This window comes from Clostridium sp. (assembly GCF_050717635.1).
GTDB lineage: Bacteria > Bacillota > Clostridia > Clostridiales > Clostridiaceae > Clostridium_AD.
The window spans coordinates 57,672-115,342 of the sequence record NZ_JBOITO010000025.1 but is presented as its reverse complement, the minus strand read 5'-3'; the positions used below and the strand labels follow the sequence as shown (position 1 = coordinate 115,342).

Sequence of the window (57,671 nt, the reverse complement as noted above, 5' to 3'; positions counted from 1 at the left end):
CTTCATCTTTTATTACAAAATTAGTGATGATAAATCCTGCAACATAAGATATTATTAAACCAATAAAGTAATTTAACATCATAGCTGGTGCTTGCATTAATGGAATAGCTACAAGTCCACTTGGTCCCCAAGCTACTGCCACAACATGTGCTAACATAACATAAGCACCACCAAATCCAGCACCTAAACCGGCTGTAATAAACGGTTTAAACATGGGTAATGTTACACCATAAATTAACGGTTCACCTACCCCTAAGAAACCTGCCGGTAAAGCACCTGTGATAATTTTACATAAACGCTTGTTGTTTAGTTTTTTAGCTTTGCGATAAATTGCAATTGCGGCACCAACTTGCCCAGCTCCAGCCATAGCTAATACTGGGAATAAACTAACGCCACCCATAGTTTCAAGTTGAACTACATAAATTGGAATTAAACCATGATGTAACCCTAATAAAACCATTGGTAAGAATAACGCTGCTAATACATAACCACTAATAACACTTACTACAGGATTAACAGAATTAACTAATAAACTTAATACAAATACTAAACCATCTGAGAAAAAACCAGCCACTGGCATTACTACAAAGACAATTAAAATACCTGTGATTAATAATGATAAAAATGGAACTAGGATTAAATCTAATACATCTGGTATTTTCTTCCTTAAAGCCTTCTCTACTTTAGATAATAACCATACACCAAAAATAACACCAATGATACCACCTTTACCAGTAGTTAATGTTGATTCAAGTGGTACTGCTTCATTGTATAAATTAATCATTTGAGATATAGCTACAATGTTTGAACTAATTGTAATACCACCAATGATACCACCTAATGCTTCCGTAGCACCAAAAACTTTTGCGGAATTAATACCTGTAAATATTGCAAAGTATGCATAGAATGCTCCACCTATTAATTGAAATAATAAGATAATAGTTTCCCAAAATGAACCATCAATTACACCATCTGTAGATAATTGTGATAATAATGATCCAAAACCATTAAATAAACCGGCAGCAATAATTGCTGGAATTAATGGAATAAAGATAGCTGAGATTAATTTTAAAAATCTCTTTAATCCTGATTTTTTTTGGTTACCTTTAATTTCTGCTTTATTAGTCTTCCAATCATTTTCAAGAATTTCAGCATCTCTGTCAAAACCAAATTTTACAACCATACTATCTGTTACTTTTTTAGCAGTTCCTGGTCCAACAACTACTTGATAATTATTATCTTCTACTACAATTCCTAATACTCCTTCAATATCCTTAATTGTTTCTTTATTAATAATTGATGAGTCTTTAACATTTACACGAACTCTTGTCATACAGTTAGTTGCATTAATGATATTTCCTTTACCGCCTAATGCTTGTACAATTGCTTTCCCTAATACGTCATATTTCATTTATAAGCTCCCCCTCTTCTATATATTACTAAACACTATTTCTAATGTAATAATCTATCTACGTAGCCATTTGCCTTTTCTAATTGTGATTTTGCACTTTGATGATTACAATCTAATAAAATCATTACTATTGCTTCTTTAACACTATTATTTGATTCAATTAATTTTTCTTTAGCTAATTCTTCACTACAATCTGTTACTGCAGAAATAATATTAATTCCTCTTTGAATAAGCTTTTTATTACTCATTTTTACATCAATCATATAATTTTTAAATACTTTACCTTGATTTATCATTGATATAGTACTAATCATATTTAATACCAATTTTGTTGCTGTACCAGCCTTTAATCTAGTTGAACCAGTTAATACTTCTGGCCCTGGAACAATTTCAATTGTACTTTCACAAATATTTTTGATTTTACTATTATAATTACAAACAACTGCTCCTATCTTACAGCCTTTTTCTTTAGCGTAATTTAAACCACCAATAACATAAGGTGTTCTGCCACTTGCTGCAACTCCAATAACAACATCTTTGTTAGTTAAATTTATTTTATCTAAATCTACTCTACCAAGTTCCAGAGAATCTTCTGCACCTTCTTCTGCTTTAATAAAAGCATTTTTACCACCAGCTATTAGACCTACTACTGTATTATAATCAACACCAAATGTTGGTGGACATTCAACCGCATCAATTAAACCTAACCTACCACTAGTTCCTGCCCCCATATAAATAATTCTTCCTCCATTACTTAGTGCATAACTAGTTAATTCTATTACCTTAGTTATATTTTCATATTGACTTTCTATACATGTAACTGCTTTTAAATCTTCTTGATTGAATAATCTAACTGCATCTAAAACATTCAAAGAACTTAAGTTTTTTGAGTTCTCATTAACAGTCTCAGTTGGCATCTCACTTAAATCTATCATATTATCACCCCTACAACCACATACTAAACTAAATCGTTTACAATTTCAACAAAATAAACAACATCTGAAACAAAGTTTCAGATGTTGTAATAATTATCAATTTATCCTTACTTCTTTCTTAAGCATTCTACTAGTCTCTAAGATGTTCTTTATCTTAATATCATAAACTTCTTTTAAATATGAGTGATATATGATATCAATCATATTTAGTTGTGATATACGACTACTTGAAGCTGAAACCCTAAGCTCTTGTTCAAAAGCTGGTACATATAAAACATAATCACTTAAATCAGATAAGTCAGTTCGACCATATTTTACAATAGAAATAATGATTCCATGATTCTTTTTAATATTTTTAGCCATTTTTATTATTTCTTGTGTTTCGCCAGAATAAGATATCATTATTGCTAATTCATTTTCTAAAACATTGCTACTTCTTATAAATTGTAAGTGCGTATCTTCATAGAGAGATGTCTTCTTATTAACTCTTTCCAGTTTCATCTGTAAGTCTTTGCAAGCAATAAAACTAGCTCCCATTCCAAACAAACTAATATATTCTTGTTCATTAATTAAATGAACAACTTCTAATAAAACATTATAATCAATTAATTCTGCTGTTTGTTTAATAGCTCTTATATTATTATTTGTAATATCAACTAATACTTGATCAGTAGCCTCTAACTTTAGATTATTAATGTCAATACTATCAATATTATCAATATTATTTAAATCTAAAATTAATTCTTTCTTTAACTCTCTAAATCCACTATAACCATTTTTTTTAGATATACGTACTATGGTGGCACTTGAACAATAACATTTTTTAGCTATTGTATGAATATCTTGATCAACCATTTCTTTAGTATGTTGCACCATATATAAAACAGCTTGTCTTTCACCCTCAGTACAATTATTTAAATAATTCTCTAGTTTAATTATAGCTCTCATATGAACACCACCTATAAATAATTATATCATAAACCAACCATTCTAATAGATGGTTAGCAACATAGTTATTTTATATGCTATATTTTTTATTTGATTTATACCAAGCGCTATTGTCACTATAAAAATAATTAAAAAAGGGTTATTTGTTTGGGGAAGTAAAAAAAGAATTAAAAAAGGGATTGTATCGTTTAAAAAACGTGTTGTACTAGGTAGCTTATTCTGCGGAATTTTTATGGGATGGAATGATTTGTGGAAAGATCAGACCTTTCAGCCACTTGGAATACTATGGGTTTTGGGAATGGCTACAGGCTGGGGGGTACCGTTTTATTTTACTATGAAACATTCTAATCTTTTGCTCATATAAAATTAGACAATCATTTAAATAACTTATTATTTTAAAAAATTTTATATAAAGAAAATAACAGTGAAAGTAACATAACGGTCCTAATTCATTACATATAAAAAAAGAGAGCGCTAACCCTCTTTTTTTATTTTATATATTTTAAAAAGTTAATTATGATAATGTCCTTTACAACTTGCAATATAGACATTTTCATCATCAATACTATATATAAGTCTATGGACCTCTGTTATCCTACGGCTCCAATAACCAAACAACTCATGTTTTAATGACTCTGGCTTTCCTAGACCCTCATTCCCATTTCTTTCAATGTCTTTTATAAGTTCATTAATTTTTCTTAGTATTTTTTTATCCTCTAACTGCCAATATAAATAATGCTCCCAAGATACCTCTGAAAACACCTTATTCATCAAGCAGATCCTTTTTAAGTCCCTTTCGCATTTTTAATTGGTCGATAGATTTCAACAATTCATTATAATAGGCAGGATCACTTCTAACGTATAAATTTTCCAAAAGGTTATTATATGCTGATTCCGATAACATAACCACATTATCACCACGCTCACGAGTAATAATAATAGTCTCAAAATCTTTTGTAGTTTTGTCGCAATAATTTTTAAAATTCTGTCTTAAATTTGAATAACCTATAGCAATCATAAAATCACCTCCATATATATATTGTACACTACTTTGTACAATATATGCAAAGAATAATAATTGGGAATGTATTTATTATAAAAATATAGTACTAAATAATATTACTAACTGATCACTCCTAAATTTAATTCTGACATCTGTCAAGTGTACAGTACATGTTTTGAAATATACATTTAGGCAATTAGTTTGGGAATGGCTATGTTAAAGAGCTGTGTTGAAAGTCATACACACCAATTATAGGTAATATGTACGTATGATAATAGGTGGAGTTATTAATGGTATTTTGGGCTTTGGTCAATTATCCAACCAATGGCTATTAATGATAAAAATATGCAAATATTATTTGTGGTAATAAGTCTTATTGTTCTTCTAATTATGGAAGAATTTCATTATTCTTAAACAAAGCCATGAAGTTAAATTATCATTTTAATAACATCTAAAGGTTCGAAATGTAGGACTATCAGAACATCAAACATTGCGAACCTTTATATAGAGTGTCTCCCGGTCTAATCCTATAAAAATCATAACCTATTAGAAATATATTCATAAGCTTATAAGTAACCTCATTTACCAGTCCCGTAGGTGATAATCCGAAATATCTTTAGAATTTCTGCACCCCTGCTGCAGTTTTAGGCCCATAGATTCCATCGAGTTTTCCTATATCATACCATAACTTATTTAGTAGCGATTGTATTTCCATCACAACTGTTCCTCTTGAACCTATCTTTAGGATTTGCAAATTCCCCCTCCTAAAATTTCTTATAGTACTATTATATGAAATTAACGTAGAAATGTTACATATTATATTTTATTGTATTATATCCTTAAAGAAAACTATGATATAATTTCATTATGGTAAACAGTACAAATAAACAATATAAATAAAATGCGATTTCGCATATCATTTTCAATATTAGTATAGGTGGTGCTGGTTATTGTCATTTCATAATAATAAGTATAGAATAAAGTAAAAACCTCCAGTTTTTACTACGGCCTCAGAGGTCCTAACATAAACTGGAAGTCTATCTCCGTTATCTGCATTAGGATTATTTATATTTGTAGGAATAAATGAAGGGATGTTTGCAAGGGGTTACTGCATGACCGTACTTAAGCAAACAGGTAATAAGTAGACTTCTATTATTGTTTCATCAATTATATTTCCAGTAATGCATTCTTTAAATCCTAGTATGAGTATTATTAGTTATCTAAATCTTTTTTTAGTTGCTCTACTATTTGCCTATATGTACCTTAAATCAAATAATCTCTGGCTACCTATAGGCTATCACATTACGTGGAACTACTTTCAAGGAAATATATTTGGCTTTCAAGTTAGTGGACAATCCACGGAAAGCTTATATAAATTAAGTACTCCTGCAAATAATATTATAACTGGTGGGTGATTCGGTCCGGAAGGTGGCTGGAACGGCTTTCTTTAATTTAAACTTATTAACCTTCCAATTTTAATTTATATATTCTTTTTCATGCGTATTCGCAAAATATGTAAATTGACTACAATATTAAGGAATAATGTCATTTTAAAAAAGCCTAGAGATTTCTCTCCAGGCTTTTTTGTGTATTGTAGTATATATGATAACCCCTAAATTATGAGCAACCTATCTTATTAAATATCTACGGGAAAGTAAGTATACTTTTTTCTAGTTTTTCAAATTTATTTTCTCCAATAGATAATATAATATCTTTTTACGTTTAGTAATAACCTGTGCTTCACAAGTCATTCCTATTCTAAGTTCACCTTTCTGCCCCTTATAACTATATAAAGGTTTATTTAGAATCTCAGATTCAACCAAATAGTAACTTGTACCTGACTGTTGATCAACAGTTGAATCTACTGCAATATCAGTAACAGTTCCAGTAAACTCTCCATATTCTCTATAAGGTAACGCCTGGAAATGGTATTTAATCTTTTCTCCAATCTTCATGCCTATTATATCTTTATTTGAAACATATAATTGAACCCTATACTGAGAACTATTCTGTGGTATAACCGATAAAACTTCTTGACCACTTTTTACAATCTGAGATTTAGAAATATCACTTTTAACATTAACTACACCGTCTATTGGAGATTTCACAGTGCTTTTATCAATACTTAACTGTAAACTACCTATATTAGTTTTCAATTCATTTAGTTTTTGTTCGTTTTGTTTTATACCATCATCTAATTGAACTAATGTATCCATTTTATATTTTGTAATGTCATTTGCAGCTAACTTACCATTTACCATATCAAGTCCAGGGGTAAGTTTAGATTGATCTAATTGAAATTGCAAATTTTTCGTAGCATTACCAGCCTCATCTAATTTAGATTTTACATCCAATACTCCTTGATTTTCGTACTTTGATAAATCAATTGCACCCCCATCTAAAACCTTTTGCGCTGCAGTTAACTGATTGCTATAATCATCAATAATAGCATCTTTTTTTGAAGCAAGACTAGAAATTAACTTTGCCTGAATAGTAATATTGTTTTGTAATTCTTCCACGGCATTTTGGTAATCAATAAATTTATTATAATATTCAATATTTGATTTTTGAAACTCGTTTTGATTTTTACTTATACTAGACTGTAACAATTGATGATTATAAATAGTTTGGCTTAACGTACCTGCCTTTACTGAAATCGTAGAAGAATTAGCTTGTAGTTGAGTTAAATCATTTTGTGCTGTATCTATACTTTGATTAATAGTGATTAAATATGAGTTTTTATAGGCCTCTTGATCAGTTATTGATGTCTTATATTTATCAAAGTTATTAGTGTAATCAACATATTGTCTGTAATATGTGCTATTAGAATCTGTAAATAAATTATGTGCTGAGTTAATGCTCTGAACCAATAGTTGCAAATTATTTATTGAAGTTTGAATTTGAGTAATTTGTGTTATAGGTATTGTGGACTGCATGTCATTTAGTGAAGCAGTTGTTTGCGTAATGTTACTTGCAATTTGTCCAATATATTGACTTTTATATTGCGCAAGCTTTAAAATTGCATTGTTATATGCTGCCTGAGTACTATCTATCTGACTTTGGTAATCAGTAGTAGCTTGTGTGTATTTAGCACTGGCATTTTGTAATGCTAATTTCTTTTGCTGAATAGAATTCTGAAGACTTTGTATATTAAATTCATAGTCTGAATACTTAGCAGAATACACACTATTACCATCAGAAAACTTACTCTTATTATCATTTATTGATTGAAGTAGTACATTCAAACTGTTTATTACATTACTACTCTCACTAATTTGCGACCCAATGCTTTTAGATGAAATCAATTTATTATCATTTGTTATACTTGATTGCAACCCAGTTTGCTTTTGAGTTAATAATAGTTTTTCATTAGTTGTACTATATAGTAAATATTTATTATAATAATCTTTTTCATCAGCTTTGTTAACATCAAAATTATTTTTATTATCCAATATAGAATTTCTAAGCTTATCCATATTATTTGTGGTAGCCTGTAGCGTTATTAATTGTTTATCATAGTTTTTTTTACTTAACATAGCATCCTTACACTCAAGGCTATAGAGTATATCGCCTTTTTTAACTTTCTGCCCCTCTTTAAAACTCACAGCACTAACCTTACCATCTACTTCATTTAAAACTGAAATAGTTTTATCATTTGATTTTACAATTCCATTCGTTTTCACAACTATGTCTATTTCACCAAAGTAGGTCCAAATTAAAGCAATAATTAATATTACTATTAAACCATATGCAAAGATACTGGTAAATTTATGTGGTTTTGCTTCTAACAATTCTCTACTATCTGTTATTTCACTTAAGTTTTGTATAATATTATTCATTATCTATATTCACCTCTGTTACTTTAGTTGCTGCAACTTCTTCATTAAAGAATTCTGGCAGCTGATCCTTCCATAAATCAAAGTACCGTCCTTTTTTGCTTATAAGCTCACTATGTGAGCCACCTTCTATAAGCTTACCTTTATCCATAACATAGATTTTGTCGCACCTCATAATAGTACTTAACCTATGGGCTATTATTACTGTAGTTATATCTTTACTAAACTCATACATAGTTTTTTCTATAGCCTTTTCAGTGATGGAATCAAGGCTACTAGTAGCTTCATCCATTATCAATATCTCTAGATTTCTAAGTATTGCTCTAGCAATAGCAATTCTTTGCTTTTGACCTCCTGAAAGATTAGAACCATTTTCTTCTACCATGGTCTCATATCTCATGGGTTGTTCATTTATAAAATCGTGAATCTTAGCCCTTTTACAGGCATCTACTACTTTTTCAAAATCCATTTCTTTTTTCCCAAAGAAAAGATTCTCTTTTATAGTTCCACTAAATAAAAATATATCCTGAGAGATATATGCTATCTTATCCCTTAAAGCTTCAATATTTATATCTCTAATATTGTACCCATTTATTAATACTTCTCCTTTTTCACATTGGTAAAAATTCATAAGTATCTTTACTAAGGTAGTTTTTCCTGAACCACTTTCACCTACTAAGGCTATTTTTTCTCCAGGAGCTATGCTAAGATTTAACCCTTCCAATATCATTTTCCTTGTACCATACCTGAAATCAACATTTTTAAACTCTATACCACCCTTTAAAGTAGAAGGATTGATTTTCTTATTTTCATCAACACTTTTCTCCAGTTCAAGATCCAGTATTTCTCCTAACCTATCTGCTGCAACAATTGCTGTCTGAAGTTGACTTTGAAGGTTTATTAAATTCTCTATTGGATCAAGAAAATATGCAAGTAAGGAGTTATATGCTAATAGTTGTCCCACAGATAACCTACCTTTAATACACTCATAAGCTCCTACCCATAGAATAACTACGCCAAAAACCGCCTTGACAGCGCCTTTTATAGAACCCTGTATATTACTAATCCACCCTGTTTTGAAGGCACTTTTCATTAACTTAATAAATCTTTTCTCTGTTTCGCCATTTACTTCTCTTTCTGCATTGAAAGCTTTTATAGTTTCAATGCCAGTAAGGGATTCCACCAGATAAGAAGTTATCATTGAATTATTTTCCATGTTTTTTCTATTAACATCCCTAATTGGTTTGTTAAAAACGAATACAATAATAGCGTATAAAACAACTGGAATTAAAGTTATTCCAAATAGAAGACGATTTTGTGTAAATAAAATTACTGCACCAGCAAAAGCCATTAGGGTGTCAATCATTATGGTTAAAGTTGCACCTGAAATTGCTTCTCTTATACTAGTTGCATCATTAAATCTTGATACTATTTCGCCTACTTTACGTGTCCCAAAAAAATTCATAGGTAAATTAATTACATGCTCATAATATCCAAGCATTAGAGGTATATCTATCCGTTGAGCCAAATACATAAGTAATTGAGACCTAAAAGCATTTAATAAAATTTTTAAAATGCTTAACACAATAAATCCAATTGAAAGTACATGTAGTGTGGTTAATAGATTATATTGAAGCACATCATCCACTAATACTTGAAAATAAAAAGCACCCAGTATCCCTAATATAGTAAATATTAAAGAAGCGAAAAATATATTTAGAACCAAACCCTTTTGAGGTGTTATAAGTCCGAAGAATCTTGAAAACAAACCCTTAGTTTCATTGCCTTTTTTAAACTCTGCTGATTTTACCATAAGGATTAAGACACCTGTCCATATTTTAAAGAAATCTTCTGGTGTGTACTTAACAATTCCTTTGGCAGGATCTGCAACTAAGATCTCTTTTGCAGTTATTTTATGTATAACTACATAATGTAAAAGAGAACCATCTATAACTACATGAGCTATAGCCGGAAGGGGAAACTCAGTAAATATATCTTCTGGCTTACTTACTTTAACTCCCTTTGCTGTAAACCCAAGTTGTTCAGCTGCTTTAATAATGCCAAAAGCACTAGTTCCTTGTTTATCTGTACCTGCTACTTCACGTATCTTTGATATTGGAATTTTAAGCCCATATTGTTTTGATATTGTTGCAAGGCAGGCTGCTCCACAGTCTTTAATATCATGCTGCTTTATACATATGTATCTTTTAAATGGATTTCTCATTTTATCCTCCGTTCTAAGTGTAATATATTAAATCATTACAAATTATAGCATTTATCATTTGTTTTTTAAGTAAAATATCGTGAAATGGTATGTTTTTGAACGTGAAATGTATTTTATTGTTGAAATTGAGTTCACGTTCTAGAAAGGGGTGTTTCACGATATTAGTATTGTAAAAATTTATTGTATGTTATATATTGGATTTACAAGCAGTTAGAACCTAAATATATTCATAAAGGATGGTCTGAAAATGATAGTAGAAAAACAGGAGTTAAAATTAAACAGTTTAATTTCATTAAGAAAAAACATGACTCAACAAGAAATACCTTCTGAAATGACAAAGCTTCAATTATATTTAAAAAGCGTTGGTGCAAATAAGGTTGGCCCTTCTATTTCAACTACTTTTAATGTTGTACAAGCCGTAATTCCAATTATGGATATGGAAATTTTGATTCCGATTGATAAAGAAATAGGTGGAACTCCCGAATATAAAGTAAAGAAAGAATTTCTAATAACCAATGCAATAAAAATAATTCATAAAGGGAATCCTATGATGCTTCAAAATACAATCAATGAGATTAATGCATATATGCAGCTAAATAATCTTCAACCTATAACTTCTGCTTATAATGTAGCAATACAGGATGCAAAAGATTTGAGTGATATTGATAATGTTGAAATCCACATTTATGTAGGAATAAATCCCAACAAACTTTAGATAATAATTTCTTTTATGTACAAAGAAGTTTATTATAAATAATTATTATAAACATTATTGGGGGTGAAAAAAATGACAAATGTATATGATTTAAATTCTATTGGTTTTGATACCCTATCAAAAGATGAAATGTTGGAAACGAATGGTGGTGTATTCCCTGTTTTATTTGTAATCTGGGGAATAAGCGTAACAGTTGGCCACTGTTTAGCAGCCGGTGCTACCCTTGGATTAGTTGCAGGCAGTGTAGTAGCAATAAAGAATTAAAAAATTAATTGGAGGTATGCCCTTTATTGTTGGTGTGATCTTAGCAGGAGTCATAGTTGTAGGAGTTGCTATAGTTGTAGCAGCCACAGTTGTAGGAGTTGCACACGCAACTCAATATATTTATAATAAGATTTTCTAACTGTTTTGACAAAGGAGGTTTGCATGTGCCAGACATAAATATTAAACAGATACTGCCGACTTTAATTAAAGTCGGCTTCATCCTTGGTTTGATAGTTGGCGGAATAGTTGCATATAAGGTTATTAAATAGTAGCTTGCATATCATTTAACTTATAATCCGCACAATAGAAGTGAAAAAATTTCCTATATTTATTTTAGGGGTTTTTTCACTTTTATTTTAAATAAAAACAGTAGCTTTTAAATCTTTTTAGGCGTCAGCTTACATCAAACTTAAAATCAGATACGTCAGTGCCCCTAAACTCTCTCTTGTATAAATATCAGAGACTTACCTATCTTCATGGAGAATTGAAGGTAAAGAAAAGCCCTTACCATGATTTACCATAAAGGTCATAGTATAGGTCTTCACACCTATAGTCATAATTTCAAATATATATATAGGAGTAGTGAAGATTTTATTAATGAAATGAAAAAAACCTCTAATAAAATTGAAGAGGTGATTGGATTTTCTCTTAAAAACTCTGATTTTTTTAAAAATCAGAGTTTTTAAGGAATTACAGATATACTTCTTCTAGTTTTTCAAATTTATTTTTTCCAATAAATAATGTAATATCTTTTTACGTTTAGTAATAACCTGCGCTTCACAAGTCATTCCTATTTTAAGTTCACCTTTCTTGCCCTTATAACTAAACAAAGGTTTATTTTGAATTTCAGATTCAACCAAATAGTAGCTTGTACCTGACTGCTGGTCAATAGTTGAATCTACTGCAATATCAGTAACAGTTCCAGTAAACTCTCCATATTCCCTATAAGGTAGAGCCTGAAAGTGGTATTTAATTTTTCCGCCAATTTTCATGCCTATTATATTTTAAAATTATTAAATTTATATATGATTTTGTTAAATATTTGCAACTCAAATTAATATTCTGTATAATTAAATAAGGACATACCAGTAACTCAATCCAAAACATATATTCCATAGCTTTTGTATTATTAATGGGACTAGCATTCGGTAAAATTACTTATGCTATTAATATTAAGGATGTGCTTTAGCAATAAATATTGTATTTCATTACATTTTGCATAAATGATATCACTAATAATAAAAGTGATAATATCTATAGCGAGATTCATATTGTTCCCACAAATGTGTACAGTATCTATTGATTGCAAGAAATAAAAATAGAGAGGTATTTAAAATGGAGAAGAAAAAAAATGAATTTAATTTTTAATATTGTATGTATATTCATTATAGTATTGTGTATTTTCATATCAAGATATAAAATAATAACATATGCTAATAATACCTTCTTTAATAAGGAGGTCTCTATACTTAATTTGACTAATGATGAAAAAATATCAGACTGTGAAGAGTTTTATAATACTATTATTGAGAGTGTTCCTCTATTGAGTGACCAGGAGGCTCTTTATGATATTAGTTTTAAAGATAGAAAAGATTATTACTTGAACTTAATAATGGGAACTAAAACTGATTTTGAGTTTTTTGTACCATGTTAGCTATAGTACAGGATGTACCAAGTATACATACAGACATTTGTTTTCCAGTGTATTCATATATTTCGAATCTACATTGTTATAATTTAGGCAAGACCCTTTCTAAATATAATACTAAACCTTTGATAGAGTATTGGTATAAAACCATGAGAAATTCATATGAACAATTTTCAAAGGTACAATGTGTGAATTTCGAATATATTAATGGTCAATATTTATTTGATCCAATGGACTCCGGTTATGATTATCAAAGCTTACAAGGGTTTGAGTTGGTCTCTATTAATAATGAGCCAATGAACAAGTATATAGTTAATAATATTTCCACTTATAGCCTTAAGTATGATTATAAAAGAAAAGTTCCTTATCATTATTTTACATTGAATGATAGTGTTGGTGAAAAGGTTAATGTAACTTTGATCAATACTGATAATGGTAGTACAATAAATAAAGAATTATACATTGATCTTCAAATAGAAATTGTTAATTCAGGTAGTTACTTATTTAAAGAAAGTGATCAAAATACAGAGGTGAGTAGTAATAAAAAAATCATTTATAGTTATTCTGATAATGAAAATAATATAGGATATATTGAAGTAAAAGATTTTATGAATTCTCAAGGTAAAGACTTAGCGACAACTATAGAAAGTATGAAAGAATTCGATAATATTATTATTGATCTAAGAGACAATTATGGAGGAAGCAGAAGCTATTCAATGAATTACTTGTATTCTTCACTTTATAGCGATAATATAACAACTAAACTTAACTGGTTTGTTCCTATTTCAAATTCTAATAAAATTATCAATAACAAATTATTAAACAGGTTATTTTATCAAAGTTCCAAAGATGATAAAGGCTTTTATTATACACGTGAATATAATTATAGAGGCAAATCATCAGAAAGAAAACAAAATATATATTATTTAATCAATTCACGTACAGGGTCAGCAGCCGATGGGTCTGTTGCTATAATAAAGGAAAATAAATTGGGTACAATAATAGGAACAAACACTAATGGAGAAGGAATAGCAAATTCATTTTACAGCAGTTCTTTAAAAAATAGCGGTCTCGTATATATTTATTTTCCTAGTCTTTCATATAATAAAAATGCGACCAATAATTCTTTATTAACTGGAAAAAAGGTTGGAATATTTGTGGGTGTTTTAGCGATTTTAGCCTCAATAATAATGATTATAAGTAATTTAGCATTAAATATGGATTTTTCATATGTAGCGGATTGGATTGGGAATGTTCTCTGGTATCGCATTGTTCATATTATGCAAAAGAAACATAAAGTAATATAATTTTTTAGGAGGCTATATGTTTATGATACTAGAAAAACAAGAACTCAAACTCAATAACTTAATTAGCCTAAGAAAAAAAATCACTCAACAAGATATGGCAGTTGAAATTCAAAAACTAGGACAGCTCATTAATGAAAAAAGTGCTCAAAAATTAGGACCACTTATTACAGCTACCTTTTCAATCGAGCAAAACAACTTGGACAAGTTTTAGATATGGAGATACTTGTGCCCTTAGATAAAGAAATAGAGGTTACCGGTGAATATACATTAAAAAAACAGTTTCTATTAACTAACGCCTTAAAAGCTACACATACTGGAAATACAGCACTTTTACAAAATACATATAATCTAATTAACTCTCATATTATAGAAAATAAATTGCAACAAATAACTGCTTCTTATAATGTCACTGTTAAAGATATAATGGATCCTTCAAAAATAGATGAACTTGTTATTGATATATATGTTGGAATAAATCCGTGTATATTATAGATACATTTTTATAAATCAAAAGGATTGAATGTAATGGAATCAACAGTATTAACTTAAAAAAACAATAATGGTAAAGCCACAGCAGGTATGGTTCTTGGAATTATAGGATTATTTGCATCTTTTATTCCACTTTTCGGTCTTCAAGTAAACATAGTAGGCCTTGTCATTGGAATATTGGGACTTAAATCAGAAAAGAAGGGTAAGGCTAAAGCTGGCATTATTTTGTGCAGCATTGGCATAGTATTAACTATATGTTGGGCTGTTTATGGCGCGTTAACAGTTTCCAAAATGATGAAATAACTAAATAAAAGTAGTAAATCCTTAACTTAGATTTATGGCTTTTAATGTTTAATCAATTATATTTTCAGTAATGCATTCTTTAAATCCTAGTATGAGTATTATTAGTTATCTAAATCTTTTTTTAGTTGCTTTACTATTCGCCTATATGTTCCTTAAATCAAATAATTTCTGGCTACCTATAGGCTATCACATTACGTGGAATTACTTTCAAGGAAACATATTTGGATTTCAAGTTAGTGGGCAATCCACAGAAAGGATATTAAAAAGGATAAGTGACTTCACTTATCCTTTTTAATATCATAAATCACCAACTCTTGCGTAAATATACAATCTTTCATTTTGGTATTAATTATTATATTTTTATATCTTTCACTAATAATTTTTCTTATAGTTTTTAATCCAATACCTCTATCCTCACCTTTTGCAGAAAATTTTTTTCATACATTTGATGGATAGATGGGGTATCCGTCATACAAGAATTGCTTATACTTAACACAGTGATTCCTTCGTTTTTTACTAAACCAAAATTTATTTTTTTAACCTTGCACATAAGTGCTGATTCAATAGCATTATCAAATAGTATTCCTATTATCCTTTATACACATAAATACGAATACTTTAATATTTTTCATCCACTAAATTTAAACATTATATGTGTAAATTGGTCAAAAAAAAAAAAAAAAAAAAATAGATGCATTACTTTTTATTTTTTTTTTTAGTATATTACTAAATTTAAAACTCAATTTCAGCTTAAAATCCATTTTAAATAAGCCTAGAGATTTCTCTCCAGGCCTCTTTTGTGTATTGTAGTATATATTTTAAAATAAAAATTACATAAGTTCCCTTGCTACCATTTCTGTAATAGCAAAGCTTGCTACATCGTTAGCAAATTTCCCTGGTCCGAACCCTGCATCGTAGCCAAGCTCTTTTGCAAGTTCATGAGTTATTCTTGGACCTCCACAAATTAGCACAACTTTATCTCTGATTCCTTCTGCTTCTAATAATTCCACTAGATTAGTAAGGTTTTGAATGTGTACATCCCTTTGAGTTACCGTTTGAGAAACTAAAAGAACATCAGCTTTAAGCTCAATAGCTTTTTTAATAAATTCTTCATTCTCAACTTGACTTCCTAAATTATAAGCTTCTATCATAGGGTATCTCTCAAGGCCATAGTGCCCTGCAAAGCCCTTGATGTTCATTACTGCATCTATACCAACAGTATGTGCATCTGTGCCCGTACTAGCTCCAATTATTACAACCTCTCGTTTAATGTTTTCTTTTATATACTCTCCAACCTCACTCATATCCATTACTTCACCTTCTACAGTTTGAACGTGAATTTCTTCATAGTTTACTGTATGGGTTAAAGAGCCATAGACCACATAAAAAGTAAATCCAGTATCTAAAGCACCATGATGAGCACAGTTTGGGTCCTTAAGTCCCATAGATTTTGCAAGCTGAATAGCTGCTTCCACTCCTCTTTCATTATCGTTAACTGGAAGTGTGAAACTCACTTGAACCTTACCATCATTCATAGTATCTCCATAGGGTTTAAGCTTTGTTAAATCTAAGTTTTTATCATAATCTTTAACTTCTAATGAATATTGTCCTTCGCTCATTATTCATTCCTCCCTAACATTAAGTCTATAAATGGATTGAAATAAGCCTTTTCTTTTTCTACAACTCCTGCAAGTCCTTTTCCGCCATCGAAAGGTCTTTTAATTCCTGCAAATTTTCCCTGTGTAAGTGTAGTAAATAAACCATCCTTTTCAATTTCTCCGACTAAATCTGTGGCTTTACTTACAACTTCTTCCACCCTAGTTTCCATTATACCGCCTTTTTTGAAGGTGATTTCTGATCCTAAATCCTTCATAGTTCTAAATATATATTGAGCATTATCTATTGCTATTGCTCTATCTGACATAAAAGGAGTGTGTATTGCTTCTGTAATCATTCCAAGCAGATGTAATCTTTGCCCAGTGACGATACTAACCATATTGAACAATGCATCTTGTACTTGTCCTTTAAATATATCTCCAGTCATAAATTTAGTTGGAGGCATGTACTTAAGCGGAGCCCTTGGGAATATTTCTCTTGCCATTTGAGCTTGTGCAAGTTCAAGTAGAAAACCATTTTCAACATCAGGACTTATTTCAAATGCATGTCCAAGTCCCATTTGTTCTTCTGGAATTCCAGCAACTAATGCAAATTGCTCATTTATAAATTGAGAAGCAAGTACAGTATGAGCTTCTTCTACTGCATCTGATGTAGTTAAATAGTTATCTTCACCAGTATTTATTATAACTCCAGCAAATCCATTTATTATTCTTGAAAAGTATTGATCAACTATAGTTCTTTGCATATTAATATCTCTGAAAAGGATTCCATATAATGCATCATTAAGCATTACATCTAGTCTTTCTATAGCTCCCATTGCAGCTATTTCAGGCATACATAGTCCAGAGCAATAATTACAAAGCCTTATATATCTTCCAAGCTCCTCTCCTACTTCATCAAGGGCTGCTCTCATAAGTCTGAAGTTTTCTTGTGTTGCAAGCGTTCCCCCCGTACCTTCTGTTGTAGCTCCGTAAGGAACAAAGTCAAGTAAACTTTGCCCAGTGCTTCTTATAACTGCTATTACATCTGCACCTTGCTTTGCAGCTGCTAATGCTTGAGTTATATCTTCATGAATATTACCTGTAGCAACTATTGCATAAAGCAGTGGCCCACTCTTATCACCGAATTTTTCAAGGTAAGATTCTCTCTTTCCTCTATTTTCACTAATTTTAGCTACCATAGCTTTAGCTACTTTATCTACAGCCATTTTAATTTCAAATTCATCATGCATAGGAAGTTTAGTTAAATCTATTTCACCTTTTGATACTTTTACCGCAATTTCTTGTGGCGAAAGGCTAGTTTCGAGCATAGCATTTCCTATAAATATCGAAGCACCAAGTGCTAATCCATTACCATTTTTAATGTTGTCCACAACAACATTTGGAATAGGTACTCCCACCTCATCTATTCCATCAATACCTAATAGTCTACATACAGTTCGCTCTACTGTTACCGTAGTATGTATATCAATAAATTTTTGAGTATCACTTGCTATATTTTTAGCTGATTGTCTTGCTTTTTCAACTAAATCCCAGTTTAAATTTAATTTACTTTCCATTTTGTTCCTCCTCATCATAGAAACTTTTTGCTATATCCACTATGTCATTTTCAAGACCTAGTAATACTGCTATATTTAGTGCATCTTTTGGTACTTTATTTCCTTTTGAAACTTTCTCTAGTGTATACTGCATATGTTCTTGTATTATTTCCACAGAATGAGTTTTATTTAAATCTATCTTATATTTCAGCTTATCAAAATCTACGTTTTTCAGTCCCATTACTTGATAATGATCCATATTTTTAAGAACTACTCCATCATAATGAGTTGAAATTAAGCTTACAGAATTGAAATCAGCTAAGTACTTGCAAAGAGACTTCACCAAATAATATCCTTCTTTTGGATTAGTACCCCTGGCGAATTCATCTAAAGCTATAAATCCATTCCCTAGTTTTGTACACTCTACTACCTCTTTTAATTTTATTATTTCAGCTCCAAATGTACTGAGCCCTTTAGATATAGACTGCATATCATCTGAAATGAAATGTATAAAATCTAAAATAGGGAATTGTGCGCTTTCAGCAAATACAAAAAAGCCCATTTGTCCAAGAAGTAAATTAAGCACTATAGTTTTTAAGGTAACACTTTTACCACCCATATTAGCACCAGTTATGATAGTTGTCCCAGAGTTAAGTTCTATACTAACTGGAGTAAATATTTTTTTACCACTTTCTAATATCTCTTTGATTTCAGGATTAACAGCATTGTAAAGATGAATATTCATTCCTTTACAAACTTTGGGCCTTATTCCATTATAATCTATTGCTAAATTTGCTTTAGCAATCAAAAAGTCTAATAAACCTACGGCTTTTATATTCTGGTTTATAATTTTAATTTTACTAGAAATTTGTAATGTTAACTCTTTTCTAATCCTTAGCTCTTCCTCTTCTTCCTCTATAACTATATCTAACCTTTCCTTTTTTAATTCACGTGCACGCTCCTCGGTTTTTGCAGCAAAAATTTCACTTTCCACTTGTCTTTTCTTTTGCCGAGTGTGTTCCAGTGTTTTAGAATACTCATCATAAACATAAAAAGTAGATATACCTGTACCTTGTGGGTCTAGGAGCGAAATAATTTCTTCTAAAGAGTTTAAATTAACTTCTTCTATATGGATTTGTAATTTATCCAAGATATCCTTAAGCTCTGTTACTAATATTGAAAAATATTTAATTTCATACAATTCAACTTCGTCAAATGTTTCCTCTTTACTACATCTTTTAATAGAATTTCTAATATCTTTGAGCTTACAAAATATTCTTCCTATGACCTTATACTCGTCTATATTAGAATTCATAGATTTAATTATAGTCTCTATACTATTTAACTCATGGGTTAATTTATTTGCTTCTGAAACTTTAAAAGGCCTAATGTTTTTTCTTTCCTGGAGGCCATAAGGCGTAGTTATCCCAAGTTTATCCATAATAAAAGAAAATCCAATTTGATCTCTTTGCTGCTTATCTAAAAACCTCATTTTATTCTCCCCCAATTACATCAAATACAGGTACACTTAAATTATTTCTAAGCCCATCTAAAAACTTATGCTTATCAAATTCATACCCATAAGGTGATTTTGGATTGGATGTAACACATACTATGTTAATTTTATTTATTGTTTTTAATATTCCACCTTGCTTTTGAAATTTATAAAGGGTATCCCTAGTTAAAAACAGCTTTGTTCCATCTTGAACTAGGAAAATCACTCCTTTATACTGATTTGTGGATGCCATAATTTCTTCTAAAAGTTTATCAGAAACCACGCCCTTAATAACTACATAAGAAGTGCTCTCATCTAAAAATTCAACAATTTCCTTAGAAGATCCAAGGGACGTACACACACCTAATATTTTTATAGTATTGTCTTTATAAATAATACCTATTGCACCTCTACGTAAAACTTCACCAGCCAGTTTTAATACTTCCATATCCTCTTCATTTTGCAAGGTTAGTAATTTAACCGTATGACTGGTTTCTTCTATAACCTTAACCATACTTCTTGATAGTGCTGCTCCAGTTGATAAAATTGTAGCACTGGTAACTGATGGAGAAGCTAAAGTTTTTCTACTAAGAGCTCCATCTACAATTATAAGCACACTTCCAAACCCTTTAAGTTCATTACAAATTACATTCATATAAGAATTTACGGATGGACCGCCCAGCTCTACATATCCGTCACTTAACGCCCTGCATATAATTATTTCTCCCATAGGGGTATTAAAACCAGTAGTTTTTAAAATTTCCCTAGTTATATCACTATTAAATAAGCATTGTTTTGCAGTAGCAATTATAGTTCCTCTTTCTATGTAAATTTTAGGTTTATCCGTTGCCGTTACAAGGTCCGTGTCCTCTCCATCTCGTCCTATAGAGGTGAGCCCAAGGGATATTCTCCCTCTGGCTTCTCTCAATATATGATTTAAGGTGGTAGTTTTCCCTACATTTTTGTTCATTCCTATGATCGAAACACTATCATAATTTTTAATCATATCAAAAATTCGGGTAACATTTTTCATCTTACTCGTGGTGTCCTCTTAAATTTCTCTCAAGTCCAACTGGTTCCATAGCCATCTTTTGACCATTTAATAGCCCTGCCACTCCTACTTTGTTAACCTTTTTAGCTCCGGTGCATACATCGCAATGACAGTCTGAAATATAACTAGTTGGCTGTTCATAAGTAGTGATAACACCTTCAAAATTTCTAAGTACTATTTTTTCTGGACTTTGAGATATAAGGTAATTTGGCATTACTGGAATTTTACCGCCACCACCTGGAGCATCAACAACAAATGTTGGTATACAGAAGCCTGAAGTATGCCCTCTTAAACCTTCCATAATTTCTATTCCTTTAGATACTGGTGTTCTAAAGTGTTCAAGTCCCATTGAAAGATCACATTGATAAATATAATATGGTCTAACTCTAATTTTTACAAGACCATGTATTAGCTCCATCATTACATGTGTACAATCATTAACTCCTCTTAAGAGAACTGATTGGTTTCCTAGAGGTATTCCTGCATTTGCCATCCTCTCGCATGCAAGCTTTGATTCTTCTGTAATTTCATTTGAATGATTAAAATGGGTGTTCACCCAAATTGGGTGATATTTTTTTAACATATCAACGAGTTTTGGAGTAATTCTTTGAGGAAGAACTACTGGTACTCTTGAACCTATTCTTATTATCTCAACATGTGGAATGGTTCTTAATTTTTTAATTATATCTTCTAATTTATCATCTGAAACTAATAGTGCATCTCCACCTGATAATAATACATCTCTAATTTGTGGTGTCGCTCTAATGTATTCAATTGCTTTATCTATTCTATCCATTGGCATAGAACTGTCACTTTGCCCTGCGAATCTTCTTCTTGTACAATGCCTGCAGTACATTGAGCACTGATCAGTTATTAATAGTAATACTCTATCTGGATATCTATGAGTGAGTCCTGGTACTGGAGAATCTGTATCTTCATGTAATGGATCCAATAAATCAGCATGAGCCTGATGTAATTCAAGACCCGTTGGTATAGCTTGCTTTCTTATTGGATCATATGGATCATTTATATCTATTAAAGAAAGGTAATAAGGAGTTATTGCCATTCTCAATGTTTGTAAACATTGCCTAGCTCCTTCTTCTTCCTCTTTTGTTAGCGGTATATATTTTTTTAGTTCATCCACAGTTTCAATTCTATTTTTAACTTGCCATTTCCAATCATTCCACTGTTCATCAGCAACGTCTTTAAAAAGTTCTACTCTTCTATTTACTCTCATTAATATTCGCCTCCATCTAATTTCGAGAATTATCGTCATATGTATGAATCATTATTATTTGCATAATCTTTAGATAAAATGCAGTATTACTAATCTAATATTTTATTGCTTTTAAATTAATTAAAAGCAATAAAATTTTGTTTACATATTAAATATATAATTCATCGAATATTTTTCTTAGAGTTTCACTTTCTCTAAGCTCTGCAAGTGTTATTTCAGCATGATCTTTAGTATACCCATTTCCTATTATCATAGTTACATCCTTACCAACACCTTCAGCGCCTAAAGCTGCTTTTGTAAAACTTGTAGCCATTGAGAAAAAGTAAACAATACCATCATCCTTAACTGGTAATATACAAGCCATCTCAGTATTGGGAATATTTACACAACTAATTGATAAATCCACTTCGCATCCGCTATTAGCTGCTAGTGTTTTATTTAAAACATCAACTGGTTTTTGAGCATCACTTACTATAGCTTCATGACATAGTCCCCAGCCTTTTAGTTTATCAGCTTGAGCCTGTTTTCTAACCATGGCTATAACGTTTCCTGTTGGTCCAACCCTTTTCATTGCTTCGTAGCAACAAAGCATTCCTGATTTTCCTGCTGCTCCGAGTACTAGTACGCTTTGCCCTGGTCTAACAAGTTTAGCTGCTTGAGCAGGTGCTCCAGCCACATCAAGAGCTGCAAGTGCTAATGCTTCTGACATATCACTTGGTAGTTTAGCATATATTCCACTTTCAAACAATATAGCCTTAGCTTTAACATCTACTCTATCTATATCCATTTTTACATCTAGAATTTTTTCTATTTTAAGTGGAGTTAAAGATAATGAAACTAATGAAGCTATTTTATCTCCTACTTTTAAATCTCTATCTTTTAATGCATCACCTATTTGTGCAACTGTTCCGATAAGCATTCCGCCTGATCCAGTTACTGGATTTTGCATTTTTCCTCTTTCTGCAATTATTTCTAATATTTTAGCCTTTATCTTTTCTACATCGTTATGAGCTTCCTCTTTTATCTGAGTGAAACTAGCTGAATCTATGTTTAATGAGATAACATCAATAAGAATTTCGTTATCATAAATCTCCATATCGTTGTCTATTTTTTGAGCTGCTTGAGTTAACACCCCTTGTGGTGATAATACCCTGTGTGAACCATATTTACATCCTTTTTTCATAATTAATTTCCTCCTCTAATTTGTTTTTATATTATTATTTATTTTTATATATCCATTATTTTTAAGTCTTCTGATATGATGAGCTCTGCTTCTGTAAGTGATTTAACTTCATCTATTGTTGTATCTTTGTATATTTCCTTTAAAACTAAACCTTCCCTCGTAACTTCAATTACACAAAGTTCCGTTACTATTAGATTAACCTTTCCCTTAGCTGTTAGTGGGAGATTGCATTTTTTAAGAATCTTTGGCTGTCCTTTTCCAGTATGCATCATTGCAACAATAACCTTTTTAGCTCCCGTAACAAGATCCATTGCTCCACCCATTCCAGGGACCATTTTTCCTGGTATAATCCAATTTGCTAGATTTCCTTCTTCATCAACCTCTAGGGCTCCAAGTACCGTAATATCAACGTGTCCACCTCTAATTAATGTAAAAGACATTGCACTATCAAAGTAAGCTCCTCCTGGAAGTATGCTGCAATACTGTCCACCTGCATTTTGAATATCTTCACTATCTTTGCCAAGCTCTGCCATGGGTCCCATTCCAACCATACCATTTTCTGAGTGAAAGGTAACCATTATGCCCTCAGGAACATAATTTGAGACCATTGTAGGAAGTCCAATTCCTAGATTAACAAGCTGTCCATCCTTTAATTCCTTTGCAACTCTTTTTGCAATGATCTGCTTTGCGATCTTGCTATCTGTAATCATATTACTCAATACCTCCCAATATATAGTCAATTAAAACTCCAGGGGTCATTACGTGGTCAGCATCAAGTTCACCTATTTTTACTAGTTTTTCTGCTTCAACAATAACTATATCTGCAGCTGTTGCTATAGTAGGGTTGTAGTTTTTTGTGGTTCCCCGGTAGAAGGTATTACCAAATTCATCCGATATACTACCCTTAATTATTGCAATATCAGCTCTAAGTGGAAGCTCCAGCAAATACTCTTTACCTTCTACTGTAATCTTTTGTTTTCCCTCTTCAACAATGGTACCTACTCCTGTTGGTGTTAAAACACCTCCGAGTCCTGCTCCACCACATCTTATTCTTTCTATTAATGTTCCTTGTGGTACAAGTTGAACCTCCATTTTACCTTCATTCATAAGTCTTCCAGTCTCAGAATTGGTTCCTATATGAGATGTTATAACCTTCTTAACCTGGCCACTCACCACCAGTCTTCCAAGCCCTTTATCTGCAAAGCTTGTATCATTTGCAATAATAGTTAAGTCTTTAATATTTAGTTCAATCAATATATCAATTATCTTATGAGGAGTTCCGCAACCTAGAAATCCACCTATCATCAAAGTCATACCATCTTTAAAAAGAGGTTTGAGTTTATCAGGAGTTACTACCTTATTCATAATTTACCCCCCTATCCTTTATTTAAAGTAAATACATATATCTAAAGTTTTATAATCCTAATATTGCTCTTGCTTCCTTTGGGCTGGCAATTTCTCTACCGAGCTCTTTAGCAAGTCTAACTACTCTTTCTACGAGTTCTGCATTTGATTTAGCTGGGATTCCTTTTTCAATATACACGTTATCTTCAAATCCAACTCTTACATGACCACCCATAGCAATAGCCATAGCTGCCATTTGAAATTCGTATCTACCAATACCTGATACAGTAAAAGTACTTCCAGTAGGGATGCTTCCCTCCATGAATACTAAATCTCTTGGAGTAGCTGATATTCCCCCATTTACACCCATAACAAAATTAAAATGCATTGGTGACTTTATAAAACCTTTCTTTTGAAGTCTTATTGCCATATCGATCATTCCTTTGTCGAAAACTTCAATTTCTGGTTTTACTCCGAGTTCAATCATCTTAGTGCCAAATTCTTTAATAGTGTTTTCGGTGTTTACAAATACGTCGTCTCCACCAAAATTACAAGTTCCCGCATCTAAAGTTGCCATTTCCGGTTTTAAGTCAACAGGTTGTAATCTTTCTGCGTTACTCATACCAACCGCACCACCTGTAGAAGGTTGAACAATTGCATCTGGACATTTAGTTTTTATAGCTTCAATACAAGCTCTAAATCTTTCTTTATCTTGAGTAGGTGTTCCATCATCTGTCCGTACGTGTAAATGAATGATACTAGCTCCTGCATTATATGCTTTTTCAGCTTCTGTTGCTATCTCAAGAACTGTATAAGGTACATTTGGATTATGCTCTTTTGTAACTTCTGCTCCGCATATAGCTGCTGTAATTATTAATTTTTCCATGTACTTACCTCCTTATATTCATCTAGGATATATAACAATTTTTGATTTTTATCCACCCTAATTTTTATTATAAGTTATATATATTATTATGATTTGTCATGAATTTATTCAATTGTTAATTTCTAGCTTATAGCTCTATAATGTGAAAAGGTTTACATTGATGTATTATTTCCTTTGTTTATCTTTAGGTACTACGCAAGTTCCACTTGCCCTGCAAACCACTATAGGTGTTTCTAATACGTCACAAGCTGAATCATTTATATCTGGTCTTGGTACTATAACTTTTCTTGCTTCAAAAATCATTTTTCTTGATGAATTTCCTACAGTCACTATTTCTCCAACAGCTTCTATAAAATCACCTGCATAGACTGGAGCTAAGAATTCAACAGCATCATATGCTTTGAATAATCCTTCATCACCATCGTTTAAAATTAAAAGTTCTGTAGCTACATCTCCAAATAATTGAAGCATTTTAGCTCCATCCACTAAATTCCCACCATAATGTGCATCATGAGTACTCATTCTTAATCTGATTAAAGATTTCATTTTACTTCCTCCTTTTTTATGTAATGGTTAGTTTTGTAATACTTATTTTCTTTGCATTAAAAAAAGGCACTGAACTTTCAGTGCCTTAATAAACAAAATAATTTACTATTAATGCAATGAAAATAAACTTTCATTACATAAATAGCTCTCCATAAAAAAATTATGGCAGTGATAGAACTACTACTTTCTACCCCCAAGAATATATTGAAGAACCAAAATACTCTTTCGGCAAATAAATACTTCATTTTTGATATCGGATGTTCCTATCCTTAACATTCAAAAACTACCAGTTTACTTGCTCCTCTATCTATGTTAACTTATTTAATTTTATTTTTTAATTCTAAGCTAATTATAATCTGTAATTAGTTCAAAAGCAATACTATTCAGAAAATTTAATATTTTTATTTTTCTACTAGTTCTGCTTCCTGCTCATTTTTATTTGTATCTTCTTTAGTAAAATTACCTTTAAGATAGTTTGGAAGTTCCATACCCGCTGACTTAAATACATCTTGTAGTGGTGGAACGGATTTTAACATCCCTGATAAAAAGTTTGCTGTAGTTGGGGTACCATTACCATTTCCGCCCATTGTATCCCAAACAGTAATTTTATCAATTTTAATATTTTTAATAGCTTCAACTTGTAATGTAACAAGTTGCTCGATTTTATCAGTCATCATAAGCATTACTGCATTTTCTGCACTGTTACCTGCCGCTTCTACAATTTTCTTTAAGCCTTCTGCTTGTTTAGTTAATATCTCCATGTTACCTTTAGCTTCTGCTTCCATTCTAGCTAGAGTTGCATCTGCTTCACCTTTGGCTATTCTTCTTATTGTTTCAGCTTTTGCTTCCGCATCAATTTCCACTCTTCTCTTTTCGATTTCAGCGTGAACTATTACGTCTGCTTCTTTTGTAGATCTTTCTCTATTAGCACGAGCTTTTTCTGCCAATTCCTCTGCAACATATGATTCTTCAAGGGCTTTAGCTTCTTGAACTTTTTGTGATGCATTTGATCTTCTATTAGCTTCTGCTTGTCTTTCCATTCTTTCTGCCTCTGAATTAGCAACAGTTATCTTAGCTAAATTTTCTCCTTCTGTAGCTTTAGCATTAGCTGCTGATACTCTGACTCTTTCATCTTGCTTCGCATCTGCCTCACCTATTGCACCATCTCTATTCTTTTCAGCTACAGTTTTCTTAGCATCATTGATGGCTTTAGCTGCTGCTTCTTTACCAAGAGCTTCAATATATCCTGACTCGTCTCTGATATCAGTAACATTAACGTTTATAAGCTTTAAACCTATTTTTTTAAGCTCAGCTTCTACATTTGAAGCAACATTTAATAAAAATTTATCTCTATCCGAGTTTATTTCTTCAATATCCATAGTAGCAACAACTAGTCTTAATTGACCAAAGATTATATCTTTAGCTAATTCTTGAATTTCGTTTTGACCTAATCCTAGTAGCCTCTCAGCTGCATTAGGCATAATTGATGATTCTGTAGAAATACCTACTGTAAACCTAGAAGGTACATCAACTCTAATGTTTTGCTTACTAAGTGCATTTGTTAAATTAACTTCAATAGATATTGGTGTTAAATCTAAAAATTTATAACTTTGTATTACAGGAATTATGAATGCTGCTCCACCATGAATACATTTAGCTGATCGTGTCTCTCCATCTTTTCCTTTCCCTGTCATACCATATACAACAAGAACTTTGTCTGAAGGACATTTCTTGTACCTTGCAAACACCGCAAGTATGGTTATAAAAATTGCTACAACAACAATGATTGGTAAAATAATTCCGTAAATATTATCCGTTGGCATAAATTTCCTCCCTTAATCTTAATCTATTTTTTCCACCAGCAAAAGCTGATCTTCCGAGATACTTATAACTACTATTTTGCTTCCTGTAGGTATGTCATCTCCATCCGTTACAGCATCAAGTAATCTTAATGCACCTTGAACCACTACTTCTACTTTTCCACTAGCTTTTCTTCCACTTGGGATAGTTAAATAAACTAGACCTTCTTTGTTAATTGCATTCTTTGTATTCATAGTTCCATCTTCTACAAACTTGTTTAAGAAATAATAGAGATAGGATACTATATACATCATTACAAAACCAGCAATTAAGGCTACAATAATAGTCGTTATCTTACTTTTACCTGATGTTGTTGCCACAATCCCAGTCCAAGCAAATATGGTAAAAAATACAATTACGCTTCTTATAGTAACTAACTTAAATTTGTACTTAAAATCTAAAAATTCGCCAGCACCATTATCTAGATCTAATGAATCCCCTGGAATATCATCGATTGATTCTTGGATATCACTAATCATATCCCCATGATCTCCTAGACCCATAAACGTCATTATTATTTGTAGTATAAATACTGCCGTGGATGGAAATGCAATAACCCAAAATAACCTTTCAAAACTTCCAATACTACTCCACCACTCGGACATTCTCTCCCCCCTTTCCAATATTAAATAGTTACATTTTTAACACAAATACCTAATTATAATTATACACGTTATCATACTGATTTTACAATGATATCTTTTTATAATGTATAGTAACCTAATTATCAGTAAATATTCTTTTGAAACCAATAAGAAAATACTTTTTCATCTATAAATCCACTATCTCTATACATCTTTACTGCAACGTAATTAGTAGTAATTACTAAAAGCTTAATTTGATCTATTTTTCTTTCCCGTAGCTTTTCAATACATTTCACTATTAACGCTTTCCCCAGTCCTTTGTTTTGAAAAACAGGCGCAATCCCTAATGTATTAATCCATCCTACATCTCGATTTATAGATAGTTCATATACTCCACACGGTTTTTTCCCGGTAAAACATATTCCAATTAAATCTTCATCATTAGTATATTGAACTATATAATCCTTTACCTCAAATTCATCAATTGTTGAGCCATTAGGGCTATTTATAAAAGCCTGGTTTTGAATATTCATATATTCATGCGAATTTAAAATAGAAAGAGGCAGAAGTTCTATCTCTTTATTTGCTTTTAATACTATATTTTTATTTCCCCTATATTTCATAACTACCGCATCATAAATATGTGTGAATTTCAATTTATTAATATAGGGAATAAGATGCGTTTCACTTTCACGAATACCTATTTTTATATTTCTAGCGTTACAAATATCGCAATAGTCAAATATTTCTTTTAACAGTAAATATAATTTATTTTCTATATTTTCATTTTCAATATAAACATCTGTAATAAATGCCTCTCCTCTAACACTGATTTCTTTGGTTATCACAGCTATACTTCCCTTAATTTGACCACAATCAAATAAAATAAAAACATTATTTCCTTCATTAAAAACATCACTTTCATACACACTATTCATTTCTATAAGGGATTTATTATAAGTTACATCTAAACTTTTAATTAATTTATATATTTCTTTTTTTTGCAAATTAGATACTTCCTTGAACTTTTTAATTTCCATTTAGTCACCCCTTTAATCATTTAGCCAATAACTGCTTCCATTATCCTCTCTATCCATAAATCCATATTGGATCAAATATCTACGAAGCGCTGCAAAATCTTCATGCATTTGTTTTATAATTTCATTGACTTCAGTTTCTGTATATTTTTTATTGTGTAGAAACTTTTGTGATAGATATTTTAGAATAATAATTTTCTTCTTTTCAGATCGTGGTATATTAACTATCTTATCATTTTTAATGTAATTTTTAATTACATTTTCTCTCTCCTTTTCTGTAATGGCATATCTTTCATCAACCATGGTTGCCCTCCTATGAATTTCTACTAATTTTTTATTATTATCATTGCTTTCATTTTTTGATAATAATGTCATCAAAGCTAAAAAGGTTTTTGCTTGCTTTTCTTTTTCTCTTAATTTAAATCTATGATTTCTGATATTTGACTCACTGCCTTCACCTTCTATTTTCACAATATCTTTATCACTATAACCCTTATAAAAATATTCAAAAATTTTGCTTTGAATCTCTGATAATCCTGTATATTTTTTATCTAAGGATAATAAATAGTCAAAAACAGATCCATGTGATTTACTTATATGAATTTTAACGGCCATCTCCGCTTCCATAAGCACTCCATCTTCTTTAAATATAAGTCCCCTAGTGAATTTTTCTCCACAAATAAGACAAATATAATTTTCTGAAATTTTATCATAAATATACCCCTTACAAATATCATCTACAGATGATTCCCAAAATAATTTCGAAATATCCATATTAATTCCTTCCTCCTAACATATCCTATGTTATCACTTATGTTTATATAATACATTATATCCGTTTGCTTTAACTTTGTAAACCATTTTAATTATTGTTTACATATAAGCAAACAAATTAAGCTACTGTTGGTTTTTTTAATTAATGCAAATATAGAAAGGGCTATCGAAATGTTATTTCACATTTCGATAGCCCTTCTTTACATAATTAACGTATAGAAAGTATGAATTTTCTCCAAAGTGCCTTGCAATAATAAACGATAAAACTATTAAATTAAAATTTCTTAATCAAATTTCTAGTTTGGAGTTAGTTTGCAAGGCACGCAGGAGAAATTGCATACTCATTATTTTCTTTTTGTTTTGTTGACTTCCATTATCTTATGAACTATATATTCATATCCATTTTCAGAATGTGGAATCATACAAGATGAACAATCTTTAATTCCATTTATCATTTTTTTGTTTCCACCACAATTCTCAAGAAAATACAATGGACAATAGCAAAACAGACAATTAAAACACTCATCATTTTCAACTTCATGGCAAGGAAAATATTGGCATTCACTGTTTCTAAAAAACTTATAACTATTCTTCATATTCAACTCTCCTTTAATATTTATCTTTTGTTTATTTGAATTAATCTCATCATCTTACATATTAAATAGTACTCTTTATTTCTCTTTTATTCTCATACATCCTATCATCAGCAACTTTCACCAACTGATTGTAACTTTGGGCTTCTTGTGGGAAGCTTACAATTCCATAGCTAAAACTACATACAATTTGATTTCCTTCAAAACTAAATGGGTTGTTTTTTAGCTGCTTAAGTAGTTCTTCAAGTTTAACATCTAAACTTTTTAGATTTGTACCCCAATATATAGCAATAAATTCATCCCCACCATATCTAGCTAAAATATCAGAAGACCTAACATTACTTTTTAATTTGTTAGCGAAGGTTTGAATATACTTATCTCCTGCTAAATGCCCATAAGTATCATTTACAATCTTAAGCCCATTTAGATCAAAAATAGCTAGCTGAAATTCTTCACTATATCTTAGTGCTTTATTAAAGTATAAATCAAACATTTCCTCAAAATATCTCCTATTGAATACATTAGTTAGCTTATCATATCTAGATAAATAAATTGTTTCTTCATATAATTTCTGTTTACTAATAGCTATTTCAATTTGACTCCTAAAGTGCTCCATACTTACTAAGTCTTCCTCACTAAATACATCAGCGCACTTGCTATCTACATTGATCATTCCATAAAGTTTGTTTTCAATTATAATCGGTGCACTAATACATGATTTTATATCCCATGGATCTCTACTTTTACAAACATTTACTAAATTTACGTCATGCAGCTTAGCAATATCATTAATAATAATTGTTCTTTCTATATTTCCCATTGTTTTTATCCAAAGAAAGGATCTTTGTAAAGATATACTAAAATTATTTGCTGAATTAATATTATAGCCTTTTGATACAGCAATTTTTAACATTCCATCTTCATCTAAAATCAAAACACTTCCAAATTGTGCATTTTCAATAATACTTATTGCCTTTTCTAATATTAATTCAAATAATTCATTTGTGTTATTTATACCAATAATAGATTGGCTTACTTGAAGCATAGCTTGATTTAAATTTAATGATCTACTTATCTTTTGTTCATATATTTTACGTTCTGTGATATCCAGCATAACCCCCACTAATCCCATAACTCTATTATTTTTATCTATAAGTGTTGCTTTATTTAATAACACATCATGTTCTGATCCATCTGCATATATCACCTTAGACTCATAAGTCTGTTTACCTTTTCTCTGCATCAACTCAGAATCCGCTTTATCATATATTTCTAATATTTTTCCTTGGTTTATTTCATAATCTGTTTTATTAATAATTTGTTCCTCTATAAGCCCCAAATATTGTTCAAAAGCAGTATTAAAACCGATATATTCTCCGTCAATATTCTTACTAAATATAGGATTTGGTATTGCATCTAAGAGTATTCTCAGAAAATCATGATCTTTTTTACTTTTCTGTAACATATCTTTTGCCCGTCTTAAATTAGAAATTAATAAAAGCATTACTACTAAAAATAAACAAATTGCAAATACTAGCAGAAATTCACTTTTCGCCCCCATGATATCATTTCCTTTTAAACTTTTGACTTATTAACATACTAATTATCCAATAGCCCTATAAATAAGTTGTCCTAAAAAAGTACATATTATAATTATTAATATTGACAATACCATTTGAACTGTCCCTTTTTTTAACGAAAAAGAAAATTTTGTGTTATGTTTTTGGTCCACAGCTGTTTTTTTAATACCTACTTTATTGCCACGGTGCACAACTTTAAACCGCGGATAAATAACTTCATCTTTTAAATAAGCAGCTATACATATAATAAGAACAAAAATAGATATAATTTCTGTAATATAGAAAAAATTCACATCCATAGAATAAGCTATGAATAAAGCTATTGGTAAAATTAGCCCAACTAACATGCCCAATTTGTTAATTATAAATCTTGGTATAGTCTTTCGTTGATTTTTTGTGTTAATTACTCTAGGCGAATTTTTCTTTTTCATAATAACCCTTCTTCCATTTTTTTTTCCAAAAGTCTTAAGGTTATTATAACAAATTTTTAAATATTTGTTAACATATATTTATATTTTGTAAACAATTATGTAAATAATTCGCTTTTAGTGGATTTAATATTAATTATAAATTTCAAAATTCTATTACATTGTATATGTCCATATCCTCTAATAATGTTTGTTCTGTTATAAAATCCTCTGGAAATTGCTCTGCCATAATTCGTTTGAACTGTTTTAGTTGTTCAGTTGAAATCTCTATTTCCTTTGACAAAGTATTTTTCTCTTTAATAAAAACATCAGTTTTTAACTTATATATGGACTCATCATCTATTATACTCACATTGTTTTTGTCATCAAATTTTATATACCCATTTACATCACTACTCATACTTATTTTCTTTAAATCAGTTATTGATTTTTCATCACTATTAATTTTAGCTACATTAAGATAAACAGTTACTTCACCATTTAAATCATTTTCATTTGCCACGGAACTTCTGAAAGCAATCGCTTTACCATCCTTAGATAGCACCCCCTCAAATATTTCTTCATTAGCATTCTGAGATTCAAAAATTTTGTTACCATTGATATATAAGTTGGCTCTGCGCTGCGGAAATATATGTGGTGTATCACTATAAAGAATATTTTTTTTACTTATTGTTACATCTCTTATGGTCCCCACGCAAGCAATTAGCTCTTTTCTTCTTTTTATATTGTAAACTGAATACCCAGAAGCTGATGGATTAATGTGCCCCGTAAACAAAATGTTTTCATTATCAATCCATTTCATTTCAACAATTTGTTGAACATTTATATTATCTATAACAATATGTGTTAGATTTTCAGTTTGAATATCATATACAGTTATATGTGGAGGATATACTTGTTTTCCTTCATTAAATTCTCTGAATATTAGTTTTGTCTTATCTGGAGAAATATTCAATAAATCCTTTAATTTTAAATTGTCTCCCAAAGATTTAATTTGTCCATTTATTTCATCGTAAAGATAGATATCATCATTCTTCTCAAAGGCTATTTTTGTAATTTTATTATTTTCTTTAATTTGTCCCCCACCTTTGATTTCAGTATCCTTACTTGTTATATTTTGTTTATTTTCGTTTATATTTTTATTAGTTTTATTTGAACAAGCTATTAGTGTAGTTGTGTTTAAAACTAAACACAAGCCAATAATAAGTAGCTTGGAACCTTCCTTTTTTCTTTTATCACGGCTAGTCATAATTTTACTCCTTATTGTAATGTTATAAGAATAATTATTAATCATTTTTTTACTCCTCTATCATTATACGTATAAAAATAACAAAAGAACATCTTTTATATTAAATAAATGATGTCCTTTTGTTTCCTATTTTGTAAAAACTTCTTCTATTGCTTTAGATATTATTTTTCTTCTGTTAAATATGGCAAAGTAATATGGTCAACATTAGCACAAATAAATAATGAGTTATGGTTAGCTAAACAAGTTCTTTATCCATCCAAATAATCCTATTTTCTCTTCTTTAACAGTTTCTTTTTCATCTTTAACTTTTGTAGTTTTCACTCTTATTTCATCAGTTTTCATAACAAATTTAACTTTACCGTCCATCTCGTCACCTATACCTGAGAAGGTGCCATAATTGTTGGATACTTCCACAAGTTCATCTTTTACATCAATTACATCTTGTAAATCTCCCATTTTACTATCAACCTTGCTACTTATCTTTTGAATACCCTCTTTATCGAATTTTATCATATTTTCATCTAACTCTTTACTTCCATCTACTAATTTATCTGCACCATCTTTTAATTTTACCGATCCCACAGAAAGTTCTTTAGCTGCTGAATTAAGTTTAGTTGTTCCTTCCATTAATGGTTTCACACCTTCGCTATTCAATTTCGCCAAACCATCTACTACACTTTGAGAACCTCCAACTAATTTCTGGGTACTTTCTGCCATTGTTTTTGTTCCCATACTTAAATCTTTAGCTGCAACATTTAACTTATCTGCTCCACCTGTAAGTCCATCGCTACCAGTTCTAAGGCTTTCTGCAGCTGGTCCTAATTTTTCTCCACCTTGTGCAAGTCCTACTGCTCCTTTAGCTAATTCACTACTTTTATCTGATATTTGTTTTGTAGACTTAGCTAATTCTTTTGACCCTGAAGCTGCACTTTTTTGTCCTTCTTGTAGCTGACTCATACCTGTATTTACCTGTTCTGAACCAGCTTTAATTTTTACTATACCTTGTTCAAGTTCATTTAATCCTTGTAATAATTCATTCCCACCATCTTTTAAAGCTACAAGTCCCGCTTTTTCATTTTCTAATTCACTATTGAAATTATCTGCTATTTCACCTGTTCCAGGAATTTTTCCTAGGAGGCTAACAAGCCCCTGTAATTTCTCAATTCTTACTATTAAAGCTTCAGTAGATTTCATCTCCAATTGTTTACCTCTTTTTAGTTTATCTATACCTTTTAAACTTTGCTCTGTTCCATCTATTACCTTCTTTTGACCTTGCTGTAGTGATGTTGTAGACTCAACCATTGTATCTAGTCCTGTGCTTAGTGATTCCATTTTAGTTGACACCGTGTTAGTCCCTTCTGCTAACTTATTAGCTCCATCTGAAAGTGCTTTAGACCCTATAATTAATTTGTCTGTTCCATCTGCTACCTTAACTGCTCCATTAGCAAAGCCTTTTGAATTTGTAGCAAAGTCTAATGCGCCTACTCCAAATTGCTGCGCTCCACTACCGAACTTTGTAGTACCTACCTGGAATGCTTTTAACCCACCCGCTACTTGCATCGCACCACTTTGTGCTGCATTTACACCATCTCCAAGTTTTGCAACACCATTATTTAATCCTAAAGCTCCAATTCCCAGCTTACTTACCCCACCATTAAACAATGTCATGTTATCAGCTAAAGCCTTTTGACCAACAACCAATTTACCTGTTCCATCAGCTAACTTAGTACTAGCATCTTTAATATCATTAATACCTTTTATTAAATCATCTAAAGTAGATGCACTTTTAAATTCACTCATATCCGGAAGTTCAGGTGTTCCCGTTATCATTATAGGTCCCATCTCAAAATTTTTAACCTGAGCAGTAATCTCTAAACTTTCTTTTAAATCTAAGATGTTATCCTTTAAATCTAAACTTTCTTTCATTCCTGGAAGACAAATGAAAGTAACTATTTGATTATTACCATCATTAATCATTTTCCCACTATTAATTTTAACATTTTTAAAATTATCTACTGGCAAGTCCAATACAGTTACAGTACTAAATGGAGTGTATATTTTTCTCATTTTCCCTTTAATATTAACCATATGGCTATCATTATTCACATAATCAATTTTCATTTTTAGTTCTCCACTTTTTCCTGCTAAATTCTCCGGCTTAATTTCCTTTCCATTAAGCGTGTATTTAACATTTACATCTATAGGAAGTTTTTTATCAGTAGTCCCTCGATAATAGATATCGTTTCCCTCTAACTTCCAAGTTAAATTTTCACCAATACCATTTGGTTTTTCTTCCCCCTTTACATTTTTTATATCCTTTAATATAGATTTATCTTGAACTTCAACATTCTTCTCATCTGAATGGAGCCAGTCACTCACTATTCTTTCTTTAACTTCTCCTTTTTGACTTAATGTTACATATACAGTTTCATCCTTTTTAATTAATTCTGTTGCATATACCATATTTGAACTAACTAATGTTACTATTAAAACTACACTTAATAATTTTTTTGACATACATCTGTTTTTCATGTTAATACATCTCCCCTTATTTTTATTTACTAATTGTTCCTGGTTTAGTTTTGAAATTCCTACTAGTTGCCTGTATTACCTTTTCACTTACAATTAATATAGATGGAAGAACAAGCAATATAATTGCCATACTGATTAGTGCGCCCCTTGCCATCATTGTGCATAATGAACTTATCATTTCCATTTCAGAAATAATTGCTACACCAGCAGTAGCTGCGAAAAAGGTTAATGCACTAGTTACAATAGATTTTGCCGAACCTTTTACTGCTATCTCCATAGCCTTTATTTTATCGTATCCATTTCTCATTTCTTCTCTAAATCTTGTTGTCAGTAATATTGCATAGTCAACTGTGGCACCAAGCTGTATAGTTCCAATTACTATAGATGCTACAAAGGGTATAACAGCGCCTGTATAGCATGAAATTGCCATATTTATGAATATTGCCAGTTGTATAGCTAAAACCAAAATTACTGGTACAGATAGAGATGCAAATATTAGAAGTATTATAGCAAATATTGCACCAATAGATGCTATACTCACATGCTTAAAATCTACATCTGCTATTTCAGTTAAATCTTTAGTAAGATTTCCTTCTCCTGAAATCATTGATTTCGGATCATATTCCTTTGTAATTTTGATCACTTCATCTATCTGACCACTTTCTTCGTTTGTAGCTGCCTTATATTTAGAATTTGCCATTATTAGCTTATAGCCACCCTTTTGAACTATAGCTTTAATATCCTCTGGTATAAAACTTTCTGGAATAAGTGGTCCTAAATATTTATCTGATGCAAGCACCTTTTCAATTCCATCTACCTTTTCTATTTTTTTTACCATTTCCTTAACTTTATTAGTTTCAAGCTTATCATTTATTATAATAAAGTGTGTTGAGGTCATATTGTAATCTTTTTTTAGTTTATTGGTTGCTATAATAGAATCTAAACTCTTTGGTAGAGATTCATCTAAATTGTAATAAACCTTAGTGTGATTATTTCCATAAATAGCTGGTATAAATAGGAGTAAAAATACTATAGTGATTGCTTTATGGTGTTTCGTAGCCAGCTTAGATAATTTATTAAATTCAGGTAATATGGTTTTGTGACTAAATCTATGAATAGGTTTATCAAATATTAAAATCAATGAAGGTAATACCGTTATCGTAGTTATAACCCCAAGTAATACACCCTTTGCCATTACTATTCCAATATCCTTACCTAAGGCAAGTTGCATAGTACATAATGCCAGAAAACCTGCTATAGTTGTTAGTGAGCTTCCCGATATAGCAACCATGGTATTTGCTATAGCCTCTCCCATTGCTCCTATATGATTATTTGGCATAAGTTCTCTTTCCTCATCATATCTATGAAGTAAAAATATTGAATAATCCATAGTTACACCCAGTTGAAGTACTGCTGCTAATGCCTTTGTTACATAGGAAATTTGTCCCAGGAATATATTTGTCCCCATATTATATAATATGGCATAACCTATCCCTAATAAAAAAATAAATGGAATTATAACAGATTTCATTGTTAAAGATAAAACTATCACCGATAATATCACGGCAATCATTACATAGAACGGTGTTTCACTATCAGCTAAATCTTTAGTATCCTTAACAATTGCGGATATACCGCTTAAATAACACTGCTTATTTGTTACCTTTCTTATATTTGTTATACCATTTTGAGTGGCTTCTGAAGATGCAGATTCTTTAAATTTAATTATTAACATAGTAGAATTTCCACTATAAAAAGAACTTTTAATTTCTTCCGGTAAAATTTCCTTAGGTACAGTAGTATCTAAAATATCATCTACCCAAATAACTTTTTCTACACCTTGAACCTTTGCAACCTTTGCTTTTATTTTTAAAACATCCTTAGCTTCCATATCCTCAATAATAAGCATTGATGTAGCTGCATTTGAAAATGTTTTATCTAAAATATTTTGTCCCTTCATGGAATCAAGGTTTTGTGGAAGATAGGTCAAAAGATCATAATTTATTTTTGTATTTACCATTCCAAATACAGCTGGAATTAGTAGCAATGTAGAAATAATTAAAACTAGAATCCTGTTTTTTGCTATAAAGTGTCCGAACTTTTTCAATTAGGTCATCCCTTTCTTATAAAATTAATTTTGTAACATTTTTTTAATAGTTTTAAATAACATAGGTTTCATATTGTCTATAGTATCTGGCTCCTCTAAAATAATTGAGCTATAGCACACGGAACCTGTTAGCTCAATAATCATAAATAATGTTTTTTCAGCTTCGTTTATACACATAGTTTCACTCACTATATTATCCATAAACACTTTTGCGATTTCTTTCATTTCGTCGTACTCCAAAGGTTCTGCTATGACCTTTCTATAAATGCCCCAAGAAAGATTCTTATAGATAAGCCTTAAAAGCCTTTTATCACTCCTTAAGTACTCAATTATATAATCTACAAAGAAGATTACTTTATCATTAAATTCTTTAAACTCCTTATTCATAGATACCTCAATAGCTTCTTTTAATACTTTTGAACTCTTTCTTAAAATTATAAAGTCAATAATATGATATTTATCTTTAAAGTAAAGATAAAACGTTCCTTTAGCAACTCCTGCTTTTTTTACAATATCGTTTATAGCAGTGTCATTAATCCCTTTAGTTGTAAAAAGTTCATAAGCTGCATCGTATAGGCTCTTTTGTTTCTTTAACTTATTTATTTCTGATTTACTTTGTTTGCTTTTAATAATCTTATCTTTTTCCATAGTTCACTTACCATCCTTCTTATCCTTTTATTTGTGACCAACAGTCATTTGTTTACCGTACTTATTTAGTATATACTTTTATGACCATTAGTCAATAATTATATTATAAATAATATATGAACATTCATAATGCTTTTTTATAGTTAGACAAAAAAGTAAAATAGACTACGCAATATAATAGTCTATTTTTATTCCAGATACTTTATTTTGATTAACAACAACTTTCGTGGTCAATACTTTAATATATAATCTCCTCAAATATATCATAAACATCTTTTAAATTTAATATTTATGATATATAATATTATGATATTAATATTAAAATAATCCCTAACTAAGGAAGTGAATTGAGCTTGTTCAAAAATAAACGAATCCCTTATTTAAATTTAATTCCAATTATCTTAATAACCTTTATTTTATTCAGAGTGGTAAATGATATAGAGCTGCTTACAAATGGTATTAGTGTTTTTATATCATACATAAGCTCATTTATATGGGCGTTCGGCATAGCCTATTTATTAAACCCAATTATGGTTATTATTGAAAACAATTTCCATACAAAACGTGTCGTAACTTTGCTCTCACTATATATAATTGTTTTAGGAATATTATATTTTAGTATCACTATACTAACCCCAAATATAGGTGATAATATTAGTGAACTGGCATCTCTAACTCCTGGATATATATCTAAAACTCAAATTTGGTTTACTAAAAATATGGACAAGATTCAATTACTTGATAAATATGGTGTAACTGAATATTTAAATGAAAATGCTACTACTTTGACGGCTAAGTTAAGTGATTTTTTAAATGTTGGTATTAATGTAGCTTTCCTAACTGCCATAGGCTTTACCTCTTCAATTATGAAGTTTTTATTTGGATTTATTGTTTCTATATATCTTCTAAAGGATAAAGAAATTTTAATATTAAATATAAAAAAATTAATTTATGCAATTTTAGCAAAAGAAAAGGCAGATAGTTTTATAATATTCGGTGACGAAGTAAATAATATTTTTTCTAATTTTGTTATAGGAAAAACCATAGACTCACTTATTATTGCTCTTATGTGCTTTGTGGGACTTAGTATTTTCGGAGTACCTTATACCGTGCTTATAAGCTTAATAATCGGATTTACAAATATGATTCCATATTTCGGTCCACTTATTGGAATGGTTCCCGCTTTTTTCATCACTCTATTTTATAGCCCTATAGCTGCCTTTTGGGTGCTTGTATTCATTATTGCTCTTCAGCAATTTGATGGGTTGTACTTAGGACCTAAGATACTTGGAAACTCTCTTGGATTAAGTCCTTTACTTATTATACTTGCCATACTTATAGGCGGTGGAGCCTTTGGTCTTCTTGGCATGTTCCTCGGAGCACCTACACTAGCAGTTATTGTACTGCTAGTTAAAAGATCCATTAACCGAAAACTTATGGAAAAAGATATTGAATTATAATTATTTCACAATAAAATATATAAAAAAAGAAATACCGGTATCAATATACCGGCATTTCTTTTTTTATTTGCTATCTGTCCCCCAGTTTTAAATTTGGTATTGCATTCAGCGTTAGCCCCGAAACTCTTCCTTTAATTAGTTCAAAATAAGCTGCACTTCCAATCATAGCTGCATTATCTGTGCAAAGTATTATTTCCGGATACAAAACTTTAATACTTTTCTTTTGTCCTTCTATTGTCATCGTCTCTCTAAGGCAAGAATTTGATGCAACGCCACCTGCGAGTGTTATTTTATCTACACCTTTAATTACGCAAGCCTTCATAGCATTGTCTACTAAGACACTAACCACTGCCTTTTGAAAAGATGCTGCCACATCAGGCACATTAATTTTTTCATTTTTCATATTCATTTTGTTCAAATAATTCAACACCGCTGATTTAACTCCACTAAAAGAAAAGTCTAAGGTATTATCATGAAATTTAGCTCTTGGAAACACTATAGCATTTTCATTTCCTTCTTTTGCTATTTTATCTATTTTAGGACCACCTGGATATCCAAGACCAATAGCCCTAGCCACCTTATCGAATGCTTCTCCAGCTGCATCATCTCTAGTTTGAGCCATAATTTCAAACTCACCATAATCTTTCATATACACAATAAATGTGTGCCCTCCTGAAACTACCAAGCATACAAAGGGTGGTTTAAGCGTCTTATATTGAATAAAATTAGCACTAATATGACCTTCTATATGATTAACTCCTACTAGTGGTTTACCCGTTGCATATGCTAGACCCTTAGCATATTGAACTCCTACTAGTAGTGCCCCTACAAGCCCTGGTCCATAAGTTACTCCTATTGCATCTATGTCATCTAATGTAACTTCTGCTTCATCTAGTGCCTCTTGAACCACAGCACTTATTACTTCTATATGCATTCTAGATGCTACCTCTGGAACAACCCCTCCAAATTTTTCATGTATATCAATTTGTGATGCAATTATATTTGATAGAACCTGGCGTCCATTCACCACTACCGCTGCTGCGGTCTCATCACAACTTGATTCAATTGCAAGTATTTTAATATCTTTTTCCATTGTTTTTACCCACCTTTAGTATTGTTTATATGATTTTTCTATATATTCGTAAAACCATTCTAAATATAGTTACATTATTATAATGGTTATATCTATTAATTACACAAACCAATTATACTTTATTAACTATATGATATCAAATTTTTTCTATGATATACTTGTACATATGATTATATTTTTGAAAAATTAATCAACAGTTAATATATATTATATATATAACCTAGGAGGCATTTATGAGTAACACATACGCAAAAGTCATAATAAAAGGCTCACCTATTACAAAATCTAATTTTAAACTTTCTAACATGAATGGAAGAGCTATTTTACCTTATAATTCTGGTAAATACCATGATAGATATGCACTATATGAAGAAGAGATTGCTTATCAATGTAGAAGCCAAAATCCAAGTATTATCTTAACTGAATCTCTTATTGCTGTTTTAAAAGTATTCTATAAAAGTAAAAAAAGACATCCTGATACAACCAATATAACAAAAAGTATTTTTGATGGCATTGAGAAAAGTGGACTTATAGTAAATGACGCCCAAGTTACAAGAATTATTATTGAAGAGTTTTATGATGCAAAAAATCCCAGGTTTGAGTTGGAACTTTTTGGAGAAAGTGCATATAGCATTGATTATTTAATAGTTAATAATAAGGAAAAGTCGGAACCTATTAATTATAATCTACCATCAAATAAGAAAAGTGTTTTAGGTGCTAATATAAATAAATCTAATTCTATGACTGCTAATTGTGGCCCTTCCTCAAAACACATATGTGAAATATGTGGTAAACAAGTTTTAAAGGATGATTGTCTTTCTGCAAACAAGGGTAAAACTACTTTATGTAAGAGTTGTTTCAAGAAATTATTTTAAGAATATTAGTGTGTCTCTTTACTGTTTTAAAAATATTCTGAATTTTATTGGTTTAAATGCTGCTAGTGTGATTTCTTGTCCATACTTTATGTTATAATAATCGTATTAATATATTATAGAAATTTTTTTATAAAAAAAGAACCAAATTCTACATAATAGGAGGATTAATATGAGCACAAATGTTAATATCGATTGGAGTAAATTGGGTTTTAGTTATACTAAAACAGATTTACGTTATGTTTCAATATGGAAGAATGGAAAATGGGATGATGGAAAACTTGTTGAAGATAATAAGATTTCTATAAGTGAGGCTTCAACTGCTATTCATTATGGCCAACAATGTTTTGAAGGCTTAAAAGCCTATCGTACAAAAGATGGTAAAATCCAACTGTTCAGGCCTTATGAAAATGCTAAACGTATTAGTGCAAGTTGTAACCGTATCCTTATGCCCGAAATACCCGTGGAGAAATTTGTTGATGCCTGTATTCAAGTTGTTAAAGCAAATGAAGCTTTTGTTCCACCATATGGAACTGGTGCAACACTTTATCTTAGGCCTTATGTCATAGGTATTGGTGATAATCTAGGAGTAAGAACAGCTCCTGAATTTTTATTTGGAATATTCTGTTGTCCTGTAGGCGCTTATTTCAAAGGTGGGCTTGCTCCAGTAAACTTTATGATTTCAGAAGACTACGATAGAGCGGCACCTCATGGAACTGGAGCCGCAAAGGTTGGAGGGAATTATGCTGCAAGTCTTTTGGCTCATGAGTTTGCTAAAGAAAAAGGTTTTGCAGACTGTATATACCTTGATCCTGCAACTCATACCAAAATTGAAGAAGTAGGCGCTGCAAACTTCTTTGGAATTACCAAAGATAATATATTTGTAACTCCAAAATCTCCATCGATTCTTGCTAGCATAACTAAGTATTCACTATTATACCTTGCAAAAGAATATTTAGAATTAGAGGTACAAGAAAGAGATGTTCTAGTAAATAATCTTGATGAATTTAAAGAAACGGGTGCATGTGGTACTGCCGCTGTAATATCCCCTATTGGTGGCATAGAATATAAGGGTAACCTTCATATTTTTCACAGTGAAACAGAAGTAGGCCCCATTACTAAAAAACTTTATGATACTCTTTATGGAATTCAGTTTGGAGATGTAAAACCTCCTGAAGGATGGATAGTAGAAGTAAAATAATTAAAAAAACACAACTTCCAATTGGAAGTTGTGTTTTTTTAATAGATTATTTTATATACATCTTATTATAGTATTCATCTAACATTCTCTCTACTGAAAATGCATAGCTTGTAGTTTTAATACTTTCTTTCATCATTTCTACCCATTTTTCTCTGTTGTCATAATAAGTAACCATAACTCTATTTATTAATGTATCATAAAGGGCTGCTGTATCATGTTTATCTAATTCTACCGGAGATAATTCATTAAGGCTTACTGCGTCTCCAAACTGCCACCCATTTACGTCATCATTACAAGCCTCTGGCCACCAACCATCTAAAATAGAACAATTAAGCACACCATTCATGGCAGCTTTCATCCCTGAAGTTCCACTTGCTTCTAGAGGTCTTCTTGGATTATTTAACCATATATCTGATCCCCTAGTTAACATTCTTCCTATATTCATGTCATAATTTTCTAAAAATACAACACTGTTAGGATACTTTTTCATCATTCTTACTAATTTTTCAACTATTTCTTTTCCTGTATCATCAAGTGGATGTGCTTTTCCTGAAAATACGATTTGTACTTTACCACTTTTAAGTAGTGGAGAAATAATCTCTTCGTCAGTAAATATTAAATCACTTCTTTTATAAGGTGCAGCTCTTCTTGAAAATCCAATAAGTAACTTATCTACATCAAGTTTTACTCCTGTTCTTTCATTAATAAATTCTATTAATTCTTTTTTAACAGTTATGTGAGTTTCCCATAGGTCCCCATTATTTTCATAAGCCTTAGTAATTCGATCGTCTACCCAAGATGGTTTATGCACTCCATTAGTTATACCAATAATTTCGGATCTCCCAGCCACAGTTTTCCACATTTTGTTTGCAGTTTCCATATGAAGCTGTGCTACAGCATTAGCTTTCCTTGATAATCTAAGTCCTGCTACAGTCATATTGAATGGTTCTCCACCAAATCTAACCATTTGCTCTCTAGTTAATCCATTAAATGCTCCCATATACTCTAATTTAGAAACGTCATGAGATTCATTGCCTTCAACTATTGGAGTGTGAGTTGTAAATACTACTTCTTCGCGAGTTTTGTTCCAAGCTTCCTCAAAACTATATCCTGATTGCATTTTTTCTTTTATAAGCTCTGTAGCCGCCAGTGCTGCATGCCCTTCATTAAAATGATATACATCAATAGGAATATCTAAAGCTCTTAAAGCTTTTACTCCACCTATACCTAAAACTATTTCTTGCGCAATTCGTTCTTCTCCAAACCACCCATATAATTGACCTGTTATCCAAGTATCGCCATTTTCTGGTATGTCAGTATCTAAAAGATATAGGGGTACATTCCCAAATTCTTCTAATTTCCAAACCTTGCATACTACATCTAAATTTCTAATTTTAACAGTTACTTTTACCCCTGTATCTTCTAAAAAATCATAAGTATAGTTATGATATGTATCATATGCTTTCCCATTTTCATCTATGAGTTGTTCCGTATATCCTTGTTTCCACTTAAGACCTATTCCAATCAGTGGAAGTTTCAAGTCTTTAGCTCCTTTTAAATGATCACCTGCAAGTATACCTAGTCCCCCTGCATATGCTTTGAAATCTGAATTAAGTCCATACTCCATACAAAAATAAGCAACTCTTGGAAGATTATTGTTATCCATTAATTTTTCCCTCCTATATCCATTTATATTTATTATACATAATTTTTCGTATTAATGCAACCGATTGCATCAAAATTTATATTTTCAAAATGACGTTTATTAATTATCTATACCTTTTAATTGCTTTTATAGTTTTAAAATCATACTACCCTACCATATACTATAATAATAATCTTTTGTAATTATTTAATAAGGAGTTGTTTTAATATGAATTTAAGATCAGTCTTTAAACCTATAAAAAATAAAAGCAAAATTTTTTTTATAATTATGCTCTTATGCACAACCATTTCAATCATAATGATTTATTCCATTATAAATAGTATTAATAACGAACAAGATATCTCTTCTACGCTTATTACGGAAAGATTATCAAAAATATCAGAACTTTCTACAATAAAATATAACTATTCTAATATATTAGCTTTAAAAAACACTAAAAAATTCAAAAATTTCCCTATTCCCTTTACTGAAAAATCATTTTTTATAAAATATAGTGGCTATATTAAAGCTGGGGTGGATTTAAAAGATTTAACCGTTGTTGTTAATGAAAAAGATGTTACCATTACTTTAAAAAAATCTAAGATACTTGATCATGTAATCAATAATGAAGATTTTTTTGTTTATGATGAAAAATCTTCAATGTTTAATAAACTGAGTATGCAAGATATTATAAATGAAGTTAGTAATGAAAAGATTGTGATTGAAACAAATTTATTAAAAAAAGGATTTTTAGATGAAGCTAACAATAATGCCAAATTACTTTTACAGGGCATTCTATTAGATATGAAATTTGAAAATGTAACAATAGTTTTCAAATAAATAAACTTAAAATAGATAAAAGCAGAAAACATTGTTTTTCTGCTTTTAATTATTTCATTTTACTAGTAGGGGTCCTAGAAAGAACACTAAATAAATAACAAGTCCTTATGGTATTTTTTTTAATGCACTTAATTAATATTATACTTTTATTTTTATATAAATAACATTGTAACATAATCCAATTATTTCAACATTTTTATTACATTCTACCAAATCGGAAAATTAATATCCCCCAGAGGAGCCACCACCACTTGACGATCCACCACCGAACCCTCCAAAACCACCACCACTTCTACCATTTCTTCCTCCACGTCCAAAAATCGCACTCCAAAATAGAACTTTAATCATAAATCTAGTTACTCTTCCCCTATTAAAAATAAAATCCAGAAGAATTATCAAAATAACTCCTATTACTAAAATTCCATTTCCACTTTTAGATGTATTGGAATTTTTTATACTTTCAGTATATTTAGGAACATTAATATTCTTGTCTAATGTTACTTCATATTCTTTGGCTATATTATCCAATAAAACCGAATATGCCTCACTAAGTCCCTGTCCATATTGGTTTTGTTTAAACTTAGGCACTGCAATTTCATTCATGACTCTTGAAGAGTATATATCTGTAATAGCACCCTCTAGACCTGTGCCCACCTCTACTCTCCACTTTCTTTCACTTATTGATAATAAAATTAATAGCCCATTATTTTTATCCTTTTGCCCAATACCCCACTCTCTAAATATACCATTGGCATAAGTTTCTATTGGTTCACCCTCCAAGGTATCTATAACCACCACAATAGCCTGTGCTCCTGTTTTATCTTCTAGTTCCTTGCCTATTGACATAATATATTGTGCAGAGGCAGCATCTATCTGTCCCACATAATCATTAATATATTTTGATGCTGTAGCCCTAGGAAATTTAACCTCTGCATTTACCATGTTCATAGATATTATTGAGCTTAATAAAAGTGTGCATAACATAATATTGTAAATTTTACTAATAGTTTTTATCAAATAATTTTTCATATTCTACTCCTATTTACTAAAATTAACTTTGGGTAATTCTTTAGCAGATTCACTAGCTTTATAATATTCTTTTTCTACGAACCTAAAAGTTCCTGCAATAATAGAACCGGGGAATTTTTTAATTGTAGTATTATAATTATCAACACTTTTATTATAATCTTGCCTTGCTGTACCTATTCTATTTTCTGTACCCTCCAGCGCTACGGTCAAATCTCTGAAATTCTGACTAGATTTTAATTCTGGATATCTTTCTACAACTACTAATAGCCTTGATAGCGCGGTACCAAGTTCACTATCCGCCTCTGCTTTATCACCTACGGTTTTTGATCCGGAAAGTTTAGCCCTGGCTTCCGCTATTTGTATAAATATTTCTTTTTCTTGTGATGCATATCCTTTTACTGTTTCAACCAAATTGGGAATCAAATCTGACCTTCTTTGGAGTTGGGTGTCTATATTACCTTCTGAGACTTTTACCTTTTGGTCTAAACTAACCATCTTATTGTAGCCTCCAACAATAGGCATTGTTATAACTAAAAATACTGCAACGACAATGGCAACGGTCCTTAGAGTTTTATTCATATCTATCCCACCTTTCTATTTTATAATATATAATTTATTTACACTTAATTCAGCTAATAATTAATTCAATTTTATCCTTATATTATATTTATGAATTTTATAAGGATACTATACTAATTTGCTATTTATTGCTTGAAATTATGTAATATCTGAAAATTATATTTTTAATATAATAAAAAAAGATGATTCCTAATTAAAATCATCTTTTTATGTTCTATTATTAATAATATCAAAGGTTTTTTTTATGTATTCCTCCGTTTTATAATTTCCAAGTTTACTATTCATTCTCATTAGAAGTCCATTTAAAGCTATTAATTCATCTAAACTTATATCTTTTAATTCTTCAAAAATTAACATACTCTTTTGATTTTTATTAAAATCATCAATTATAAGTCTCTCACCATGTTCTGTTATATCTAAGTAAAGAGCATTTTTGATTGCTGCTTTTTCTTTACAAATAAAATCTTTACTAATTAAATTTTTTACTATTACGTGAACTGTAGATGGTGACCAAAAGCTAATTTCACTTAATTCACTTGATGTGATACCTGGAAATGCATCAATTATCCATAGTGCCCTCAGTTGAGCATAAGTCACATTAAACTGCTTAAGTGGTTCATTGTGATTACTTTTAACCGTTAATATAAATGTTCTTAAAAAATTATATATACTAATTGTCTTTTTTATTATACTAACCTTATTTTCATCAAAACCTGCTAAATCAATCTTTAAGTTCATTTGATTAATTCTATCAATATATTCAAAAATAAACTCTTTCTTTTCTTTTATTATAATTTTAGTAAAAATATGTATAATAAAATCTAATTCCCTATGTGAAAATAAACCTATTAAATCAAAAAGGTAGAATTTTTTTTCCCTATCTTGTTTGTTTATATTAATAAAATATTTACCCATTTCTGTTAATTGAAATTTATATAATTTTTTATTTATAGTTTCTTCTTTAAATATCAACCTTTTATCCATTAATATTTTAATCATATTACTAACAGTAGGTGAAGACCAACATCCAATTCTTGCGACGTTACTAAGTGAAATTCCTGGGAAAACTTTAATAATCCAAAGAATTCTAAGTTGAGGTAGTGTTATACCAGATTCCTCCACCGTCCTTGCATAATTAGATTCAATTTTCAAAAAAGCATATCTTGCTAAATTATATAACGAATGTATATTAAATAAGTATAAGTTTTTCTCCATAACATATCCCCTTATATGACCTTTAGCATTTATATGATTTACTATTTTCATATGCTAATTCATCAGTCAATAGATTGTACCAAAAATATTATATCATATCAACAGAATAATTTTTCCTATTAAAACGTACATATTATTCATTGTTTTTCATCTTAAAATATGATATTATTAAATATGTTATACAGTATTAAATATTATATGCAACTAAATATATTTTTGTTTTTTCTCATCTTAGTGTCAAAAACTTATATGTTTAGATGGATATATATTGAAATAATTCTTTTTCAAGTAACCTAATACTTGAATGTTTTTTATTCCTAACATTCGAATGCTAATTAAAATAAAGGAGTGGAATTTATGTTTGTACCAAAACTAGTTACCTGTTTAAAAGATTATTCAAAAGATCAATTTATAAAAGATTTTATCGCAGGAGTTATCGTAGCTATTATTGCTCTACCTTTAGCTATAGCTCTTGCCATAGCCTCTGGTGTATCACCTGAAAAAGGAATATATACAGCAATTGTAGGTGGATTTGTAGTCTCACTCCTTGGCGGAAGCAGAGTTCAAATTGGCGGTCCTACTGGTGCTTTTGTAGTTATCGTAGCCGGTATAGTCCAACAATTTGGTATTGACGGCCTAATCGTAGCTACAATAATGGCTGGTATTTTCCTTGTAATAATGGGAGTTTTAAAATTTGGTGGTATGCTGAAATTTATTCCTTACCCTATTACCACCGGATTCACAAGCGGTATTGCAATTATTATTTTTTCCACTCAGATTAAAGACTTCTTTGGACTAACTATGAAAACTGTTCCTTCAGAATTTGCTCCTAAATGGATTGCTTATTTTGACAGTTTTAATACTTTAAATATGCAAAGTGTGCTTATTGGTATTCTTTCACTTTCAATAATTATATTTTGGCCTAAAATAAATAAAAAAATTCCAGGAACGCTTATTGCAATAATAGTAGCTACTGTAATAGCTCTCTTATTCAATTTAAATATCGAAACCATCGGAAGCCGTTTTGGTAATATTTCAAGTGCATTACCTAGTATTGCTTTTCCTCATACTTCTTTTAGTATGATAAAACAGCTAATGCTTCCAGCTTTAACTATTGCAATCTTAGGATCAATAGAATCCTTACTATCTGCAGTAGTTGCTGATGGTATGATTGGTGGTTCACATCGTTCTAACATGGAACTTGTAGGACAAGGCGTAGCTAATATCTGTTCTGGTCTTGTTGGCGGTATCCCTGTAACTGGTGCTATAGCAAGAACTGCTGCTAATGTAAAAAACGGTGGTAGAACTCCTGTTGCAGGAATTGTTCATGCAGTAACTTTATTAATAATACTCCTAGTATTTATGCCATATGTAAAACTTGTGCCTATGTCAGCTTTGGCTGCAATATTAATCGTAGTTTCTTACAATATGGGTGAATGGGAATCCTTTCAACAAATATTTAAAGCCCCTAAAAGTGATGCAGCGGTTCTTTTAGTTACTTTTTCTCTAACAATATTCTTCGATTTAGTAATTGCTATTGGAATAGGTTTAATGCTTGCCTCATTGCTATTTATGAAAAGAATGGCAGATGTTTCAGATGTGAGATATATTCTTGATGAACATGAAGATAGAGATCAGATAGAGCTTATAGATAGCATAAAAACCCCTGAAAATGTATCTGTATATGAAATTAATGGACCTTTCTTCTTTGGTGCGGCAGACAAATTCATGCATGCAATTAGAGAACTTGGCGTTCCTACTAAGATTTTAATTATAAAAATGTCCAATGTACCTGCTATTGACGCTACAGGATATCATGCTTTAGAAATGCTTTATGAAACATGTAAAAAACATCATACGGAGTTAATAATGTTAAACCTGCAAGAACAGCCTTTTAATGTTCTTGAAAAATATGGATTTGTAACTCTTATAGGAAAAGAGAATTTCTGTAATAGTGTTGAAGAAGCTATTGATAGAGCTAATTCCTTACTAATAAAGTAAATTAACTTACAACAGTATATTTAAAATAGCAAAAGGTGCACTGGTATATGCCGGTGTACCTTTTACTATTTATTAAAAAAGTTTTTATTATAATACAATATTCTATAATAATGTATTATAATATTAAATGTAGCTTTTATATTAAATAAGCTATACAAATAAAATTAATGTAATTATAAAGGAGAGTCAAGAATGATAATTTCTAGTGAATCATATATTGATACTATAGCAGAAGATTTAAGATATGTTAAGCTACTAGCTAGCAAGTATCCTACAATTCCAGATGCTTGTACGGAAATTATAAATCTACAAGCTATCCTAAATTTGCCTAAGGGAACTGAACATTTTCTTACAGATATTCATGGTGAATATGAATCCTTTACTCATGTTCTTAGGAATGCTTCTGGTGTAATAAAACGAAAAATTAATGATATTTTTGGTACTTCACTTAGAGAAACAGAAAAAAAAGAACTTGCAACCGTTATTTACTATCCCGAACAAAAGTTAGACATAGCGCTTAGAGAAGAAGATGATATAGAAGATTGGTACAAAATCACACTTCATAAACTTATTAAAATTTGTAGAGCAGTCTCCTCTAAATATACTAGATCTAAAGTCAGGAAAGCACTGCCACAAGATTTCTCTTATATTATTGAAGAATTACTCCATGAACAACAAAACACTTTTAATAAACAGGAATATTACAACGAAATTATTCAGACCATAATTAAAACTGGTAGAGCTAAAGAATTTATAGTTGCTATTGCAAACCTAATTCAAAGACTAACTATAGATAGACTCCATATTTTAGGAGACATTTATGACCGAGGTCCTGGAGCGCATATAATCTTAGATACTCTTATAAAGTATCACTCTATTGATATACAATGGGGTAATCACGACATACTTTGGATGGGAGCTGCCGCGGGGTCTGACAGTTGCATTGCAAATGTACTTCGTATTTCAACAAGATATGCAAATTTAGATACAATCGAGGAAGGTTATGGTATTAACTTATTGCCTCTTGCAACTTTTGCTTTAGATTTTTATGGGAATGACCCTTGCAAATCTTTTAAGCCAAAAATTTTTCCAGAAAATAATTATAGAGAAAAAGATCTTAACCTAATGTCGCAAATGCATAAAGCTATTTCCATAATTCAATTTAAACTTGAAGGTCAAGTAATAAAAAGGCGTCCACATTATGAAATGCAAGATAGGCTTCTTCTCCATGAGATAGACTATGAAAAGGGTTGCATAAATATTGACGGAAAAGAGTATAAGCTAAATGATACTAATTTCCCAACTATTGACCCAACTGACCCCTATAGATTAACTGAAGATGAAAGAGAACTTATTAACAAACTTAAATCTTCTTTCTCCAACAGTGAAAAACTCCAGAAACACGTACGTTTCTTATATTCGAAGGGTAGTATGTACTTAAAGTACAACTCCAATTTGCTTTATCATGGTTGCATAGCATTAAACCAAGATGGTAGTTTTAAAAAAATGAGAATAGATAATGTTATATATAGTGGAAAAACATATATCGATAGAACTGAACGAGTGGCAAGAGAAGCTTATTTTGGCAAAAGCGATTCAGAATCTAAACTTTATGCACTAGACACCATATGGTATTTGTGGTGTGGTTCCAATTCTCCCCTATTTGGTAAAGATAAAATGACTACATTTGAGAGATATTTTATAAATGACAAAAGTACTCATATAGAAATTAAAAATCCATACTATAAATATAGGGATGATGAAACAATTTGCAACAATATATTGACTGAATTTGATTTGCCTATCAATAACTCACACATTATAAATGGTCACGTCCCAGTAAAAACTAAACAAGGTGAGAGCCCTATAAAAGCTAACGGTAAACTTTTAGTTATTGATGGCGGTTTTTCTAAGGCTTACCAACCGCAAACAGGTATAGCTGGATATACTCTTATTTATAATTCCTATGGACTACTTTTAGCATCACATGCTCCTTTTGAATCTAGACAAAAAGCTATCGATGAAGGTAAGGATATCTTATCGTCTACTATAGTTTTAGAAACAGCTACAAGCCGCAAACGTGTAATAGATACAGATGTTGGCCTAGAAATAAAAGAGCAAATTAAAGATTTAGAGTTGCTACTTACAGCATATAGAAAGGGCCTTATTAAAGAACAAAGGTAATATTCATAAAACTTTTAAAAACCACTTGGGAGTTCCCAAGTGGTTTTTATTTATTATATATATTAAAATTTATTCAGAAAGTGTTAAATCTATTTCTATTGTTTTACCATTCCTAACTAATTCTACTTTAACTATATCCCCAGCATTATGGGTATTTTTCAAAGCATTTAATTCGTCCACAGTTTTAACCTTTTTACCATCAAACCCTGTGATAACATCCTTATTTTTAATACCATATTTTTCTGCTGCACTATCCTTTTGAACTTGCCTAACTAGTACTCCAACTGGCAAATTGTATTTTTCTGAAATATCTTGAGTAATTACTTCGCAAGTAATTCCTATGGTAAGAACTTGCTTGGTTAAACTATCCATTTTAGGCTTCACTGTATTAATTGGTATTGCAAAACCTAATCCTTCTACGCCTACCTCTTGCTGACTCATCGTAGAACTTATCTTCGCAGTATTTATTCCTATAACTTGCCCCTTAGTATTCACTAGTGGTCCACCACTATTACCTGGATTAATAGCTGCATCTGTTTGAATAAATTTCAATTCCTTATTTTCAATGCTTACTTGTCTATTAACCGCACTAATAATGCCTGTAGTAACAGATCCTATAAGTTCTTTCCCTAGAGGATTTCCTATTGCTACCACTGATTCCCCTACTTCAAGATTATCAGAATCTCCGAATTCAGCCACGCCAGGAATTTTAGCATTGTCCGGCAGTTTAATTACAGCTACATCTGCTGCTTCATCGAAGTTTACTACTTTTGCAGAAACTTCATTTCCATCACTAAGCATAACTTTAATACTTTGTGCTCCACTCACAACATGGTAATTTGTCAAAATATATCCAGTTTTACTAAATATCATACCTGTTCCTACCCCTTCACCACGAGAGCTTTTAGAAGAAATTGCAACTACTGCTGGGCTTACTTTTTTTACAATTTCAGGTACACTTAAATTTTCTGTAGTACTGGTAGTAACAAGCTTTGCGCTTGAATCGCTAGTGCTTTTTGTAGTAGCCGCTTTAGGTACACTAGTATTATTTGTACCATTTGTATTTTTCATCATATTCATTGTAACAATACCAGAACCTATACCTCCAAGTGTCGAACATATTGCACCTACTATTATGTAGGACATTATTCTATTTTTCATACCGCCTTTATTCTTTTTCACTTTTTCTTGGCTTACTTCTGTATAATTATTATTTTCTAATACAATAGGTTCAGTTTCACTTGAATAACTCATATTCTCACTTACATTGTTATTCTCATAGCTAATTGTATTTTCGTCTATTTCGTTTATTTTATCATTATCCACATTTTCATTCATATATTTTCCTCCTTTTATACTGCGCGTTTTATCACTAATTATATATTAATACATTTATGTTACAGTTTAATGTCAAATTTATTAACAAACCTTTAACTAGTTAACAATTAATTTAAGATATGTTAGATAATACTTAGAATTAACAATATAAAATTGGCTTATCTGTTTAAGATAAGCCAATAAGTTAAATATATATTAATTAAAATTATACGATATTTTTTTCAGCATATAACTTAATTATATTGAGTATTACTTCAACAGCTTTTTCCATGGCATATGTAGGTATAAACTCATATTTGCCATGAAAATTTTGTCCACCTGTAAATATATTCGGTGTTGGAAGTCCCATAAATGAAAGCCTTGCTCCATCTGTACCACCTCTAATAGGTACCATTATAGGATTTACCCCCGCTTCTTTCATAGCCAAAAATGCTGTATCTACAATATGTTTAACTGGTTCTATTTTTTCTTTCATATTAAAATATTGATCCACAAGTTCTATTTCAACTGTGCCACTTCCATATTTATTGTTTAATTTATCTACTACGTTTTTTATAAATATCTTTCTATTTTCAAAGTTTTCGCTATTAAAATCTCTTATAATATATTGAAGTTTTGTCTCTTCAACTTCACCATTAATACTGGTAAGATGATAGAATCCTTCATAACCTTCTGTAGTACTTGGTGTCTCATTTTGTGGTAGAGAACTCATGAGTTCATTTGCTATAAGTGTAGAGTGAATCATCTTTCCTTTTGCTGAACCCGGATGAACATTTCGTCCATGGATATAAATTTTTGCTCCTGCAGCATTAAAATTTTCGTACTCTAATTCTCCAATAGTTCCCCCATCCATAGTATATGCAAAATCAGCATCAAATTTTTTCACATCAAATAAATCTGCGCCACGCCCTACCTCTTCGTCTGGTGTAAACCCAATACAAACTATACCATGTGGTGTTTTAGGATTATCCATTAAATATTCTACAGCTGACATAATCTCAGAAATTCCAGCTTTATCATCAGCACCAAGTAAGGTAGTTCCATCTGTGGTTATAAGAGTCTTTCCTATGTAATTCTTTAATTCAGGAAAATCTTTTGGCGATAGTACTATGTTGCTTTCTTCATTTAATATTATGTCTTCTCCATCGTAATTTTCAATAAATTTAGGTTTAACATTTTCACCTGACATATCTGGTGCAGTATCCATATGTGCTATAAATCCTATAGTTGGTACAGCTTTTTCTAAATTCGATGGAATAGTTGCCATAACGTATCCATTACCATCTACACTAGCATTGTTTATACCCATAGCTTTTAGTTCTGCTACTAGTTCAGTGGCAAGTACCATTTGGCCCTCTGTGCTTGGCACAGTAGTTGATTCCTCATCTGATTTAGTACTGTAACTTACATATTTTAAAAATTTTTCTACAACTTTTGACATATGATCATCTCCTCATTTATAATCAAATGGTCTTAAAAAAATTATCAATTAATTTCTCTGCCATTCTTTTTTGCATATTTGCTTTATTAATAAGTAATAATACCATTAATATAAGTTCTATTAACTCTCCATCCTCTTTTCCCATTTTTTTAATTTTAACTTTGATATATTCAGAATATTTATCTACATCAAGTACAAACTCTTGGTTCTGAACTTCCTTTATATCTAAAAAATTGTTATATAAATCTTCTAATGACATGCTTGTATCTTTGGAGGTTTTTACATCAATAATAGAATTAAAAATTGTATTAATATCACTGATAGATATAGTCTGCTTTAAATTATAAATAAGAGTAAGTAATATCATGTGTTCGTTAGTATACTTCTTATTTTTTGCTGGTATCAAAATCTTACCTTTAGTATAGTTATTAATCATTGTTTTAGTAAGAATTTTGTCTTCATCATTCCTTTTAAGACTTGAGAGCTTTTCATCAAAAAAGGTAGTGACTTGATCCATATATAAATCTACACAAGGTATTTCCATTAAACTAACATCTTTTGCTCCTATAATCTCTTTCACTAATCCATCTAAAGTTTCCTTGGTATAATCCATTTATTTCACCTCCCCTTCATTATATAGTAGATAACGTGCAAGCTATACTATACTCATAATATATAATTACAGGTAGTCTATAAATGCTATTATACTCTAAATTTACAGTATTTTAAAGCTATATGAAGTAATACGCTAATAATTTAACCTATTGCCACAATTCACTATAATTATAGCTATTTTCGTTGTTGATATACGTTACTTTCTATTGTAGTATTAATATATATAACATGTAGTTTTTAAGACTACGTTAAATATTGTTTTAATCAGTAAAATGTATTTAATAATCACATAATAAATTATATCCATGGCTCGGGCTTTTATACCTTGTTCATGAGATATTACAAGGGGTGATCCATTTGTTATCAAAATTTAGAGAACCTATAAGTAGTCTTACACATTTAGTTGGTGCCTTTTTATCAGTAATAGGGTTGATTTTTTTAATTAAATTTTCCCTAGATACCTCAAATTGGTACAACACCATTATACTTGCAGTATTTGGAATCAGTTCAATATTACTTTATTCTGCAAGCTCAACCTACCATAAGTCTACATCTTCAAAAAAGGTTATCAAAATACTTAGAAGAGTGGATCATTCTATGATCTATGTTCTAATTGCAGGAACATATACCCCTATATGTTTAATTGCTTTAAAAGGCAGCGTAGGTACCTATCTTTTCATAGGTATATGGCTTTTAGCTTTTATAGGAATTCTTTTGAAGATAGTTTGGTTTGACGCACCCAGATGGTTATACACTCTATTTTATATCTTAATGGGTTGGATTTCTG

57 protein-coding genes, 1 pseudogene and 1 riboswitch (2 of these 59 cut by a window edge) are annotated in these 57,671 nt (G+C 30.6%); of the genes and pseudogenes, 18 read left to right on the top strand and 40 right to left on the bottom strand.

What is annotated here, in order from left to right; genetic code table 11:
• The 6 genes from ACREWB_RS11360 to ACREWB_RS11335 form a co-directional block, all read right to left on the bottom strand.
• Positions 1-1,411: the 5' portion of a PTS transporter subunit EIIC gene (locus tag ACREWB_RS11360; protein WP_431547550.1), read on the bottom strand. 17 nt of this gene lie to the left of the window's left edge; 1,411 of the gene's 1,428 nt are visible here — the first part of the coding sequence; its start codon is at positions 1,409-1,411; its stop codon lies off the left edge, out of view.
• A gap of 41 nt (positions 1,412-1,452) precedes the next feature.
• Positions 1,453-2,346, bottom strand: a complete 894-nt coding sequence (murQ, locus tag ACREWB_RS11355) for an N-acetylmuramic acid 6-phosphate etherase (protein WP_431547549.1) — start codon at positions 2,344-2,346, stop codon at positions 1,453-1,455.
• Between the two features lie 96 nt (positions 2,347-2,442).
• Complete coding sequence (locus tag ACREWB_RS11350; protein WP_431547548.1) at positions 2,443-3,294, bottom strand: MurR/RpiR family transcriptional regulator; 852 nt, start codon at positions 3,292-3,294, stop codon at positions 2,443-2,445.
• Between the two features lie 510 nt (positions 3,295-3,804).
• A complete protein-coding gene (locus tag ACREWB_RS11345; RefSeq protein ID WP_431547547.1) occupies positions 3,805-4,065 on the bottom strand; it encodes a Txe/YoeB family addiction module toxin in 261 nt (86 codons plus the stop codon).
• Positions 4,058-4,312: a type II toxin-antitoxin system Phd/YefM family antitoxin gene (locus ACREWB_RS11340; protein WP_431547546.1), complete on the bottom strand. Its 255-nt coding sequence runs from the start codon at positions 4,310-4,312 to the stop codon at positions 4,058-4,060. Before ACREWB_RS11340 ends, ACREWB_RS11345 begins: the two co-directional genes overlap by 8 nt.
• Before the next feature lie 601 nt (positions 4,313-4,913).
• Positions 4,914-5,051 (bottom strand): peptidoglycan-binding domain-containing protein, encoded by a 138-nt coding sequence (locus ACREWB_RS11335; protein WP_431547545.1) that lies wholly within the window; start codon positions 5,049-5,051, stop codon positions 4,914-4,916.
• 397 nt (positions 5,052-5,448) lie between these two features.
• Here ACREWB_RS11335 and ACREWB_RS11330 point away from each other — a divergent pair, with 397 nt between their 5' ends.
• Positions 5,449-5,712, top strand: a complete 264-nt coding sequence (locus ACREWB_RS11330; RefSeq protein ID WP_431547608.1) for a CPBP family intramembrane glutamic endopeptidase — start codon at positions 5,449-5,451, stop codon at positions 5,710-5,712.
• A 255-nt stretch (positions 5,713-5,967) separates the two neighbouring features.
• Here ACREWB_RS11330 and ACREWB_RS11325 read toward each other — a convergent pair whose 3' ends face one another.
• Both ACREWB_RS11325 and ACREWB_RS11320 read right to left on the bottom strand, forming a co-directional pair.
• Positions 5,968-8,136 (bottom strand): beta-barrel domain-containing protein, encoded by a 2,169-nt coding sequence (locus ACREWB_RS11325; protein ID WP_431547544.1) that lies wholly within the window; start codon positions 8,134-8,136, stop codon positions 5,968-5,970.
• Entirely contained in the window at positions 8,129-10,357 is a 2,229-nt protein-coding gene (locus tag ACREWB_RS11320) for a peptidase domain-containing ABC transporter (protein WP_431547543.1), read from the bottom strand. Before ACREWB_RS11320 ends, ACREWB_RS11325 begins: the two co-directional genes overlap by 8 nt.
• A gap of 247 nt (positions 10,358-10,604) precedes the next feature.
• Between ACREWB_RS11320 and ACREWB_RS11315 the strand changes: the two genes are divergently transcribed.
• The 4 genes from ACREWB_RS11315 to ACREWB_RS11300 all read left to right on the top strand — a co-directional run bounded on the left by ACREWB_RS11315 (position 10,605) and on the right by ACREWB_RS11300 (position 12,022).
• On the top strand, positions 10,605-11,072 hold the full coding sequence (locus tag ACREWB_RS11315; protein WP_431547542.1) for a GyrI-like domain-containing protein: 468 nt from the start codon (positions 10,605-10,607) through the stop codon (positions 11,070-11,072).
• A gap of 72 nt (positions 11,073-11,144) precedes the next feature.
• Positions 11,145-11,336, top strand: a complete 192-nt coding sequence (locus tag ACREWB_RS11310; RefSeq protein ID WP_431547541.1) for a class IIb bacteriocin, lactobin A/cerein 7B family — start codon at positions 11,145-11,147, stop codon at positions 11,334-11,336.
• Between the two features lie 16 nt (positions 11,337-11,352).
• The gene (locus ACREWB_RS11305; protein ID WP_431547540.1) at positions 11,353-11,475 is read left to right on the top strand and encodes a hypothetical protein; all 123 of its coding nucleotides are present in this window, start codon (positions 11,353-11,355) and stop codon (positions 11,473-11,475) included.
• A gap of 370 nt (positions 11,476-11,845) precedes the next feature.
• Positions 11,846-12,022: a polysaccharide deacetylase family protein gene (locus ACREWB_RS11300; RefSeq protein ID WP_431547539.1), complete on the top strand. Its 177-nt coding sequence runs from the start codon at positions 11,846-11,848 to the stop codon at positions 12,020-12,022.
• Positions 12,023-12,043: 21 nt separating this feature from the next.
• On the opposite strand, the gene ACREWB_RS11295 is transcribed toward ACREWB_RS11300, so the two are convergent.
• On the bottom strand, positions 12,044-12,328 hold the full coding sequence (locus tag ACREWB_RS11295) for a beta-barrel domain-containing protein (RefSeq protein WP_431547538.1): 285 nt from the start codon (positions 12,326-12,328) through the stop codon (positions 12,044-12,046).
• A gap of 482 nt (positions 12,329-12,810) precedes the next feature.
• Here ACREWB_RS11295 and ACREWB_RS11290 point away from each other — a divergent pair, with 482 nt between their 5' ends.
• The 6 genes from ACREWB_RS11290 to ACREWB_RS11265 all read left to right on the top strand — a co-directional run bounded on the left by ACREWB_RS11290 (position 12,811) and on the right by ACREWB_RS11265 (position 15,378).
• The gene (locus ACREWB_RS11290; RefSeq protein ID WP_431547537.1) at positions 12,811-12,990 is read left to right on the top strand and encodes a hypothetical protein; all 180 of its coding nucleotides are present in this window, start codon (positions 12,811-12,813) and stop codon (positions 12,988-12,990) included.
• On the top strand, positions 12,984-14,291 hold the full coding sequence (locus ACREWB_RS11285) for a S41 family peptidase (RefSeq protein ID WP_431547536.1): 1,308 nt from the start codon (positions 12,984-12,986) through the stop codon (positions 14,289-14,291). The genes ACREWB_RS11290 and ACREWB_RS11285 overlap by 7 nt, the downstream gene beginning before the upstream one ends.
• A 22-nt stretch (positions 14,292-14,313) precedes the next feature.
• Positions 14,314-14,502 carry a hypothetical protein gene (locus ACREWB_RS11280; RefSeq protein WP_431547535.1) on the top strand — a complete coding sequence of 63 codons (189 nt, stop codon included), beginning with the start codon at positions 14,314-14,316 and terminating at the stop codon, positions 14,500-14,502.
• A gap of 14 nt (positions 14,503-14,516) precedes the next feature.
• Complete coding sequence (locus tag ACREWB_RS11275; RefSeq protein ID WP_431547534.1) at positions 14,517-14,783, top strand: hypothetical protein; 267 nt, start codon at positions 14,517-14,519, stop codon at positions 14,781-14,783.
• A gap of 87 nt (positions 14,784-14,870) precedes the next feature.
• On the top strand, positions 14,871-15,083 hold the full coding sequence (locus ACREWB_RS11270) for a hypothetical protein (protein ID WP_431547533.1): 213 nt from the start codon (positions 14,871-14,873) through the stop codon (positions 15,081-15,083).
• Between the two features lie 55 nt (positions 15,084-15,138).
• Entirely contained in the window at positions 15,139-15,378 is a 240-nt protein-coding gene (locus ACREWB_RS11265) for a CPBP family intramembrane glutamic endopeptidase (RefSeq protein ID WP_431547607.1), read from the top strand.
• Here ACREWB_RS11265 and ACREWB_RS11260 read toward each other — a convergent pair.
• The 23 genes and pseudogenes from ACREWB_RS11260 to ACREWB_RS11150 all read right to left on the bottom strand — a co-directional run.
• Positions 15,362-15,502 (bottom strand): annotated as a pseudogene (locus tag ACREWB_RS11260) (GHKL domain-containing protein); the annotation flags it as partial. The gene ACREWB_RS11265 and the pseudogene ACREWB_RS11260 sit on opposite strands and share 17 nt — an antisense overlap.
• Positions 15,478-15,666, bottom strand: a complete 189-nt coding sequence (locus ACREWB_RS11255; protein WP_431547606.1) for a GHKL domain-containing protein — start codon at positions 15,664-15,666, stop codon at positions 15,478-15,480. The gene ACREWB_RS11255 and the pseudogene ACREWB_RS11260, both read right to left, overlap by 25 nt.
• Before the next feature lie 247 nt (positions 15,667-15,913).
• Complete coding sequence (gene kamE / locus ACREWB_RS11250) at positions 15,914-16,702, bottom strand: lysine 5,6-aminomutase subunit beta (protein ID WP_431547532.1); 789 nt, start codon at positions 16,700-16,702, stop codon at positions 15,914-15,916.
• Positions 16,702-18,258, bottom strand: coding sequence for a lysine 5,6-aminomutase subunit alpha (gene kamD, locus ACREWB_RS11245; protein ID WP_431547531.1), 1,557 nt, complete (start codon positions 18,256-18,258; stop codon positions 16,702-16,704). The genes kamE and kamD overlap by 1 nt, the downstream gene beginning before the upstream one ends.
• The gene (gene kamC / locus ACREWB_RS11240) at positions 18,248-19,729 is read right to left on the bottom strand and encodes a lysine 5,6-aminomutase reactivase ATPase KamC (protein WP_431547530.1); all 1,482 of its coding nucleotides are present in this window, start codon (positions 19,727-19,729) and stop codon (positions 18,248-18,250) included. The genes kamD and kamC overlap by 11 nt, the downstream gene beginning before the upstream one ends.
• 1 nt (position 19,730) lies before the next feature.
• A complete protein-coding gene (kamB, locus tag ACREWB_RS11235; protein WP_431547529.1) occupies positions 19,731-20,765 on the bottom strand; it encodes a lysine 5,6-aminomutase reactivase subunit KamB in 1,035 nt (344 codons plus the stop codon).
• A gap of 1 nt (position 20,766) precedes the next feature.
• Positions 20,767-22,020 carry a lysine 2,3-aminomutase gene (gene kamA / locus ACREWB_RS11230; RefSeq protein WP_431547528.1) on the bottom strand — a complete coding sequence of 418 codons (1,254 nt, stop codon included), beginning with the start codon at positions 22,018-22,020 and terminating at the stop codon, positions 20,767-20,769.
• 148 nt (positions 22,021-22,168) lie between these two features.
• Positions 22,169-23,203: an L-erythro-3,5-diaminohexanoate dehydrogenase gene (gene kdd, locus ACREWB_RS11225; RefSeq protein WP_431547527.1), complete on the bottom strand. Its 1,035-nt coding sequence runs from the start codon at positions 23,201-23,203 to the stop codon at positions 22,169-22,171.
• A 44-nt stretch (positions 23,204-23,247) separates the two neighbouring features.
• Positions 23,248-23,913 carry a 3-oxoacid CoA-transferase subunit B gene (locus tag ACREWB_RS11220; protein ID WP_431547526.1) on the bottom strand — a complete coding sequence of 222 codons (666 nt, stop codon included), beginning with the start codon at positions 23,911-23,913 and terminating at the stop codon, positions 23,248-23,250.
• Between the two features lies 1 nt (position 23,914).
• Positions 23,915-24,568, bottom strand: a complete 654-nt coding sequence (gene atoD, locus ACREWB_RS11215; protein WP_431547525.1) for an acetate CoA-transferase subunit alpha — start codon at positions 24,566-24,568, stop codon at positions 23,915-23,917.
• Positions 24,569-24,617: 49 nt separating this feature from the next.
• A complete protein-coding gene (gene kce / locus ACREWB_RS11210; RefSeq protein ID WP_431547524.1) occupies positions 24,618-25,433 on the bottom strand; it encodes a 3-keto-5-aminohexanoate cleavage enzyme in 816 nt (271 codons plus the stop codon).
• 165 nt (positions 25,434-25,598) lie between these two features.
• Entirely contained in the window at positions 25,599-25,979 is a 381-nt protein-coding gene (kal, locus tag ACREWB_RS11205; protein ID WP_431547523.1) for a 3-aminobutyryl-CoA ammonia lyase, read from the bottom strand.
• A 134-nt stretch (positions 25,980-26,113) separates the two neighbouring features.
• Positions 26,114-26,293, bottom strand: a riboswitch (Lysine riboswitch).
• Positions 26,294-26,380: 87 nt separating this feature from the next.
• Complete coding sequence (locus tag ACREWB_RS11200; protein WP_431547522.1) at positions 26,381-27,802, bottom strand: flotillin family protein; 1,422 nt, start codon at positions 27,800-27,802, stop codon at positions 26,381-26,383.
• Positions 27,803-27,820: 18 nt separating this feature from the next.
• Positions 27,821-28,444 carry a hypothetical protein gene (locus ACREWB_RS11195; RefSeq protein ID WP_431547521.1) on the bottom strand — a complete coding sequence of 208 codons (624 nt, stop codon included), beginning with the start codon at positions 28,442-28,444 and terminating at the stop codon, positions 27,821-27,823.
• Positions 28,445-28,566: 122 nt separating this feature from the next.
• Positions 28,567-29,463: a GNAT family N-acetyltransferase gene (locus ACREWB_RS11190; RefSeq protein ID WP_431547520.1), complete on the bottom strand. Its 897-nt coding sequence runs from the start codon at positions 29,461-29,463 to the stop codon at positions 28,567-28,569.
• Positions 29,464-29,475: 12 nt separating this feature from the next.
• Positions 29,476-30,234: a DUF2087 domain-containing protein gene (locus tag ACREWB_RS11185; RefSeq protein ID WP_431547519.1), complete on the bottom strand. Its 759-nt coding sequence runs from the start codon at positions 30,232-30,234 to the stop codon at positions 29,476-29,478.
• Between the two features lie 344 nt (positions 30,235-30,578).
• Positions 30,579-30,830 (bottom strand): cysteine-rich small domain-containing protein, encoded by a 252-nt coding sequence (locus ACREWB_RS11180; protein WP_431547518.1) that lies wholly within the window; start codon positions 30,828-30,830, stop codon positions 30,579-30,581.
• Positions 30,831-30,891: 61 nt separating this feature from the next.
• Positions 30,892-32,388, bottom strand: coding sequence for a sensor domain-containing diguanylate cyclase (locus ACREWB_RS11175; RefSeq protein WP_431547517.1), 1,497 nt, complete (start codon positions 32,386-32,388; stop codon positions 30,892-30,894).
• A gap of 42 nt (positions 32,389-32,430) precedes the next feature.
• Entirely contained in the window at positions 32,431-32,838 is a 408-nt protein-coding gene (locus tag ACREWB_RS11170) for a hypothetical protein (RefSeq protein ID WP_431547516.1), read from the bottom strand.
• Positions 32,839-32,980: 142 nt separating this feature from the next.
• Complete coding sequence (locus tag ACREWB_RS11165) at positions 32,981-34,084, bottom strand: hypothetical protein (protein WP_431547515.1); 1,104 nt, start codon at positions 34,082-34,084, stop codon at positions 32,981-32,983.
• Between the two features lie 231 nt (positions 34,085-34,315).
• The gene (locus ACREWB_RS11160) at positions 34,316-36,616 is read right to left on the bottom strand and encodes a methyl-accepting chemotaxis protein (protein WP_431547514.1); all 2,301 of its coding nucleotides are present in this window, start codon (positions 36,614-36,616) and stop codon (positions 34,316-34,318) included.
• Between the two features lie 22 nt (positions 36,617-36,638).
• Complete coding sequence (locus tag ACREWB_RS11155; RefSeq protein ID WP_431547513.1) at positions 36,639-38,723, bottom strand: efflux RND transporter permease subunit; 2,085 nt, start codon at positions 38,721-38,723, stop codon at positions 36,639-36,641.
• 24 nt (positions 38,724-38,747) lie between these two features.
• Entirely contained in the window at positions 38,748-39,371 is a 624-nt protein-coding gene (locus tag ACREWB_RS11150; RefSeq protein WP_431547512.1) for a TetR/AcrR family transcriptional regulator, read from the bottom strand.
• Between the two features lie 353 nt (positions 39,372-39,724).
• On the opposite strand from ACREWB_RS11150, the gene ACREWB_RS11145 reads away from it, so the two are divergent.
• Positions 39,725-40,831 (top strand): AI-2E family transporter, encoded by a 1,107-nt coding sequence (locus tag ACREWB_RS11145; RefSeq protein WP_431547511.1) that lies wholly within the window; start codon positions 39,725-39,727, stop codon positions 40,829-40,831.
• A gap of 70 nt (positions 40,832-40,901) precedes the next feature.
• Here ACREWB_RS11145 and tsaD read toward each other — a convergent pair whose 3' ends face one another.
• Entirely contained in the window at positions 40,902-41,924 is a 1,023-nt protein-coding gene (gene tsaD / locus ACREWB_RS11140; protein WP_431547510.1) for a tRNA (adenosine(37)-N6)-threonylcarbamoyltransferase complex transferase subunit TsaD, read from the bottom strand.
• A 233-nt stretch (positions 41,925-42,157) separates the two neighbouring features.
• On the opposite strand from tsaD, the gene ACREWB_RS11135 reads away from it, so the two are divergent.
• Both ACREWB_RS11135 and ACREWB_RS11130 read left to right on the top strand, forming a co-directional pair.
• Positions 42,158-42,799 (top strand): RusA family crossover junction endodeoxyribonuclease, encoded by a 642-nt coding sequence (locus ACREWB_RS11135; RefSeq protein ID WP_431547509.1) that lies wholly within the window; start codon positions 42,158-42,160, stop codon positions 42,797-42,799.
• A gap of 169 nt (positions 42,800-42,968) precedes the next feature.
• A complete protein-coding gene (locus ACREWB_RS11130; protein WP_431547508.1) occupies positions 42,969-43,997 on the top strand; it encodes a branched-chain amino acid aminotransferase in 1,029 nt (342 codons plus the stop codon).
• A 46-nt stretch (positions 43,998-44,043) separates the two neighbouring features.
• Here ACREWB_RS11130 and glgP read toward each other — a convergent pair whose 3' ends face one another.
• Positions 44,044-45,663: an alpha-glucan family phosphorylase gene (gene glgP / locus ACREWB_RS11125; protein WP_431547507.1), complete on the bottom strand. Its 1,620-nt coding sequence runs from the start codon at positions 45,661-45,663 to the stop codon at positions 44,044-44,046.
• Positions 45,664-45,870: 207 nt separating this feature from the next.
• On the opposite strand from glgP, the gene ACREWB_RS11120 reads away from it, so the two are divergent.
• On the top strand, positions 45,871-46,482 hold the full coding sequence (locus ACREWB_RS11120) for a DUF4230 domain-containing protein (RefSeq protein WP_431547506.1): 612 nt from the start codon (positions 45,871-45,873) through the stop codon (positions 46,480-46,482).
• 222 nt (positions 46,483-46,704) lie between these two features.
• Here ACREWB_RS11120 and ACREWB_RS11115 read toward each other — a convergent pair whose 3' ends face one another.
• The 3 genes from ACREWB_RS11115 to ACREWB_RS11105 form a co-directional block, all read right to left on the bottom strand.
• Positions 46,705-47,511 carry a TPM domain-containing protein gene (locus ACREWB_RS11115; RefSeq protein ID WP_431547505.1) on the bottom strand — a complete coding sequence of 269 codons (807 nt, stop codon included), beginning with the start codon at positions 47,509-47,511 and terminating at the stop codon, positions 46,705-46,707.
• A gap of 9 nt (positions 47,512-47,520) precedes the next feature.
• Positions 47,521-48,090 carry a LemA family protein gene (locus tag ACREWB_RS11110; RefSeq protein WP_431547504.1) on the bottom strand — a complete coding sequence of 190 codons (570 nt, stop codon included), beginning with the start codon at positions 48,088-48,090 and terminating at the stop codon, positions 47,521-47,523.
• Between the two features lie 207 nt (positions 48,091-48,297).
• Positions 48,298-49,305 carry a MarR family transcriptional regulator gene (locus ACREWB_RS11105; protein WP_431547503.1) on the bottom strand — a complete coding sequence of 336 codons (1,008 nt, stop codon included), beginning with the start codon at positions 49,303-49,305 and terminating at the stop codon, positions 48,298-48,300.
• A 357-nt stretch (positions 49,306-49,662) separates the two neighbouring features.
• Here ACREWB_RS11105 and ACREWB_RS11100 point away from each other — a divergent pair, with 357 nt between their 5' ends.
• Both ACREWB_RS11100 and ACREWB_RS11095 read left to right on the top strand, forming a co-directional pair.
• Entirely contained in the window at positions 49,663-51,306 is a 1,644-nt protein-coding gene (locus ACREWB_RS11100) for a SulP family inorganic anion transporter (protein WP_431547502.1), read from the top strand.
• Between the two features lie 192 nt (positions 51,307-51,498).
• Positions 51,499-53,490, top strand: a complete 1,992-nt coding sequence (locus ACREWB_RS11095; RefSeq protein WP_431547501.1) for a fructose-1,6-bisphosphatase — start codon at positions 51,499-51,501, stop codon at positions 53,488-53,490.
• A gap of 69 nt (positions 53,491-53,559) precedes the next feature.
• Here the strand turns inward: ACREWB_RS11095 and ACREWB_RS11090 are convergent, their stop codons facing one another.
• The 3 genes from ACREWB_RS11090 to ACREWB_RS11080 form a co-directional block, all read right to left on the bottom strand.
• Positions 53,560-54,828 carry a S1C family serine protease gene (locus ACREWB_RS11090; protein WP_431547500.1) on the bottom strand — a complete coding sequence of 423 codons (1,269 nt, stop codon included), beginning with the start codon at positions 54,826-54,828 and terminating at the stop codon, positions 53,560-53,562.
• A 205-nt stretch (positions 54,829-55,033) separates the two neighbouring features.
• The gene (pepT, locus tag ACREWB_RS11085; RefSeq protein WP_431547499.1) at positions 55,034-56,269 is read right to left on the bottom strand and encodes a peptidase T; all 1,236 of its coding nucleotides are present in this window, start codon (positions 56,267-56,269) and stop codon (positions 55,034-55,036) included.
• Between the two features lie 22 nt (positions 56,270-56,291).
• The gene (locus ACREWB_RS11080) at positions 56,292-56,882 is read right to left on the bottom strand and encodes a DUF1836 domain-containing protein (RefSeq protein WP_431547498.1); all 591 of its coding nucleotides are present in this window, start codon (positions 56,880-56,882) and stop codon (positions 56,292-56,294) included.
• A 359-nt stretch (positions 56,883-57,241) separates the two neighbouring features.
• Here ACREWB_RS11080 and trhA point away from each other — a divergent pair, with 359 nt between their 5' ends.
• Positions 57,242-57,671: the 5' portion of a PAQR family membrane homeostasis protein TrhA gene (trhA, locus tag ACREWB_RS11075; RefSeq protein WP_431547497.1), read on the top strand. The gene runs 224 nt beyond the window's last position; 430 of the gene's 654 nt are visible here — the first part of the coding sequence; the start codon lies at positions 57,242-57,244; its stop codon lies off the right edge, out of view.

Coding starts and splice junctions, on each gene's coding strand:
- murQ (WP_431547549.1), bottom strand. CDS start 2,346: ATGATAGATTTAAGTGAGATGCCAACTGAGACTGTTAATGAGAACTCA.
- ACREWB_RS11350 (WP_431547548.1), bottom strand. CDS start 3,294: ATGAGAGCTATAATTAAACTAGAGAATTATTTAAATAATTGTACTGAG.
- ACREWB_RS11345 (WP_431547547.1), bottom strand. CDS start 4,065: ATGAATAAGGTGTTTTCAGAGGTATCTTGGGAGCATTATTTATATTGG.
- ACREWB_RS11340 (WP_431547546.1), bottom strand. CDS start 4,312: ATGATTGCTATAGGTTATTCAAATTTAAGACAGAATTTTAAAAATTAT.
- ACREWB_RS11325 (WP_431547544.1), bottom strand. CDS start 8,136: ATGAATAATATTATACAAAACTTAAGTGAAATAACAGATAGTAGAGAA.
- ACREWB_RS11320 (WP_431547543.1), bottom strand. CDS start 10,357: ATGAGAAATCCATTTAAAAGATACATATGTATAAAGCAGCATGATATT.
- ACREWB_RS11315 (WP_431547542.1), top strand. CDS start 10,605: ATGATAGTAGAAAAACAGGAGTTAAAATTAAACAGTTTAATTTCATTA.
- ACREWB_RS11310 (WP_431547541.1), top strand. CDS start 11,145: ATGACAAATGTATATGATTTAAATTCTATTGGTTTTGATACCCTATCA.
- ACREWB_RS11305 (WP_431547540.1), top strand. CDS start 11,353: ATGCCCTTTATTGTTGGTGTGATCTTAGCAGGAGTCATAGTTGTAGGA.
- ACREWB_RS11300 (WP_431547539.1), top strand. CDS start 11,846: ATGATTTACCATAAAGGTCATAGTATAGGTCTTCACACCTATAGTCAT.
- ACREWB_RS11295 (WP_431547538.1), bottom strand. CDS start 12,328: ATGAAAATTGGCGGAAAAATTAAATACCACTTTCAGGCTCTACCTTAT.
- ACREWB_RS11285 (WP_431547536.1), top strand. CDS start 12,984: ATGTTAGCTATAGTACAGGATGTACCAAGTATACATACAGACATTTGT.
- ACREWB_RS11280 (WP_431547535.1), top strand. CDS start 14,314: ATGATACTAGAAAAACAAGAACTCAAACTCAATAACTTAATTAGCCTA.
- ACREWB_RS11270 (WP_431547533.1), top strand. CDS start 14,871: ATGGTTCTTGGAATTATAGGATTATTTGCATCTTTTATTCCACTTTTC.
- kamE (WP_431547532.1), bottom strand. CDS start 16,702: ATGAGCGAAGGACAATATTCATTAGAAGTTAAAGATTATGATAAAAAC.
- kamD (WP_431547531.1), bottom strand. CDS start 18,258: ATGGAAAGTAAATTAAATTTAAACTGGGATTTAGTTGAAAAAGCAAGA.
- kamC (WP_431547530.1), bottom strand. CDS start 19,729: ATGAGGTTTTTAGATAAGCAGCAAAGAGATCAAATTGGATTTTCTTTT.
- kamB (WP_431547529.1), bottom strand. CDS start 20,765: ATGAAAAATGTTACCCGAATTTTTGATATGATTAAAAATTATGATAGT.
- kamA (WP_431547528.1), bottom strand. CDS start 22,020: ATGAGAGTAAATAGAAGAGTAGAACTTTTTAAAGACGTTGCTGATGAA.
- kdd (WP_431547527.1), bottom strand. CDS start 23,203: ATGAAAAAAGGATGTAAATATGGTTCACACAGGGTATTATCACCACAA.
- ACREWB_RS11220 (WP_431547526.1), bottom strand. CDS start 23,913: ATGATTACAGATAGCAAGATCGCAAAGCAGATCATTGCAAAAAGAGTT.
- atoD (WP_431547525.1), bottom strand. CDS start 24,568: ATGAATAAGGTAGTAACTCCTGATAAACTCAAACCTCTTTTTAAAGAT.
- kce (WP_431547524.1), bottom strand. CDS start 25,433: ATGGAAAAATTAATAATTACAGCAGCTATATGCGGAGCAGAAGTTACA.
- kal (WP_431547523.1), bottom strand. CDS start 25,979: ATGAAATCTTTAATCAGATTAAGAATGAGTACTCATGATGCACATTAT.
- ACREWB_RS11200 (WP_431547522.1), bottom strand. CDS start 27,802: ATGCCAACGGATAATATTTACGGAATTATTTTACCAATCATTGTTGTT.
- ACREWB_RS11195 (WP_431547521.1), bottom strand. CDS start 28,444: ATGTCCGAGTGGTGGAGTAGTATTGGAAGTTTTGAAAGGTTATTTTGG.
- ACREWB_RS11190 (WP_431547520.1), bottom strand. CDS start 29,463: ATGGAAATTAAAAAGTTCAAGGAAGTATCTAATTTGCAAAAAAAAGAA.
- ACREWB_RS11185 (WP_431547519.1), bottom strand. CDS start 30,234: ATGGATATTTCGAAATTATTTTGGGAATCATCTGTAGATGATATTTGT.
- ACREWB_RS11180 (WP_431547518.1), bottom strand. CDS start 30,830: ATGAAGAATAGTTATAAGTTTTTTAGAAACAGTGAATGCCAATATTTT.
- ACREWB_RS11175 (WP_431547517.1), bottom strand. CDS start 32,388: ATGGGGGCGAAAAGTGAATTTCTGCTAGTATTTGCAATTTGTTTATTT.
- ACREWB_RS11170 (WP_431547516.1), bottom strand. CDS start 32,838: ATGAAAAAGAAAAATTCGCCTAGAGTAATTAACACAAAAAATCAACGA.
- ACREWB_RS11165 (WP_431547515.1), bottom strand. CDS start 34,084: ATGACTAGCCGTGATAAAAGAAAAAAGGAAGGTTCCAAGCTACTTATT.
- ACREWB_RS11160 (WP_431547514.1), bottom strand. CDS start 36,616: ATGAAAAACAGATGTATGTCAAAAAAATTATTAAGTGTAGTTTTAATA.
- ACREWB_RS11150 (WP_431547512.1), bottom strand. CDS start 39,371: ATGGAAAAAGATAAGATTATTAAAAGCAAACAAAGTAAATCAGAAATA.
- tsaD (WP_431547510.1), bottom strand. CDS start 41,924: ATGGAAAAAGATATTAAAATACTTGCAATTGAATCAAGTTGTGATGAG.
- ACREWB_RS11135 (WP_431547509.1), top strand. CDS start 42,158: ATGAGTAACACATACGCAAAAGTCATAATAAAAGGCTCACCTATTACA.
- ACREWB_RS11130 (WP_431547508.1), top strand. CDS start 42,969: ATGAGCACAAATGTTAATATCGATTGGAGTAAATTGGGTTTTAGTTAT.
- glgP (WP_431547507.1), bottom strand. CDS start 45,663: ATGGATAACAATAATCTTCCAAGAGTTGCTTATTTTTGTATGGAGTAT.
- ACREWB_RS11120 (WP_431547506.1), top strand. CDS start 45,871: ATGAATTTAAGATCAGTCTTTAAACCTATAAAAAATAAAAGCAAAATT.
- ACREWB_RS11115 (WP_431547505.1), bottom strand. CDS start 47,511: ATGAAAAATTATTTGATAAAAACTATTAGTAAAATTTACAATATTATG.
- ACREWB_RS11110 (WP_431547504.1), bottom strand. CDS start 48,090: ATGAATAAAACTCTAAGGACCGTTGCCATTGTCGTTGCAGTATTTTTA.
- ACREWB_RS11105 (WP_431547503.1), bottom strand. CDS start 49,305: ATGGAGAAAAACTTATACTTATTTAATATACATTCGTTATATAATTTA.
- ACREWB_RS11100 (WP_431547502.1), top strand. CDS start 49,663: ATGTTTGTACCAAAACTAGTTACCTGTTTAAAAGATTATTCAAAAGAT.
- ACREWB_RS11095 (WP_431547501.1), top strand. CDS start 51,499: ATGATAATTTCTAGTGAATCATATATTGATACTATAGCAGAAGATTTA.
- ACREWB_RS11090 (WP_431547500.1), bottom strand. CDS start 54,828: ATGAATGAAAATGTGGATAATGATAAAATAAACGAAATAGACGAAAAT.
- pepT (WP_431547499.1), bottom strand. CDS start 56,269: ATGTCAAAAGTTGTAGAAAAATTTTTAAAATATGTAAGTTACAGTACT.
- ACREWB_RS11080 (WP_431547498.1), bottom strand. CDS start 56,882: ATGGATTATACCAAGGAAACTTTAGATGGATTAGTGAAAGAGATTATA.